The sequence below is a fragment of the Bradyrhizobium sp. Rc2d genome (assembly GCF_900099855.1).
Lineage (GTDB): Bacteria > Pseudomonadota > Alphaproteobacteria > Rhizobiales > Xanthobacteraceae > Bradyrhizobium.
Window position 1 is genome coordinate 1 of record NZ_FNCU01000050.1, and the last position, 56018, is coordinate 56018.

At 60.3% G+C, this 56018-nt stretch carries 56 protein-coding genes and 6 pseudogenes (1 of these 62 running past the window's edge); 40 read left to right on the top strand and 22 right to left on the bottom strand.

Translation table 11 applies throughout. From position 1 onward, the window contains the following. A pseudogene (locus tag BLV07_RS37470) lies at positions 1–390 on the top strand (ClpB D2-like domain containing protein); the annotation flags it as partial. Between the two features lie 522 nt (positions 391–912). Here the strand turns inward: BLV07_RS37470 and BLV07_RS49220 are convergent. From BLV07_RS49220 to BLV07_RS37490, 4 genes are all read right to left on the bottom strand, one after another. Further along, a complete protein-coding gene (locus BLV07_RS49220) occupies positions 913–1113 on the bottom strand; it encodes a pyridoxamine 5'-phosphate oxidase family protein (protein ID WP_244551339.1) in 201 nt (66 codons plus the stop codon). Positions 1114–1145: 32 nt separating this feature from the next. Next, positions 1146–1883, bottom strand: a complete 738-nt coding sequence (locus tag BLV07_RS37480; RefSeq protein ID WP_210187839.1) for a glutathione S-transferase N-terminal domain-containing protein — start codon at positions 1881–1883, stop codon at positions 1146–1148. 235 nt (positions 1884–2118) lie between these two features. Next, a complete protein-coding gene (locus BLV07_RS37485) occupies positions 2119–3036 on the bottom strand; it encodes an NADP-dependent oxidoreductase (RefSeq protein ID WP_091896254.1) in 918 nt (305 codons plus the stop codon). Positions 3037–3136: 100 nt separating this feature from the next. Then, positions 3137–4330: an MFS transporter gene (locus BLV07_RS37490; protein ID WP_244551340.1), complete on the bottom strand. Its 1194-nt coding sequence runs from the start codon at positions 4328–4330 to the stop codon at positions 3137–3139. Positions 4331–4635: 305 nt separating this feature from the next. Here BLV07_RS37490 and BLV07_RS49890 point away from each other — a divergent pair, with 305 nt between their 5' ends. The 10 genes and pseudogenes from BLV07_RS49890 to BLV07_RS37530 all read left to right on the top strand — a co-directional run bounded on the left by BLV07_RS49890 (position 4636) and on the right by BLV07_RS37530 (position 13319). Continuing rightward, positions 4636–4761, top strand: a complete 126-nt coding sequence (locus tag BLV07_RS49890; RefSeq protein WP_283806575.1) for a hypothetical protein — start codon at positions 4636–4638, stop codon at positions 4759–4761. A gap of 716 nt (positions 4762–5477) precedes the next feature. Further along, a complete protein-coding gene (locus BLV07_RS37495) occupies positions 5478–5732 on the top strand; it encodes a hypothetical protein (RefSeq protein WP_143035623.1) in 255 nt (84 codons plus the stop codon). Positions 5733–6019: 287 nt separating this feature from the next. Beyond that, a complete protein-coding gene (locus BLV07_RS37500) occupies positions 6020–7681 on the top strand; it encodes a glycoside hydrolase family 17 protein (RefSeq protein WP_143035624.1) in 1662 nt (553 codons plus the stop codon). A 21-nt stretch (positions 7682–7702) separates the two neighbouring features. Further along, a pseudogene (locus tag BLV07_RS49225) lies at positions 7703–7976 on the top strand (radical SAM family protein); the annotation flags it as partial. Positions 7977–8019: 43 nt separating this feature from the next. Next, complete coding sequence (hemF, locus tag BLV07_RS37505; RefSeq protein ID WP_176946021.1) at positions 8020–8907, top strand: oxygen-dependent coproporphyrinogen oxidase; 888 nt, start codon at positions 8020–8022, stop codon at positions 8905–8907. 402 nt (positions 8908–9309) lie between these two features. After that, positions 9310–10332 carry a two-component system sensor histidine kinase NtrB gene (locus BLV07_RS49895; protein WP_091896136.1) on the top strand — a complete coding sequence of 341 codons (1023 nt, stop codon included), beginning with the start codon at positions 9310–9312 and terminating at the stop codon, positions 10330–10332. A gap of 111 nt (positions 10333–10443) precedes the next feature. Beyond that, positions 10444–12429, top strand: coding sequence for a Na+/H+ antiporter NhaA (gene nhaA / locus BLV07_RS37515; protein WP_244551341.1), 1986 nt, complete (start codon positions 10444–10446; stop codon positions 12427–12429). Next, the gene (locus BLV07_RS49235) at positions 12347–12580 is read left to right on the top strand and encodes a DUF6894 family protein (RefSeq protein ID WP_091896143.1); all 234 of its coding nucleotides are present in this window, start codon (positions 12347–12349) and stop codon (positions 12578–12580) included. The genes nhaA and BLV07_RS49235 overlap by 83 nt, the downstream gene beginning before the upstream one ends. Before the next feature lie 344 nt (positions 12581–12924). Then, positions 12925–13113 (top strand): hypothetical protein, encoded by a 189-nt coding sequence (locus BLV07_RS49240; protein WP_091896146.1) that lies wholly within the window; start codon positions 12925–12927, stop codon positions 13111–13113. Beyond that, entirely contained in the window at positions 13110–13319 is a 210-nt protein-coding gene (locus BLV07_RS37530) for a hypothetical protein (RefSeq protein ID WP_091896149.1), read from the top strand. Before BLV07_RS49240 ends, BLV07_RS37530 begins: the two co-directional genes overlap by 4 nt. 663 nt (positions 13320–13982) lie before the next feature. Here the strand turns inward: BLV07_RS37530 and hemC are convergent. The 3 genes from hemC to BLV07_RS49245 all read right to left on the bottom strand — a co-directional run bounded on the left by hemC (position 13983) and on the right by BLV07_RS49245 (position 16485). After that, on the bottom strand, positions 13983–14918 hold the full coding sequence (gene hemC / locus BLV07_RS37535) for a hydroxymethylbilane synthase (protein ID WP_091896260.1): 936 nt from the start codon (positions 14916–14918) through the stop codon (positions 13983–13985). A 588-nt stretch (positions 14919–15506) separates the two neighbouring features. After that, a complete protein-coding gene (locus tag BLV07_RS37540) occupies positions 15507–15704 on the bottom strand; it encodes a hypothetical protein (protein WP_176946022.1) in 198 nt (65 codons plus the stop codon). A gap of 31 nt (positions 15705–15735) precedes the next feature. Continuing rightward, the gene (locus BLV07_RS49245; protein WP_244551342.1) at positions 15736–16485 is read right to left on the bottom strand and encodes a cbb3-type cytochrome c oxidase subunit I; all 750 of its coding nucleotides are present in this window, start codon (positions 16483–16485) and stop codon (positions 15736–15738) included. 631 nt (positions 16486–17116) lie between these two features. On the opposite strand from BLV07_RS49245, the gene BLV07_RS37555 reads away from it, so the two are divergent. The 8 genes from BLV07_RS37555 to BLV07_RS37590 all read left to right on the top strand — a co-directional run bounded on the left by BLV07_RS37555 (position 17117) and on the right by BLV07_RS37590 (position 23793). After that, positions 17117–17650: a cytochrome b gene (locus tag BLV07_RS37555; protein WP_244551343.1), complete on the top strand. Its 534-nt coding sequence runs from the start codon at positions 17117–17119 to the stop codon at positions 17648–17650. Between the two features lie 728 nt (positions 17651–18378). Further along, entirely contained in the window at positions 18379–19146 is a 768-nt protein-coding gene (locus BLV07_RS37560) for a heme ABC transporter permease (protein WP_502690281.1), read from the top strand. 10 nt (positions 19147–19156) lie between these two features. Beyond that, positions 19157–19309 carry a heme exporter protein CcmD gene (gene ccmD / locus BLV07_RS37565; protein ID WP_283806577.1) on the top strand — a complete coding sequence of 51 codons (153 nt, stop codon included), beginning with the start codon at positions 19157–19159 and terminating at the stop codon, positions 19307–19309. After that, positions 19306–19929 (top strand): DsbE family thiol:disulfide interchange protein, encoded by a 624-nt coding sequence (locus tag BLV07_RS37570; protein ID WP_091896161.1) that lies wholly within the window; start codon positions 19306–19308, stop codon positions 19927–19929. The genes ccmD and BLV07_RS37570 overlap by 4 nt, the downstream gene beginning before the upstream one ends. Positions 19930–20129: 200 nt before the next feature. Next, a complete protein-coding gene (gene ccmI, locus BLV07_RS37575; RefSeq protein WP_091896164.1) occupies positions 20130–20828 on the top strand; it encodes a c-type cytochrome biogenesis protein CcmI in 699 nt (232 codons plus the stop codon). Between the two features lie 3 nt (positions 20829–20831). Next, the gene (gene ccmE, locus BLV07_RS37580) at positions 20832–21329 is read left to right on the top strand and encodes a cytochrome c maturation protein CcmE (RefSeq protein ID WP_091896167.1); all 498 of its coding nucleotides are present in this window, start codon (positions 20832–20834) and stop codon (positions 21327–21329) included. Continuing rightward, entirely contained in the window at positions 21326–23320 is a 1995-nt protein-coding gene (locus BLV07_RS37585; protein ID WP_091896170.1) for a heme lyase CcmF/NrfE family subunit, read from the top strand. Before ccmE ends, BLV07_RS37585 begins: the two co-directional genes overlap by 4 nt. Further along, positions 23317–23793 carry a cytochrome c-type biogenesis protein gene (locus BLV07_RS37590; RefSeq protein ID WP_091896173.1) on the top strand — a complete coding sequence of 159 codons (477 nt, stop codon included), beginning with the start codon at positions 23317–23319 and terminating at the stop codon, positions 23791–23793. Before BLV07_RS37585 ends, BLV07_RS37590 begins: the two co-directional genes overlap by 4 nt. Positions 23794–23891: 98 nt before the next feature. On the opposite strand, the gene ccmB is transcribed toward BLV07_RS37590, so the two are convergent. The 5 genes and pseudogenes from ccmB to BLV07_RS50475 all read right to left on the bottom strand — a co-directional run bounded on the left by ccmB (position 23892) and on the right by BLV07_RS50475 (position 29904). Next, positions 23892–24554: a heme exporter protein CcmB gene (gene ccmB, locus BLV07_RS37595; RefSeq protein ID WP_091896263.1), complete on the bottom strand. Its 663-nt coding sequence runs from the start codon at positions 24552–24554 to the stop codon at positions 23892–23894. Between the two features lie 118 nt (positions 24555–24672). Further along, the gene (ccmA, locus tag BLV07_RS37600; RefSeq protein ID WP_091896176.1) at positions 24673–25299 is read right to left on the bottom strand and encodes a heme ABC exporter ATP-binding protein CcmA; all 627 of its coding nucleotides are present in this window, start codon (positions 25297–25299) and stop codon (positions 24673–24675) included. A gap of 476 nt (positions 25300–25775) precedes the next feature. Continuing rightward, positions 25776–27134, bottom strand: coding sequence for a 5-aminolevulinate synthase (hemA, locus tag BLV07_RS37605; RefSeq protein ID WP_091896266.1), 1359 nt, complete (start codon positions 27132–27134; stop codon positions 25776–25778). Positions 27135–27381: 247 nt separating this feature from the next. After that, a pseudogene (locus tag BLV07_RS37610) lies at positions 27382–27827 on the bottom strand (SOS response-associated peptidase family protein); the annotation flags it as partial. Between the two features lie 289 nt (positions 27828–28116). After that, positions 28117–29904, bottom strand: a complete 1788-nt coding sequence (locus BLV07_RS50475) for a GAF domain-containing sensor histidine kinase (RefSeq protein WP_176946023.1) — start codon at positions 29902–29904, stop codon at positions 28117–28119. Positions 29905–30894: 990 nt separating this feature from the next. On the opposite strand from BLV07_RS50475, the gene BLV07_RS37620 reads away from it, so the two are divergent. The 3 genes from BLV07_RS37620 (at position 30895) to BLV07_RS37630 (ending at position 33277) form a co-directional block, all read left to right on the top strand. Continuing rightward, the gene (locus tag BLV07_RS37620) at positions 30895–31533 is read left to right on the top strand and encodes a cytochrome P460 family protein (protein WP_091896179.1); all 639 of its coding nucleotides are present in this window, start codon (positions 30895–30897) and stop codon (positions 31531–31533) included. Between the two features lie 11 nt (positions 31534–31544). After that, positions 31545–32114 (top strand): cytochrome P460 family protein, encoded by a 570-nt coding sequence (locus BLV07_RS37625; protein WP_091896182.1) that lies wholly within the window; start codon positions 31545–31547, stop codon positions 32112–32114. A 110-nt stretch (positions 32115–32224) separates the two neighbouring features. Further along, positions 32225–33277, top strand: a complete 1053-nt coding sequence (locus BLV07_RS37630; protein ID WP_244551345.1) for a DUF7482 domain-containing protein — start codon at positions 32225–32227, stop codon at positions 33275–33277. A 279-nt stretch (positions 33278–33556) separates the two neighbouring features. Here the strand turns inward: BLV07_RS37630 and BLV07_RS37635 are convergent, their stop codons facing one another. Beyond that, the gene (locus BLV07_RS37635; RefSeq protein ID WP_091896188.1) at positions 33557–33814 is read right to left on the bottom strand and encodes a winged helix-turn-helix transcriptional regulator; all 258 of its coding nucleotides are present in this window, start codon (positions 33812–33814) and stop codon (positions 33557–33559) included. A 688-nt stretch (positions 33815–34502) separates the two neighbouring features. On the opposite strand from BLV07_RS37635, the gene BLV07_RS37640 reads away from it, so the two are divergent. Next, positions 34503–37340, top strand: coding sequence for an ATP-binding protein (locus tag BLV07_RS37640; protein WP_176946024.1), 2838 nt, complete (start codon positions 34503–34505; stop codon positions 37338–37340). Between the two features lie 17 nt (positions 37341–37357). Here BLV07_RS37640 and msrA read toward each other — a convergent pair whose 3' ends face one another. The 4 genes from msrA to BLV07_RS50175 all read right to left on the bottom strand — a co-directional run bounded on the left by msrA (position 37358) and on the right by BLV07_RS50175 (position 39515). After that, positions 37358–37891 carry a peptide-methionine (S)-S-oxide reductase MsrA gene (msrA, locus tag BLV07_RS37645; protein WP_091896193.1) on the bottom strand — a complete coding sequence of 178 codons (534 nt, stop codon included), beginning with the start codon at positions 37889–37891 and terminating at the stop codon, positions 37358–37360. Positions 37892–38016: 125 nt separating this feature from the next. Further along, the gene (locus BLV07_RS37650) at positions 38017–38178 is read right to left on the bottom strand and encodes a peptide-methionine (R)-S-oxide reductase (RefSeq protein ID WP_091896196.1); all 162 of its coding nucleotides are present in this window, start codon (positions 38176–38178) and stop codon (positions 38017–38019) included. Next, positions 38175–38582 (bottom strand): hypothetical protein, encoded by a 408-nt coding sequence (locus tag BLV07_RS37655; RefSeq protein ID WP_244551346.1) that lies wholly within the window; start codon positions 38580–38582, stop codon positions 38175–38177. The genes BLV07_RS37650 and BLV07_RS37655 overlap by 4 nt, the downstream gene beginning before the upstream one ends. Before the next feature lie 498 nt (positions 38583–39080). Then, on the bottom strand, positions 39081–39515 hold the full coding sequence (locus tag BLV07_RS50175) for a LysR family transcriptional regulator (RefSeq protein ID WP_349525541.1): 435 nt from the start codon (positions 39513–39515) through the stop codon (positions 39081–39083). 256 nt (positions 39516–39771) lie between these two features. Here BLV07_RS50175 and BLV07_RS46895 point away from each other — a divergent pair, with 256 nt between their 5' ends. From BLV07_RS46895 to BLV07_RS48405, 11 genes and pseudogenes are all read left to right on the top strand, one after another. Further along, positions 39772–40005: a DUF488 family protein, N3 subclade gene (locus tag BLV07_RS46895; protein ID WP_143035626.1), complete on the top strand. Its 234-nt coding sequence runs from the start codon at positions 39772–39774 to the stop codon at positions 40003–40005. A gap of 10 nt (positions 40006–40015) precedes the next feature. Next, positions 40016–40375: a hypothetical protein gene (locus BLV07_RS37670; RefSeq protein WP_091896199.1), complete on the top strand. Its 360-nt coding sequence runs from the start codon at positions 40016–40018 to the stop codon at positions 40373–40375. A gap of 191 nt (positions 40376–40566) precedes the next feature. Next, positions 40567–41340, top strand: a complete 774-nt coding sequence (locus BLV07_RS37675) for a caspase family protein (RefSeq protein ID WP_176946025.1) — start codon at positions 40567–40569, stop codon at positions 41338–41340. A gap of 157 nt (positions 41341–41497) precedes the next feature. Next, a complete protein-coding gene (locus tag BLV07_RS37680; protein WP_091896204.1) occupies positions 41498–41716 on the top strand; it encodes a (2Fe-2S)-binding protein in 219 nt (72 codons plus the stop codon). 167 nt (positions 41717–41883) lie between these two features. After that, a complete protein-coding gene (gene bfr, locus BLV07_RS37685) occupies positions 41884–42372 on the top strand; it encodes a bacterioferritin (RefSeq protein WP_091896279.1) in 489 nt (162 codons plus the stop codon). An 817-nt stretch (positions 42373–43189) separates the two neighbouring features. After that, a complete protein-coding gene (locus BLV07_RS37695) occupies positions 43190–44149 on the top strand; it encodes an AraC family transcriptional regulator (protein ID WP_091896206.1) in 960 nt (319 codons plus the stop codon). A gap of 130 nt (positions 44150–44279) precedes the next feature. Further along, complete coding sequence (locus tag BLV07_RS37700) at positions 44280–45023, top strand: nitroreductase family protein (RefSeq protein WP_244551347.1); 744 nt, start codon at positions 44280–44282, stop codon at positions 45021–45023. A gap of 36 nt (positions 45024–45059) precedes the next feature. Next, positions 45060–45605: a carboxymuconolactone decarboxylase family protein gene (locus BLV07_RS37705; protein WP_091896208.1), complete on the top strand. Its 546-nt coding sequence runs from the start codon at positions 45060–45062 to the stop codon at positions 45603–45605. A gap of 81 nt (positions 45606–45686) precedes the next feature. Next, a complete protein-coding gene (locus tag BLV07_RS37710) occupies positions 45687–46316 on the top strand; it encodes an FMN-dependent NADH-azoreductase (protein ID WP_091896210.1) in 630 nt (209 codons plus the stop codon). A 156-nt stretch (positions 46317–46472) separates the two neighbouring features. Then, positions 46473–46716, top strand: a pseudogene (locus BLV07_RS50480) (DUF3788 family protein); the annotation flags it as partial. Then, positions 46714–47301, top strand: a pseudogene (locus tag BLV07_RS48405) (aminotransferase class I/II-fold pyridoxal phosphate-dependent enzyme); the annotation flags it as partial. The pseudogenes BLV07_RS50480 and BLV07_RS48405, both read left to right, overlap by 3 nt. Positions 47302–47807: 506 nt before the next feature. Here BLV07_RS48405 and BLV07_RS37725 read toward each other — a convergent pair. Beyond that, complete coding sequence (locus BLV07_RS37725) at positions 47808–48023, bottom strand: dodecin family protein (RefSeq protein WP_091896288.1); 216 nt, start codon at positions 48021–48023, stop codon at positions 47808–47810. A gap of 338 nt (positions 48024–48361) precedes the next feature. Between BLV07_RS37725 and BLV07_RS37730 the strand changes: the two genes are divergently transcribed. Next, complete coding sequence (locus BLV07_RS37730; RefSeq protein ID WP_091896212.1) at positions 48362–48625, top strand: hypothetical protein; 264 nt, start codon at positions 48362–48364, stop codon at positions 48623–48625. A 112-nt stretch (positions 48626–48737) separates the two neighbouring features. Next, on the top strand, positions 48738–49589 hold the full coding sequence (locus BLV07_RS37735; protein ID WP_244551348.1) for a COG3904 family protein: 852 nt from the start codon (positions 48738–48740) through the stop codon (positions 49587–49589). A gap of 150 nt (positions 49590–49739) precedes the next feature. Here the strand turns inward: BLV07_RS37735 and BLV07_RS49265 are convergent, their stop codons facing one another. Beyond that, positions 49740–50201 (bottom strand): alpha/beta fold hydrolase, encoded by a 462-nt coding sequence (locus BLV07_RS49265; protein ID WP_244551355.1) that lies wholly within the window; start codon positions 50199–50201, stop codon positions 49740–49742. Continuing rightward, the gene (locus tag BLV07_RS49270) at positions 50134–50742 is read right to left on the bottom strand and encodes an alpha/beta fold hydrolase (protein ID WP_244551349.1); all 609 of its coding nucleotides are present in this window, start codon (positions 50740–50742) and stop codon (positions 50134–50136) included. Before BLV07_RS49270 ends, BLV07_RS49265 begins: the two co-directional genes overlap by 68 nt. A gap of 406 nt (positions 50743–51148) precedes the next feature. Between BLV07_RS49270 and BLV07_RS37745 the strand changes: the two are divergent. From BLV07_RS37745 to BLV07_RS37750, 3 genes and pseudogenes are all read left to right on the top strand, one after another. After that, positions 51149–51415: pseudogene (locus BLV07_RS37745) on the top strand (arsenate reductase (azurin) small subunit); the annotation flags it as partial. 14 nt (positions 51416–51429) lie between these two features. Continuing rightward, a complete protein-coding gene (locus BLV07_RS49275) occupies positions 51430–52083 on the top strand; it encodes a hypothetical protein (protein WP_244551350.1) in 654 nt (217 codons plus the stop codon). Further along, the gene (locus BLV07_RS37750; RefSeq protein WP_244551354.1) at positions 52001–54043 is read left to right on the top strand and encodes an arsenate reductase (azurin) large subunit; all 2043 of its coding nucleotides are present in this window, start codon (positions 52001–52003) and stop codon (positions 54041–54043) included. The genes BLV07_RS49275 and BLV07_RS37750 overlap by 83 nt, the downstream gene beginning before the upstream one ends. A 220-nt stretch (positions 54044–54263) precedes the next feature. Here the strand turns inward: BLV07_RS37750 and BLV07_RS49900 are convergent, their stop codons facing one another. Continuing rightward, entirely contained in the window at positions 54264–54746 is a 483-nt protein-coding gene (locus BLV07_RS49900) for an ABC transporter substrate binding protein (RefSeq protein WP_091896216.1), read from the bottom strand. 35 nt (positions 54747–54781) lie between these two features. Next, positions 54782–55252 (bottom strand): ABC transporter substrate binding protein, encoded by a 471-nt coding sequence (locus tag BLV07_RS49905; RefSeq protein WP_091896218.1) that lies wholly within the window; start codon positions 55250–55252, stop codon positions 54782–54784. Positions 55253–55814: 562 nt separating this feature from the next. Between BLV07_RS49905 and BLV07_RS49910 the strand changes: the two genes are divergently transcribed. Then, positions 55815–56018: the start of an MEDS domain-containing protein gene (locus BLV07_RS49910; protein WP_091896221.1), read on the top strand. 1203 nt of this gene lie beyond the right edge of the window; only the first 204 of its 1407 coding nucleotides appear in the window; its start codon is at positions 55815–55817; its stop codon lies beyond the right edge, outside the window.

Consider the following 56018-nt stretch of genomic DNA (forward strand, 5'->3'; position numbering starts at 1 on the left):
CTGAAATACGGCCTCATTCCTGAGTTCGTCGGTCGTTTGCCGGTCGTGGCGACGCTCGAGGACCTGGACGAGACGTCGCTGAAGAAGATCCTCACCGAGCCGAAGAACGCGCTGGTGAAACAGTACCAGCGGCTGTTCGAGATGGAGAACATCGAGCTGACCTTCGCCGACGAGGCGCTTGGCGCGGTCGCCCGCAAGGCGATCGAGCGCAAGACCGGCGCGCGCGGCCTGCGCTCGATCCTCGAGGCGATCCTGCTCGAGACCATGTTCGACTTGCCGGGCCTGGAAGGTGTGGAAGAGGTCGTGATTTCGCGAGAAGTCGTGGAGGGCACGGCGCGTCCGCTCTACATCTACGCCGATCGGTCTGATCGCGCGGTGGAAGGCAGCGCCATAGGCGTAGATGAAAGCCGACTTCGCGCGTGGTGTGGAGCGCGGAGGCTGCGATCAGCGACTTGCCAAGGATATTAGGACTCGCCGCCTCAAAGTTCTTCGTGACGGTTTGCGTTTCGCTATCATGGGCGTAGATGGGGCGGCCATCAATAAGGCTATGGCAGCCGAGGCGGGGTCGATGATTGTTCGGATCTTCATGGGCTTTCTCCCTCTGAGCATCGGCCGGTCTTTGTTTTTCGCGGAGCCTGCACCTATGCTCGGATGGGCTTCACACTGTACTTTTGATAGTAATTGCTCCTGATTTCGTCCTGACTTCGAGGAGGGTGAGCAAAGACATGGGCTGGGGATAGCAACGGGCTGATTGAACTGCTTTCGATTTTGACAAGGTGATCGACAGGATACTTTGGGCCATTCGTCGCCCGAACCCACTTGGCGATCATGAAGGACTCGTCATCGTTTGGCGGCAGTATCAACGCAAGGCCCTTGAATCGATAACCGCGCCTCTGGAAGATGTCGACTACGTTAATTTCGACGGCGGGATTGCGCTTCAGGTTCAGTATCGTCCGGGGCGAGGGCGATGTCGGCGAAGTAGAGAACGCCGTTTCTGACCGTCAAAGACGCCTTCGGCGAAAGATTGGGCGTTCCATCTTCGTTGACTGTCGCGACAAACGACAATATCGCCTGCTTGATGATTGCCTCCATGTCGGCAGTGATTTCAATCATAAATATCCACTCTTTATTCCTCGCGAACCCTTCTAGCCGGCTGTCACTTGCAGCCCGCGCTGCACCGCCGGCCGGGCGAGGCCGCGGGCGAGCCACGCCTGCACGTGAAGAAAGCGGTCGAAGCCGACGAGATCGCGTGCTTCGTAAAAGCCGATCAGGTTGCGCACCCAGCCGAGCAGCGAAATATCGGCGATGCTGTAGTCAGCACCCATCATCCAGTCGCGGCCTGCGAGCCGTTCGTCGAGGACACCGAGCAGCCGCGCCGATTCGGTTGCGTAGCGGTCGCGCGGGCGCTTGTCCTCATAGGCCTTGCCGGCGAATTTGTTGAAGAAGCCGACCTGGCCGAACATCGGCCCGACTCCGCCCATCTGCCACATCACCCACTGGATTGTTTCGTAGCGGGTGTTTGGATCGGCCGAGATGAATTGTCCTGTCTTGTTGGCAAGGTAGAGGAGGGTCGCGCCCGACTCGAACAGCGCCAGCGGCGTGCCACTCGGCCCATCGGGGTCGTAGATTGCGGGAATCTTTCCGTTGGGGTTGAGCGCGAGAAAGGCCGGGTCGTGAGTTTCGTTCGTCATGATGTCGATCCGGTGCGGCTCGTAAGCAAGGCTCGTTTCCTCAAGCATGATGCCGACCTTCACCCCATTGGGCGTGGGGGTGGAAAAGAGTTGCAGCCGATTGGGGTACTGCGCCGGCCAGCGCGTAAAAATTGGATGATCGATTGTCACTTTCTTCCTCCTAGATGGGCGGGCCGAGCTGAGCCGGGACATGGCCGAATCTTCCACCTGGATGCGCGCCGAACTGGCCGTGGGCGCATCCAGAAAAGCAGGCAACGATACGGCCGCGGCACACGCTTATTTGGGATGGGCAGCCGGGCACGACCGTGAGGATCAGCTGGGAGACGACGGGATGGAGGCCACCGCCGCCGTGACGAGCACACGGGACCGCGAGGAAGGCGCCGACAGTCCAGGTAGGAGCGGAGAACCGCTCGCCCTCGCTGTTTCCTCACGGAAGAACTCGGATGATCGTCTTCCCGCTGATCCGCCTGGTCGGATTGAAAGCGGCGACTGCCTCGTCGAGGGTCGCGATGTTGCCGATGTTTGTACGCAGTCGTCCGTCCCGTACCCGCTGGACGATCTCGCTCAGTTGGGCGCGATCGGACACCAGAACAAAGTCGATCGCCAAGCCGTCGGCGGGCCGCGCCTCGGTCGGCCCGGCGATGGTTACCAGCGTTCCTCCGGTTCGAATCAGGCCGGCGGATCGCTTCCCGATGTCGCCGCCGATGACGTCAAAAACCAGATGGACTCCGCCGATGTCTTCGAGAACGTCGTTCTCGAGGTCGACGAACTCCTGCGTGCCGAAGTCGAGCGCCTTCTGACGGTCGGCAGCGCGTCCGGTGCCGATGACGTAGGCACCGGCCTCTCGTGCGAGCTGCGTCACCATCGAGCCGACTGCGCCGGCCGCGCCGTGCACGAGAACGCTCTGCCCCGCCTGAAGGCGACCGTGCACGAACAGTCCCTGCCAAGCAGTCAGGCCCGGCATCGCCACGGCCGCACCCACCGAGAAGTCGACGTCGCCCGGCAGCGGCGCGAGGTTGCGTGCCTCCACGGCCACATACTCCGCCAAGGTGCCGCCGCGATATGAGTCCGAGAGACCGAACACCCGTTGTCCCACCGACAGCCCCGTCGTTCCATAGCCGAGAGCGGTGACAACACCCGCCAGCTCCTGGCCGGGAATCGTCGGCGACCGGTCACGGTCGAGGCGATCGGTCCAGGTCGAAGGCCACGTCAGCTCACCCGAGGTGAATCCAGACGCATGAACCTGAACGACGACGTCGTTTATCGCTGCCTGCGGCTCGGGCCGCTCCACCAGCTTCATCCCGGCCGTTCCCGCAGCCTGGTCCGTCACAACGATCGCTTTCATGGGAATGATCTCCTCTGTCATTCGGCTCTTTGGTGGGTATGTTCCGGCGACAATTTGCGCTTCAAGCCGGATAAAGCGACGCCTAGGACAGCGACGAGTCTCATGACACTGTTCCCTGTATTGGTGAACTGGTAGAATTCGAGCTGTCGCATGTCCTGTTCCCCGTCGTGTCGGCGTGCGGATTGCGTGCACAGAGAACAGTGAACAGCGTGGCCACGACGGCAAGTCCGCCGTATCCGAGCGCGATCTTCTGTAGCGAGAACACGTTGGAAAGTTGGCCGGAGATGAGGCTCGGGAAGGCGGCGCCGCTGTAGCAGAGAAGGTAGATTGCGCTGAAGATCGGTGCCCGTTCGGCCATGGTGCTGCCCTGCAGCAGGCCGCGTGTGGCGGCGCTGATGGCGATGCCTTGACCGGTGCCGGCGACCATGGTTGCGATGATGAACAACAACAACGTGCCGGCGGCGATCGCAGTGCTGATGCCGATCATTCCGGCCAGGAAGGTAATCATACCGGCGCGTTGGGCTACCGCGGATGTGAAGCGGCCTCCGATGGGAGCGCCGAGAACGCTGGGGGTCATATAGGCGGCGAACACCAGCCCGAGGATCAACGGGCTCCGGGTGTGGAGTTGATCTTCGACAAGCGCAGGCATCAACGCTTGATAGAAGCCCCCGCTCGCCCAAGTCGTCAGGAATACCGCCGCCGCGACAGGGAGGAAATACCTCACCCGGGCCGGTACGCTGACCTTGGGCAATAGCGATCGCCAAGCGCCCGGCGTCGGTGTTGCTGTTTCCGGACTGATGGTGATGAGTGCAGCAGAGAGCAATAGGAAGCAGACGCAAACGAGGTAGATGAGGTGGCGTGGCCAGGGGCCGAACTGGACCAACGCGCCGGAGGCGATGGCGCCGACAGCGACGCCGAGCATTGGTCCTTGGCTGGAGACGACGGACGCCAGCCATTCCGGTCTGCTGGGTGCGGCATCGACGATGTAGGAGGTCAGGCTGCTGCCGGCCAACCCGGTACCGACGCCCACGAGGAGCCGACCGGCCAGCAGGGTGTCGATATCGTGCACATTCAGCAACAACAGACAGCCCAGCAGGAGAAGGCTGAGGCTAGTGATTGCAGTGAGCCGGCGGCCCAGATGATTGGACAGTCGTCCCAGCACCAACAGTGCGGCGATGGTGCCGACGGTGTAGGCGACGACGGCCATCGAGATGCCGGCGTTACTCAACCCGTCCTCTGTTCGGTAGATGTTGAAAAGGGGGATCGGAGCGGCCGCCGTGGCAAACGAGATCACTAGGGAAACTACCGCAGATAAGAATGCCAGCCGTAGCGTTCGGCTCCGGTGAGCATGGTTGACTACTGGTGCCAAGTTTCGCATCGAACCGTGCATTTGTCGTCTGCCGAGAATTCGGGCGCACAGGTCCAAAATCTCCGACTAGTTAGTTCATTGGGTGGCGGTGATCGTCGCGCCCAAGCTGAAGAGCGGCTCCATCGCCGAGGGCTGCCATGGCTCACACATGTCATGGCGGGGCCATCGCACTGCCGTCCTTTGGTTATTGTCGATCAGGTACCGCTATCGTCCATCTGCGCCGCGGGCGCATGATATCGCTCGCCGAGCCTGAGATCCCGCTCGAGTCGCGCGGCGATCTCGGTGTGATCAGTGATGGTTCGCCCGTCATTTGCGATGAACACAGCCTCTGGCTCATCAATGCCACCATGCGCTGACCCCGCCGGAGTGAAATCGCTCGAGCAGCGATGTGACAATGCCTTCGGGTTCAGTAGGAAGCGGACATCAGCGTCTCCTGTTCGTGTTGGCTGAAACGGTTGCCCCGGGCATTCGATGAAATCTCGGACAGTGGCTCTCATTGGTCGCAGCGCGGGACGAAAGTTTCCAATGGCCGGTACTTATGGTTTCCATAGCGGAGGGGAATTGTGCTGCGACAGTCCTCACTTCCATTCATAAATCAAGACAAGTTGCTCAGGCTGCGATGGCGTCATGCCGCGCGGCAAGCGGCAATAACAATCGTCTATCGATTCGATGAAGAGTGGTGATTTCCCTCAGGGAGAACCGCCACACGCGGCGCACTCACCGAGCAGTTGGTCCGTTTTCAGTTACCGCGACGCCGTCCCTTCGGCTTAAAACGGCGGTCGCGCCGCCAGCCGTATTGCTGTGTAATCGGCTAGTAAAGCTATTTTCTCATAGCCGCCTCCGGCGCCGCGCAGCCGGCAAGATAGCCGCGAGAGAACCGGCAACAGTGGTGCTCGGGCGAGTCCTCGCAGATAAGCGCGGCGCAAAGCTCCTGCAGCGGCGCTCACTCATTTCGATAACGATGGGCTATCGACTCCATGGCGAGAGGTGATTTTCCTTTCCATGGTCATGGCCTCAATCTTCGATCTATCGTCGCCCGTATTTGGGTTTCGCGCACGTAAAAGAGGATGACATGAGCAGCGTCAAATTTCTGGGCGCAACGGTCGTGCTTTCCGCGCTCCTTGCGACGCCGGCGTGGGCATGGGAAGTTTCAGAGCCTGCCGCGGCCGCAGCCGCGGACCCCAACTTCTCCATCTATTCGAACGATGACCGCGGATACTCCGCGTACGGGATGGTCTCGCGGGTACCGCTTGGCGGCGTGTCGGGACTGCATACGTCCGTACGGCAGCATCGCCGAGGGCACACAGCGGGGATCAAGCGCTACTGAACAGGACTTCAAATCGCCATCGTCCTGATTGAGGAAGAAGGCATGCTCGTCGTAATTACAGACGAATGGACCGGCTAGTGACGAGCTTGACTGAGATGATCGCGGAGACCCGAAAGCTGTCGCCTTGCATCGCCGCCTCCAACAAAATGCGAGCAGCACCGCTACCAATCGCCGGTCCACGCGCTCGGCAGCGAAAGAATAATGTCCAAATACAATTGAGACTCTTCGCATCAAAGCATATTCGTCCATTGCTGGACTAGGGCTGACTTCCGAAATGGGTCTTCGACATGCTTGTCTTTGGCGTTGGGAGAAGCCAGCAGATCCGCCCTGCAAGGAGGACGGAACTGGCTTCTTTCCGCGCGCCGCTCACGCTTCTACTGATCTCCTTAGGCGCGATCGCCGCGGTGTGGTGGTGGCTGGGCATACCAGTGAACTTGGCGCGGGCACCGATCGATCCCAATGACAAAGTTCAATGCATATCGTACGCCCCGTTCCGCGGCAATCAGACGTCACTTTCGGCGGCGACGCAGGTATCGCGGGAACAGATTGCAGAAGATCTTGCCCAGCTTGCTAAGATCTCCGACTGCATCCGTACCTATGCGACCGATCTTGGTCTCGATCAAATCCCCGAACTCGCGGCCAAGGCGGGGCTGAAAGTCATTCAGGGCATTTTTCTTGACAGGGATCGGCGGAAGAACTTGACGCAAATATCAACGGCGATACGTCTCGCCAAGGAATATCCCGGGACCGTCATCGCACTCGTGGTCGGAAACGAGACTTTGTTGCGTCATGACATAACAGCTTCTGACCTCGCCGCCACGATCCGCTCGGTCAAGGCGCAGGTTAGCGTTCCTGTTACCTATGCCGATGTCTGGGAGTTTTGGCTGAGCAACCGCGAACTATACGACGCCGTCGATTTCGTCACGATTCATATCCTACCATATTGGGAGAACGTTCCGATCCGGGCGGAATTGGCCGCCGCTCACGTTGACACGATCCACCGACGGGTAGCGTCGGCTTTTCCGGGCAAGGAAATCTTCATTGGAGAAATAGGTTGGCCAAGTGAGGGGCGGATGCGTGAATCAGCGCTGCCGTCGCGCATCAACCAGGCCCGAGTAGTCTCTGAGGTGCTCGACCTTGCCCGGCGCGAGAATTTCCGCGTCAACCTGTTCGAGGCTTACGACGAATCTTGGAAGCGAGAGATTGAGGGAACGGTTGGCGGATCCTGGGGCTTGTTCCATCCCGTGCGGCGGACGCTGAAATATCCGCCCGGAGTCCCCATCAGCAATTTTCCGCTCTGGAAGCTGCAAATGGGCAGCGGAATGGCGCTTGCAATCCTCGCATTCGGCGCGGCATGGCTGACCTTGCGCCGCAAGCCCAGAGAGTCCGGACTGGTGTCATGGATTGCGGTCGGAGTATCTGCAACCACAGCCGGAACCATTTTTGGGGTGGCTGCCCAGAAAATGGTCTTTGAAAGCAACGGAGCTGGTGGCTGGCTTCTGTGGGGCTCGCTTCTGCTGGCGGCAACTGCTTCGCCGGTGTTTGGCGCCAATGCTCTTATGTCGGGTCGCCCATCGCCCAGTTTTCTGGAATTGCTGGGTCCGAGGGACTACCAGACTGAATCGGCTGTGGCGGTCGTGCACGGGTTGGTCTGGATCGTAACCGTGGTGATCGGCACGGCGACCGCACTCGGCCTTGTGTTTGACCCACGCTTTATCGATTTTCCTTTTGCGGCGCTCACCATGGCCGCGCTGCCCTTTGCGGCTATGACGCTCTTCAATCCGCCGAAGAAAGGAATCCGCCCTATGGCGGAATCGCTGTTCGCTGGCCTCTTTTTCGGAGCCGCGATTTATACAGAGTTCAACGAAGGACCGGCTAACTGGCAGTCGCTGTGGACTTGCGCTGCCTATATGGTGCTTGCGGCGACGCTGTGGCAGGTGCGTGCCTGATAGATAATTGGAGACCAACCGGTCCTGTCGCCCGAGGGGCTCGACTGGATCTGCGTCAGCCCCAAAAGCGGGAGCCGAGCTCGTGCTGCGGCGCAGCACGAGCTAAAGCGGGTCTATCCGCAAGAGCAGGCCATGCCGGATGCCTTCGAACGCCTCGCCTTCGAGCGCTTCGCGCTGCAGCCGATCGAACGGGCCCGAGCTCGCCGAGAATACGGTGCGCGCGATCGACTATTGCCTCTCTCATCCGCAATGGCGGCTCAGCGTGCAGACGCACAAGATGCTCGGCACCAGGTGATTGGCATCAAAACAGGACTGGAATTCTGTAGACGGGAATGCCCATGGATGTATCAGTGATCGAGGTGCGCAAGGCGCGGGCACGCGCCTGGTTCGAGCGGCTGCGCGACGACATCTGCGCAAGCTTCGAGCGGCTTGAGGATGACGCCCCGCCAAAGCTCTATCCCGGCGAGGCTGGCCGTTTCGTGCGCACGCCGTGGGCCTGCACCGATCACAGCGGCGCACCCGGCGGCGGCGGCGTGATGTCGATGATGCACGGCCGCCTGTCCGAGAAGGTCGGCGTGCACTGCTCGACCGTGCACGGCGAGTTCGCTCCCGAATTCCGCGCCCAGATCCCGGGCGCGACGGACGATCCGCGCTTCTACGCCTCCGGCATCTCGCTGATCGCCCACATGCGCAATCCGAACGTGCCGGCCGTGCACATGAACACGCGCTTTGTCGTCACCAATAAGGCGTGGTTCGGCGGTGGCGCCGACCTCACCCCCGTGCTCGACCGGCGGCGTACGCAGGACGATCCGGACACGATCGCCTTTCACGCCGCGATGAAAGACGTGTGCTCCGGGCCGAACGGCGTTGCTGACTACGACAAACTCAAGACCTGGTGCGACGAATATTTCTATTTGCCGCACCGGAAAGAGGCGCGCGGCATCGGCGGCATCTTCTACGACTGGCAAGACTCCGGCGACTGGGACGCCGATTTCGCCCTCACCCAGGATGTCGGCCGCGCCTTCCTGAAGATCTATCCCGAGCTTGTGCGGCGCAATTTTGCGACGCCCTGGACCGAGGCCGATCGCGAGGAGCAGTTGATCCGCCGCGGACGCTACGCCGAGTTCAACCTGCTCTACGACCGCGGCACCATTTTCGGGCTGAAGACTGGCGGCAACGTGGACTCGATCCTGTCGTCGCTGCCGCCGGAGGTGAAGTGGCCGTAACCGTGATGCCGCCGCGGCCGCGCGCCATGCTGATCGACATGGACCGCACCATCCTGTCGGCCTATGGCCGTCCTGCCGATTGCCTGGAACCATGACCGAATTCGCCGAGGAGTTTTGGCCGAACCTGCCGCGACAAGTGTCCTTTGGAAGATCGTCAACTGTTCTGGACGCTCGCGTCGGCCAACATTGCTGCTCGGCGAGTCCCCGCAGAGAGACGCGGCGCACAGCACCCGCGCTCCAGGCGTCATCAGTCATTCAATAACGGTCGGCTATCGACTCCATGGCGCGAGGTGATTTTCCTTTCGACCGTCGTGGACTTAATCTTCGATCGATCGTCGCCCGCTCAGCTGATCGGGCCGAAGCCGGCGTTCCGTTGGAGAATCACTGGCCAGGAAGTCCGACATGCAGATCAAAGAGACAATTGGCGTTTCATTCCCCGGCTCTGTCGAAAGCCTGCCGCTGGAGGATGTCATCGTGCTCGTGGACAGCGCCGGCGTCGCGCTTGGAGTGCAGCGTGCGTTCAGCGCAAGGGCCGTCGGCGTCCGCGAGAGGTGCGTGGAGATCCCGCTCGTCGGGTCCGACGGCGAAGTCTCGGGGACTTTGTGCCGCGCCAGCCCGCGATCCGACACGCGAGCTGCGGTCGCCGCTGGCGAGCGGCCGAGAATGAGCGCGATGGCGGACGTGGCGCAGTTCGTCGTCCACGACATCAATAACCTTCTCGCCGTGATCGGGAGCGGCCTGCGGCTGCTCGAGTGCCAGAGCGATGCTGCGTGCCGAAAGGCCGTCGTCGACAAAATGCAGGAGGCAATCGCCCGAGGCGCGCTGCTTACCCGGCGGCTCCTCGACGCTGCGCGACCGCGCCCCACCTCGATCAACGCGGATGTCGCAGGCAGTCGCCTCGAAGCGATAGCGGGCCTGCTTGACCGGGCGTTGCGTCCGGACATCACGGTGCACACCGAGATCGCCCCTGATTTATGGGCCTTCAATGCCGACCCGGAAGAGCTGTACTTCGCTTTGCTCAAACTCTGCCGAAACTCGGCCGATGCTATGCCGGATGGCGGCGTGATCACCGTTGCGGCGCGGAACGTCGAATCTTCCTCTGCCGCAGCGCGGGAATTCATCGAGATTGTCGTCGCCGACGACGGGGAGGGCATGCCCGAGGAGGTCCTGTCGCAGGCGTTCACCGCTTACTTCACGACAAAGGCTGCTGGCACCGGCACAGGCCTCGGACTCGCCCAGGTCCGGCGCTTCGCCGAAGGGCGAGGCGGCGCGATCGGTATAGAGAGCGAGCGAGGTGCCGGCACGCTGGTGCGCCTCCGTCTCCCGCGCGTCGGCGATGCGGCGGTACAGAGCAGTATCGTCGGCACGGAGATCGCGTGCACGCCGTCACCTAACGGCGGAATATTCCACGTCGTCAACTCGTGACGGGCTGTGCCGATGTCGTACCCGGCGCGAGCGCCTGCAGATTAGTTAGCGATGGAGCTCATGATCCCGCCCGTCCGCCTCGACCGTCCGGTCGAGCATGAGAAGGACCACGTGCTCGGCCCCGCCGATGCCGAGATCACGCTCGTCGAGTACGGCAGCTACGCATGCCCGCACTGCAGGGCTGCCAACGAGCGCATCGCGCAAGCACGCGACCAACTTGGCGACCGCGTCTGCTACGCCTTCCGCCACAGGCCACTCACGGACAACAGCCTTTCGTTTCGGGCCGCCGAGCTCGCCGAGCTTGCCCAGACGCCCGAAGCGTTCTGGTCCGCGCACATCAAGCTGATGACGAGGTCGATGCAGCTCACAGAGGCCGACCTCCTCGCGGTGGCCGCCGACCTCGGCGTGAACGCCGACTTCGCGCTCGGCGACAGCGACGCTATGCGGCGCGCTAGGGCGAGGGTGGAGGCGGACGTCGCAAGCGCACGCGCAAGCGGCGTGAGATTCACGCCGACTTTCTACATCAACCGGCGGCGCTACGACGGGCCCTGGGATGAGAGCTCTCTCGTCGATGCGATGCTTGGCACGCTCGGCCACCGCGTCCGTACGGCAACCCTGGACTTCGCGAGCTGGGGCCCGTCCGCCGGCATTTTGCTCGTCCTCGCGACTGTGGCGGCGATCGTCTTGACGAACTCGCCGATCAGCCCGGCGTTCGAGGCGCTCTGGCGCCAGCAGCTCGGCGTGAACCTGGGCAATGCAACCTTTCGGATGTCCATCCTGCACTGGGTCAACGACGGCCTGCTGACGGTGTTCTTCCTTGTCGTGGGATTGGAAGTGAAGCGCGAGATGACAGTTGGCCACCTCGCGAGCCGTCGCTCCGCCGCGCTTCCGATCGCCGCCGCGCTCGGCGGCATGATCGTGCCCGCGCTTCTGTATGCGCTGGTCATCCCTGCGGGGCCGTGGTCACGCGGGTGGGGTGTTCCGATGGCGACCGACACCGCGTTCGCGATTGCCGTGATCGCCGTGATGGGCGTCCGCGTCCCCGTCGAGCTGCGCATTTTCCTTACCGCGGCGGCCATCGTCGATGACATTGGTGCGATCGTCGTCGTCGCCGTGTTCTACTCTAGCGAGATCCACCCGGCCTACCTTGCTGCGGCCGTGGCGGTTGTGGTTGCGCTGGCGCTGCTGAGCCGATCGAAGGTCTACCTTCTCTCGCCTTACCTCCTGTTGGGCGTCGCGTTGTGGTCTTTCGTCTACATGGGTGGCCTCCACGCTACGTTGGCCGGCGCGGTACTTGCGCTGTTCATTCCGACACGGCCGCCCGCCGACTTGGCCGCCCTGATGACGCAAGCGAGCACCATTATCGCCTCGGAGGCCCGGCATGAGGGCGAGGTGCTCAGGCATGGGCCCTCTACACCGGCACTGCACGCACTCGATGCGATCTACGACAGACTTGAATCGCCCGCCGATCGGCTGCTACGGCACGCTGGCGCGCGGTCGAGCTACGCAGTGCTTCCGATCTTCGCACTGGCTAATGCGGGCGTGGCGATCACCCCGGGCGTCTTCGTTAGGCATGGCTGGCTGATGGCCGCGATCGTCGCAGGCCTTGCCATAGGAAAGCCGCTCGGCGTCTTTCTCGCGGCCGCGGCGGCGGTGCGCGCAGGCATAGGCGTCAAGCCGGCGGAGTACACCTGGCGGCAGCTGGCCGGGGCGGGCGCCCTCGCTGGCATCGGCTTCACGATGTCGCTCTTCATCGCCGGGCAGGCGTTTCCAAGCGACACCGACTTCTCGGCCGCCAAGATCGCCGTGCTCGCGGCGTCGGCTCTTTCGGCAATCGTCGGGACTGCTCTGCTCTGGGGGGCTTCGCGCCAGGAGCTTTTGGAAGAGGCGCCGCAGAGCGCCGACATGCAGGTATCACAGCCAGCTGGCGCGGCGCTATGCCCGACCATGAACAGGAGGAATTCCGATGATTCTACGTATCGCGGTGAACCGTCGCATTTGAAGGAGGTTGAACATGACCCAGGTATATTTCCACTGCTCGAACACGAAGAAGGTGTTCGTCGATCGCCACGGCGCCGTGGTGGAAGATCTTGCTGAGGCGCGCGATCACGCGACCCGTGTCGTGCAATCCTTAACCGGCGAGCGCAGCCTCGAGGATTGGCGTGACTGGGTCCTGCACGTTAGCGACGACCAAGGCGATGAGCTCTTCGTTGTGCCCTTCACTTTCGTGCTCGGTGAGCCGAATTGAGGTCACTAACTCTGGGCGATTCTTCGGATCAAAGGTCCCACCTGGAAAGCAGGCAGCTGGGGCCATGCGAAGGCATCTCTTCAGCCTCGGCGCCGCAAGGTCAATGAAAGCGCGCTCCCTTGATCGGTAGAAACCGTTGGCCGCGTACAGGAGAGGAACGGGCAGCGGTGCAGGCTAGAAATCTTTAAGCGATCTCGGCCGACCAGACGAAGGACTGACTGCCCTTCCAACATTCGGGCCCGTCACGCGTTTTCTATTTCTTCGACCTGCAGGGCTTCAAAGTCGGCGTCGTCACAATCCCACTTCAGCACGAGGAATGACGAGCATAATTCAAAGGAGCGATTATGGGCGAGGTTGTCCGATTTGTCTCAAAATCCGAGCGAGAGCGAATCCGCCTCATTCGGGAGGCCCGCGCGATATATGACAGTGTCTTCCCGCCGGCCGAACCCGTCAACGAGCAGCGGGACAAGGCGCCCGCAACTCAGAGGGTCATTGGCACCAATGTCCAACGCGGTAAGGGCGTTTTCTCATGATCAAAATCATTGCCGTGCTCTGCAGCCTGTCGTCTCCGGCAAGTTGCCACGAGCAGACCGTCACCACCTCGGACTTCGCTGACATCTCGATGCAATCTTGCCTGATGGGAGCGCCTCAGCTCGCCGATTGGATGAAGTACCATCCGGCCGAACGCCTCGCGGCGTGGCGCTGTGTGATCGGCGAACAGGACGGCAGGGGAGCTTAGAGTGAAAAGCGATCGCTTCTCATGGCGAATGTGGCCGATGCACTGCGATGTGCATTCGGCACGATTTGTCGAGATTTGGACTGCTTTACTCGCATCGACGTCTCGCGTCGGATACCAATTTTTTTAGCAGAGGGAGACAGCTTCCCAACTGCTTGGCCCCGGCGCCCCGTCCCTTCGCCGTGGCTCCCCGCGGCCGGTCCTTCCCTCCCGAGGACCGGCCGCACCCTTCAGGCCCGACGGAGATTTTGCTCTATAACCTAGATCATTTCTTTTCCGCCGGGCTTGCTCGCCTACACGAGGAACGGCGCTACCACGTGTTTGTCGTTCTCGAGACGCATCACCGGTCGTTTTCCGAACGCTACATGGCATTCTCCAGACGCCCGCGCCCGGGACCCGCATGTGTGCTGGCCTTGACCCATCCGGCTTGGCGCGGCAAGAGGTTGCCATGCGCTTAAGTCGAGATACAGCTTGACGCGCCCGACGCGAATTGCGGATGAGTGTTCGCGCGCTGGGCAGCAAACGCGCCCGACAGCATTACGTTTCGAGCGGTTGGGGCAGGTTTCGGGCCTTGCAACTCGTTTCGCTGAAGTCACATGCGGCGTTCTGGGGTTGCCAGCTATGCTGGTTTCCCAAGAACATAAGTCGTCATGCCAGGTAACGAATTCAGATTGGCCTTGGCTTTTCCACAGTAATGCGCCCAGCCTTCAATATCTCCTCCGCACCTTGCTGAAGAAGTTTATGCCCGAGACTTCTGCCAATTGCGTCGGCTTGATCGGCCCGACCCACGCTTTCATCGGCAATCTTCGTTTGGCCATCCGGATGAGTCACCTGTCCTCGAAGTGTTAGTGTCCCGGCGAGCCATCTGGCAGAGACTCCGACGGGTAGGCTGCAACCCGCATCGAGACTTCTCATCAATGCGCGCTCTGCATCCACTTCAGTGCGCGATTGCCGGTCTTCAATTTTTTGAAGCAGCGCTATGAGTGCCGTATCCTCTTCGCGAACTTCGGCCGCGAGAGCACCTTGGCCGACTGCATACGGGAAAAAGTGCGCGTCTAGAACCTGTGAGGCCTCATGTAGCAATCCTAGCCGGGACAACCCCGCCGCTGCTAATAGAGTCGCGTCTATTCCCTCTCGGTTCTTTGCCTTTCGCAGCCTTGGAAAAACGTTCCCTCGAATGGGGCGAATATCCAGACCACTGCATAGAGCAAGAAGTTGAGCTTTGCGACGAATTGATCCAGTGCCGACGCGCAGCCCCGGCCGTAGCTGATCTAGTGTAACGCCGCAAATCGCGTCGCGAGGATCCTCTCTTTTGGGAACGGCCGCCAATACCAAGCCGGGCCGCAATTTTGTCGGAAGATCCTTGAGGGAATGAACGACCAGGTCAACTTCGTTGCGCAGAAGCGTGTCTTCGCTCTCCTTCGTGAATGCTCCGATTCCGCCAATCTGCTGAAACCCCGACCGTCGATCTTTATCGCCAACCGAACTAACGAAGACCATTCGTACCTCAGCGGCCGGCTCGACGGCACGAATAAGATCGGCGACGTGATTGGCTTGCCAGCGGGCCAAATCACTTCGCCTGGTACCAAGCCGAATTTCCACGATCAAACCTCTTGCTTCTTGAGTAGTTCACCAACTTCAAGAGCTGCGTAGAGCTGCGTAAGTAGCTATAAAATCGGCGCCTGCTGGTTTAGCCGCACGGCGGAACTCTGGTGTGGCCTTGCATGAGCATCTTCCCTCGGACCCGTGTTTCATCAGCTCACACTCGCCCGAAACGGAGAAGCAGCCAATAGGTCGCAACTTTCGAAAGACGCTGGACCAAGCCGAGAACGAAGAGTGCCGGTTCGACGAGAATGGAGCTTGCGCCTTCGGATGCGAGTGCGCCGAATGCGTCCATGCATCCTTTCAAGTCGAAGGGGTGGAGCTGAAACGCCGCACGTGAGCTGCCATCACCAGCGTTCATAACGGAACTATAAAGGTAGAGAACGGCGGTCGAAATATCATGTGCGGCATCACCCTAATCCAAGCGAAGTCTCCGTCGTCAAGGGCCAAAGCCCTCGATCAGATCGCGTCCCTTTCGGATCGCCTCCACGCGGTGTGTCATGAACGCGTATATTCATCCTGAATTGTGGATATCCGGATGGGTCAGCAGCCACAGCTCTTCGTTGAGCTCGTTTGATCTCGGGAGCGCTATTTGAATGGATCCATTGATGTGGAATAGGTTGGTGTTTTCGCGTAATCCGCCGAAACGTTCCAAAGGGTTGCGATGTACCAGGCGGTCCAAGCAACGATCAGCAGACTCAGCACCCACACCCAAACCGGGATCGGCGAGGGCGATTCCGCCCGGTGCGGCTCGAACGGCTCTTCCGCTCCCAACGCGTTGACCATGAAGCGCACCGTACCGTGAACGACGGCGCCATCACCAAGCCCGGCAACCGTGATCCCAGGGCCATTGCGGACCTGGAATCGAAGGCGCCGGACGCCGACCCGCATCTACCTCGACGAAACGCCCGATCCGGTCACCGATCAGCCGCCGCCGACAGAGATAGCGCTCGACACTAAGAGGCTTGCCGACGCCCGAACTACGCGCGGCGATGAACAGCGCGAGCCCGATCAGCGCCTGACTCGCCCACGCATAAAATGTTCCGCTGGTGTGGATCGCACGCAGCCGTCCGAACGACAGCGCCGGCGTGGTGGCGAAATCCGGGTAAGCGAATTTGAAGCTGACCAGGAGCCCCACGGCCGTGGTGAATACAAGCCAGATTGTCGCCGACGCCACGTAAGCGGCGAACACCCGCGCCAGAACGCGGTCATCCGGAGCGCCTGCGCGAAGCGGAATGGCCGCAGCGCTATCTGACATCATCCGCCTGTCCGTCTTCTCGACGACGTTGTCCAGCGTTGCCCCGACGCGCGAAGAACTTGACGGCATTGGCGTAGTCGCCCGCATCTGCTGTTCCATCATCGAGAACTCTGCCGGCTTGCCGGATTCATCGAGAGGAGCAGACGCGATCAGGCCACCTTTCTCGTCGTGGCTGAGCTGGCCGGAGACATGGATCGTGTCGCTGACCTTGATTGCCTGTGCGTATCTGTAGGCATCTTCCCACGGCACACCGAAATAGGCGGCCTCTTTACGATTCACTCCGGCTGCGTTTACGTCGTTGCTTTGCACATCGAGCCTCCTGGCTTCTCAATCTGGCTTCGCGTCTCGGTGGCGGCACTGAAGGTTTCGGTACGACGATGCTTTGGAGAATGACCTTGCAACGCCGGAGAGGGAAATCACCTCCCGCCATAGAGTCGATAGACGATCGTTATTGCCGCCGGGCCGCGTGACGCCGTAGCTCGGAACACCACCAGCCGCACCTCCAGAGATTCCCGTTTCCGCCCTTGGGCCAATCGAGGTTGGCGTGCGTCGCGCGGGCGGGAGGAGTGGGGGCCGCGATCGAAGTACGCCAAGTTCAGTATCCCGGCCCCGCGATGTCGCCGGGCATGACCCCGTGGCGAAGACTTCCGCCGCTACTTCGGTTGTGAGCGCGACGCAGCGAAGCTAACCGGCAGTTGCTTTTTGGCGAACGCCCCCAAATCTCTATGGCCGCGGCGATGATCATCTTCCTCCTGCAGTCTGGGTCGAAAGGTTCCGGACGCTCGGACACCGATTGGGGATCCCTGGGCGATGCTGTTGTCGTAAAGTAAAGTCGAGCGACCCGGGGGAACGGCCATCCTATCGAGCGCTCAAATCTCTAGCGACGCGCCGCCACCGTTCATCAACCGCTGCGGCGGGCCATCGGAGTTAGATCATCGGTTTGCGCAGCACTCCCTCTCGTTACGGCGCCGGTGCTCAGGCCTTCCATTGGCTGACCGTCGTGCTGGTTCTCGCCGGCTATGTGTTGAGCAAGGGCGACCGCGATTCGCTTTATTCAGCCGCCGCGGACGGGCTCCGCAGGATTCACGAGACGCTCGGGGTGCTCGTCTTCATTGTTGTAGTGCTGCGGTTGCTATGGCGGCTGATCGACGGCGCGCCCGCGCAGCAGCGGATACCGCGATGGATGGCGGCGGCCGCTAAGCTCGTTCACTTCGCGCTTTATGCGCTCCTCATCGCGATTCCAGGAACGGCGGTGCTCGGTACCTGGCTCGAGGGGATTCCCGTCACCCTTCCCGGATTCGACATCGCCCCCCAGATCGCGAAGGCGCATGGACTGGGGCAGCTGATCATGGAAATACACACCACCCTCGGCAACGCCATCCTCTGGGTCGCCGGCGTGCATGCAGCCGCGGCTCTCTTCCACTACTTCTATCTACGCGACGAAGTCTTTCAGTCGATGGCTCCGGGCGCATGAATGATTGGTCCTGTACCCAAAAAGGCATTCCGTTAGCTCGCGAAGAGTGGTCCCATGGAACAGCGTGACCTCACTTCCTGAACTGCTTGGTGGAGGGGCGTGGCTTGACCAGTGACACATCAGCTCCGATGATCGCGGTCCGGCTGGCCGGAGCCGCTCGGCTGGTTTACGTGAGCGCCGCCACGGAGACGGTGATCAGCGAGACGGTGACAGCTGGGCCAAAGTCCTCGGTAATTTCGTGGGCGGCTCGTTTGCCGCACGCGCGCGGCAGGGAGCTCTGCATCAATACTTGTCGAAGCGGCCGCGCGTGCTCGGCCGGCCCATGGACCTCGGGATTGGACGTGGCCGACGAAATTAGAATTCTCTTTGGACATGCATTCTTCCGGGGGACGATCGTGCGCATCGCGTGCGAAGGGAGTTGCTCACGCTAACGGCCGCCAACGCAGATAGCCTCCGGACTCAACCGAGACCTTCCGGCAGATTGCTGGGAGTGTCGAGAGCGCCGGCCGCGATGATTGTCATATCATCTGCCTCATCACGCGATGGAGACCTCGGGCGTGGGCATCGAAACGATTACTGAAGGTAATTGGCGAAATCGTCTCACCTGTGATCCAATACTCATCGGCTTGCAGATGCGCTAATGGCACGGACCTTCGTCGCGAGCCGCAGCCGGAAGCGAGCGAATTCCCCACCTGCAGGATGGGTTCGAGGAGATCGGAAATTTGAAGCTGAGCTTCACCCGCTACAGCAACCCCGGCAATTTCGTGCGTATTGCCGCAAAGCTGGTGCCTTTGCTTTGGGGGTCGACGACCTTCGCTTTCGCGCTTGGTCTATTTGGAACGTTCGCCGCGCCACCCGACTACCAGCAGGGCGAGACGGTGCGCATCATGTACATTCACGTCCCCGCCGCCTGGACAGCGATGCTTGCTTACACGTTCATGGCGGTGTCTGCGTTCGGATCTCTAGTTTGGCGTCATCCACTCGCCGATGCAGCTCAAAAGGCGGCTGCGCCGCTGGGCGCAGCTTTCACTTTCATCTGCCTCGTCACAGGCTCTCTTTGGGGCAAACCCATGTGGGGCACATATTGGGTCTGGGACGCACGGCTCACCTCCATGTTGGTTCTTTTTCTCATCTATCTCGGTCTGATCGCGCTCTGGCAGACGATCGAGGACCCGAGTAGGGCGGCACGAGCAGTTTCGATCATGACCTTGGTAGGCTCCATCAACATACCGATCGTGAAGTTCTCGGTCGATTGGTGGAATACTCTCCACCAGCCGGCTTCGGTTCTCCGGATCGAAGGTTCGGCGATTGCTGGCTCGATGTTGTGGCCGCTAATCGTTATGGCGCTCGCATACGCGCTTCTGTTCGCGACCCTCCACATAATGGCGGTCCGTAACGAGATCATGCGACGCCGAGTGCGTCGGCTTGCGATCACGCTGGCGGCCGCAGGCGAACCCGCGATGGCTCGTATGCTGGCTACCGAAGTAGCGTCCTGAGCAGATCATCGTGCAGCATGGCGGATTCATCACGGTGGCTTTTCTGGTGACGGGCACCATCTTGGCCGGGATGATCGCGGCGGTCCTCATCGACTATCGCGTTCAGCTCCGGAGCTTGCGTCGCCTGCTACTTGATCACTCGGATCCGAACGGACACGTATGAGCAAAATTCCAGCGTCGATTGACCTCCCAGCAAGCGCCGAAGCTCCTCGACGCGCACTCGCCCGCCTGTGGGTGATTATCCCACTTCTGGTCTTCCTCGGAATTTCGACATTACTCTTGGTGCGGCTCGCCGCCGGGGACCCATCGCTCGTGCGCTCGGCTCTGATCGGCAAGCCAGCACCGCAGTTTGCGCTAGAGCCACTCGATGGGCTTTCGACGTCCGGTCCACCTGGCTTGTCGAGCGCCGATCTGCGGAGGGGGCACGTGACCATCGTGAACGTCTTCGCGTCATGGTGTCTCGAGTGCCAGGAGGAGCAAGGGGCGCTGATGGCGTTGGCGAGCGACCGGACGCTGCAGCGACAGGGGGTGAAGCTTGCTGGCATCGTCTATAAGGACCATCCCAGAAACGCGCTAGCCTATCTCGCCGCCAACGGGAACCCCTTCGCGCAGGTTGGCACTGACCGGTCCGGCCGAACGGGGATCGATTTCGGCGTCTATGGCGTCCCTGAGACCTATGTGATCAAGGGCGATGGCACAATTGCCTACAAGCTGGTTGGTGGCATCTCGGACGCAAGCCGACCTGCTTTGATGGCTGCAATTGCTGAAGCAGAACGTCCATGACGACTGCCTTACGATGCCCATCCCTGCGCGAGACATGCGAAGAAAGTGTTTCGCCTCGGCGGCAGGGGATTCCATTATTCAGGAGTGAACGATCGGACCATGGAAGCGCACACCCAGAAGCAGTCCGATTTTCAATCGCGGCGGATGCCCGACAACGGGGTGCGTTGCGCTGTCGCGAAAACGGATGGAGGCCTTGAAACGTGCTCTGGGCTGTCTTTGCAATGATGACGTCCGCGGTCGCGCTGGCGCTGGCCCGGCCGCTCTCCGAGCGATGCGAGAGCTTTGGCGCTCGCGATTCCGACGTGGCCTTCTATCGCGGCCTTCTGGCCGAGGCGGATGATGACGTTTGCCGCGGGCTCGTAGCGCCCGAGGATGCCGTGGCGACGCGTTCGGAGATCGAACGCCGGCTGCTCGCGTCACTCGACTCCCCGTCGGAGAGCCGGCTGCGTCCATCGCAGCCCTGGCAGCCGAGACGCGCGTCTGCACCCTTCGCGATCGTCCTGGTTCTGCCACTCGTCGCGCTCGCGTCGTACCTCAACGTCGGCGCTCCCAGCCAGCCTGACATGCCGATCGCATCCAGGCGCACGGGTGGGGACGTCACCCTCGCTGCCGCCGTTCCTGACATCCGTGCCGGACAAGCCCGGGCTGACATCGCAGCGCTTCCCCCGGAGCAGCGGAGCGACGCGATCCGCGAGATGGTGGGAGGGCTCGCCGAGAAGCTCTCGAAGAACGGCCATGACCTTCAGGGATGGCTGCATCTGATCAGGTCTTACGTCATATTGGGTGAACGCCAGAAAGCCGAGGCGGCCGTCGCAAGCGCACGTGCGCAGTTAGCAGGCGATGCGCAAGCGCCAGCGCGCATCGATGAACTCGTCAGGCAGCTTGGTTTGAAGGGGTAGACTTTGACTAGAAAGAGCAGGCGCCTCTCCATCATCAGCGCAGCAGGCTTCACTTTAGCCATCGCGGTAGGGCTCATACTATTTGCGTTGCGTGATAGTATTGTCTTCTTCTACGGGCCGACCGACATAGTCGAAAAGGCGCCGCCGCGAGGAACCCGTCTGCGCATCGGCGGCTTGGTGAAACCTGGCTCGCTTACCTATGGTGGATCGTCGACGGTTGTCTTCGCAGTGACTGACCTCAAGCATGATGTCAAGGTCAGCTACACTGGATTGCTGCCAGATCTCTTCCGTGAAGGACAGGGCGTCGTGGCCGAGGGCACGGTGGAGGGACCGGGCCTCTTTCAGGCCGATTCCGTGCTCGCCAAACATGACGAGCGATACATGCCCAAGGATGTAGCCGACAAACTTAAGCAACAAGGCACCTGGCGGAACGAAAATCTGCGCGAGCGCAATAGCGCCGCCTTCCGCGAAACATCACAGCCGATGGGAACGAAAGGATGATCGTCGAAACCGGACACTACGCACTCGCTGTGGCTCTCGCCGTTGCGCTGCTTCAGTCAGTTCTGCCGCTTTGGGGGACCCGTAGTGGTGATTCTGGACTCGCTTCCATTGCGGTCCCGGCCGCAATCACTCAGTTCCTGTTATTGGGTTATGCGTTCGCGGCACTGACTTACGCCCATGTGGTGTCCGATTTCAGTCTCGTGACAGTCGCCGAGAACTCGCTCACCACCAAACCACTTATATACAAAATCGCCGGCGTCTGGGGCAATCACGAAGGATCCATGCTGCTTTGGGTTCTGATCCTCGCGGCCTTCGGAGCGGCAGTGGCGATTCTCGGACGCGGCATGGGGAAGGAATTGCGCGCCGATACGCTAGCGGTCCAAGGCTGGATCTCCCTTGCTTTCCTCTGCTTCATCCTGTTCACCTCCGATCCTTTCGTGCGACGATTTCCGGCACCCTTTGAAGGCCAGGACCTCAATCCGCTGCTTCAAGACCCGGGCCTCGCGATACACCCGCCGCTCCTTTATCTCGGCTATGTCGGTTCCTCGATCGTGTTCTCGTTCGCGGTAGCGGCGCTGATCAGCGGCCGACTAGACGCCGCTTGGGCCCGCTACGTTCGGCCTTGGATATTGATTGCCTGGATATTTCTAACGCTTGGCATCGCCATGGGCTCGTACTGGGCCTATTACACCTTAGGCTGGGGCGGCTTCTGGTTCTGGGATCCGGTCGAGAACGCGTCGCTCATGCCCTGGCTTGCGGGTAGCGCGCTCGTACATTCGGCTGCCGTCATGGAGAAACGCGAAGCCCTCAAGATCTGGACGCTGTTCCTGGCGATACTTACATTCTCACTCTCACTCCTCGGCACATTCCTGGTGCGCTCGGGGGTGTTGACCTCCGTTCATTCCTTCGCCAGCGACCCGGCGCGCGGCGTCTTCATCCTGATCATTCTGACGGTGTTCATTGGCGGTTCCCTCTCTCTTTATGCCTGGCGCGCACCTTCCCTGAGCCAGCGTACTCTGTTCGCGCCCGTTTCACGCGAGAGCGCGCTCGCCGTCAACAACCTGCTACTCACCACCTGCTGCGCTACGGTCTTGACCGGCACGCTCTATCCGCTCGCGCTTGAGGCTCTGACCGGGGACAAGATCTCGGTCGGCGCCCCATTTTTCAATTTGACGCTCGCTCCGGTAGTATCGCTGATCGTTCTGCTGATGCCGCTCGGTCAGTCGCTCGCCTGGAAGCGTGGCGACCTGCTCGGTGCGGCGCAACGGGTGACGGTGGCAGCCTTGGGGGGCGTCCTGGTCGCGCTTGTGCTCGTTGCTGTCCGAGGCGGCCCCGTCCTCGCCGCGCTCGGTCTCGGCCTCGCGCTCTACCTCATCGTCGGTTCGTTCGCCGATGTGGCGTCGCGTATCGGGGTACGCGGGCAACCCGCTCGGGTGATGTTGGCCCGCGCGGTCGGGCTGCCACGCTCCGCCTGGGGGGCGGCGATTGTTCACGCCGGCCTTGGCGTGACACTCATGGGCTTGGCGGCGACCGGTTGGGGCGTGGAGCGGATCGCGACCGTGAAGCTAGGCCAAGGGATCGATCTCGGCCCCTATCAGGCCACCATCGACAATCTTCGATCCCGACAGGGCCCGAACTATTCCGAGGTCCTGGCCTCTACGGTCATCAGCCGGGGCGGCGCGGCCGTGGCCACCGTCGAGCCCGCCAAGCGCAGCTTTCCCGCACGGCAGACCGCCGTCACCGAGGCAGGCATCGTGACGCTGGGTTTTGGCCAGATCTACATTTCGCTCGGGGACCAGCACCCGGATGGTTCGATCGATGCGCGCATGTTCTGGAAGCCGCTTGTGACAGCCATCTGGATCGGCGCCATCATCATGGCGTTCGGAGGGATCGTGTCGTTGTCCGATAGACGCCTCAGAATCGGCTTCGCGCGCCGCGCGGCTCGCGTTCGCCTCGCCGCCAACCCCGCAGCGCCGCAGCCCGCCGAATGACTTCGCTTCATCGCATTTTTCTGATTTCGGTTGTGCTCGCGGGCCTCGCGCCCAGCTTAGTAAGGGCGGTGCAGCCAGATGAGGTGCTGCCCGACACCAAACTTGAGGCACGCGCGCGCGCTATTTCCGCCGGGCTGCGCTGCTTGGTCTGCCAAAACCAGTCGATCGACGATTCGAAAGCAGAGCTCGCGCGGGATCTCCGACTGCTGGTGCGCGAACGACTTAAACTCGGCGAGAGCGACGAGCAGGTCCGCGCCTTTGTGGTAAAGCGTTACGGGGACTTTATCCTGCTGAAGCCGCCACTCGACTTGGAAACCGCTTTCCTCTGGGGAATGCCAGCTTTGGTGCTTGCAGCGGGCGGAATCGTTCTCCTGTTTGGATTGCGCCGCCAGCAGTTCGCGCCGGCAGCACCCTTAAGCCGAGCTGAGCGGGACCGGCTTGCGGCGCTGTTAGACGCAGATACTCTGTTATAGGCAATCCCTGAGGGCAAGCCGCCTTGACTTCGAAGGCATACGGAGTCGTTCCACGGCGGCGACCCCCCGAAGCAAACTCTTTCCGCTGCATGCGCTCGTCATTGTCCGGCGCCGCGAAGTGCTGCGGCTGCGGCGATTGGGGCGAGGGCGACGGATGCAAGTCCTAGCGCACTGAGGACCAGAAAGGGCGTCAGAAAGGGCACTGTGCCACTCTGCGCCGCGGAGACACCGAAGATCAGCACCGGTACGGTTAGTGGCACGACCAGAATCGACAGCAAAAGACCGCCGCGCCGCAGCGTCACGGTAAGGGCTGCACCGATTGCTCCCAGAAAGGTGAAAGCCGGCGTACCAACCAACAACGTTGCTGCCACCGCCCAGAGCGCCGCGCCGTCCACATCCAACATCAGACAAAACAAAGGTGAGAGCATAACGAGCGGCAGCCCCGTCACAGCCCAGTGGGCCACGCACTTCACCAGAACAATGATTTCTAGGGGCGCCGGCGATAGCAACATCTGGTCCAGCGAACCGTCCTCGTGATCCGCCTGGAACAGACGGTCAAGGCCCAATAGACTCGCGAGGAGCGCTGCTATCCACAGAATGGCTGGACCGAGGCGCGACAGCAAGTGCAGGTCAGGTCCGATCGCGAAAGGTACGATCGTCACGAGACTGAGGAAGAAGACCAGGCCGAGAACCCCGCCTCCACCGATGCGGCGCGCCAGCATGAGGTCGCGAAGAAAAATGACAAGGAGAATATGGCTCATCGCCACCATCCGGCGTCGCTATCGCCTCGAAACCGCTCCGGAGAAATCGGCAGAGGAGCGAGACCTCTTCTCTCCCGACCTCGACGGCTACGGGGGTGGGACCCCAACGGGACAACCCTCACATCGCCCCGAGCCTGATTTGGATCGTTTCCGGCAGACCGAGCGGCTCGTGGGTCGCGGCAAGCATCAATCCTCCGCTTCTGAGATGGTCGGCCACAATAGCCTTCAGCAAGGCGCGTGCGTGCTGGTCGAGCGCGGTTAGCGGCTCGTCGAGCAGCCATAGAGGGCGATCGGCAATCAGGAGCCGGGCCAATGCGACACGGCGACGCTGCCCCGCGGAGAGATAGCCGACAGGCAGATCGAGAACGTGGGCTAACTCCATATGGTCCAGCGCCTCTAGCGGGGTTAGCCGATCTCGGCCCAAAATTCCCAGCCCGATCTCGAGATTTTCGCGGACGGTCAACGCCGATTTCAGCGCGTCGAGATGGCCCACATAGTGGAGGCGCTCTGCCAGGGGCGCGGAATCCGTGACTTCGGACTCCACCCACGACAGGCGGCCGGATCCGAGTGGCAAGAAGCCGGCGATCGCGCGCAAAAGCGTGGATTTTCCTGCGCCATTCGGACCCGTCACTTCGGCGATTTCGCCCGAGCCCAGTCGCAAAGACACCCCGCCGAACACCACGCGCTCGCCGCGCGCGACGGAAAGATCCTCGATCAGGAGATCGCACCGATGGGTGATGTCCATTTTCATTTCCGGTTGCCCGTTGTCTCGTTCGGATCGTTTTCGAATGCCCCGTTGGAGAGCTTCTCGAAATGAACGAGTCTGGATCAGCGTGTTCGAGCCAAAGGCGGCGCCGTTCGGGAGAACCGCCCAAGAGCATGAGGAAGTTCAGTTCTTCGGGGCTGCCCACCAGAAGGATGCGAGCCCGATTGTGAACGTCGGCAGCAAGAAGCGCCACGCGATGACCCATGCGAACTGGCCGCGTGATAGAAAGACTGAATTCATCACCTCTTTTGTTCGGAAGCGTGTCGAGAATTGGCGGGTATGCCCTCACACGGCTTTCTTTGGATGGTCGATCGTCCCAACGTAGCTGCCTCGGCTGCAGCCTGGGACACGCGGCGCCTTCCCAGCATGGTCTGCGCCCGCCGGGTAGCCCATGCCCCTTTGATGCATAGAACGGGGGGAGGCAGTTGCGAAGGGGGCGCTCCCAAGTGCAGCTCTCAGCCAAGAGAGAGGGTGTCCCAGGTCTCAACGAGCGCAGCTGTGAGTTCCGCTATGTGAGTATCCCCGTGATATGGCGACGGCGTGATGCGCAGACGCTCCGTCCCACGAGGAACGGTCGGATAGTTGATCGGCTGGATATAGATGGCGTGGCGCTCTAGAAGGCGATCGGCTGCCGCCTTGCACAATTCCGCATCGCCGACAATCACAGGCACGATGTGGGTTTCGGTCGGAAGGACCGGAAGCCCGGCGGCTCGGAGCGCCCGTTTCGTTGCAGCGGCTTGCCGTTGGTGTGCTTCGCGCTCGGCAGACGAATGCTTCAGGTAACGAACTGACGCACGGGCTGCGGCAGCAATTGGTGGAGGGAGTGCTGTCGTGAAGATGAATCCGGGCGCGAAGCTGCGCACCGCGTCGCAGATCAATCGCGACGCCGAGATATAACCGCCAATGCAGCCGAATCCCTTGGCGAGGGTACCCTCGATCACGGTTACGCGCTGCATCACGCCATCACGCTCGCTGATTCCGCCTCCGTGAGCGCCGTAGAGGCCGACCGCGTGAACCTCATCGAGGTAGGTCATCGCACTATACCGGTCCGCAAGGTCGCAGATGGCGCCGATCGGGGCCACATCACCATCCATCGAGTATATGGACTCGAACACGACAAGCTTGGGGCGGTCTCCCGCCTCGCGCAGCAGCGCCTCAAGGTGACCGAGATCGTTGTGGCGAAAAATCCGCTTTTCGCAACCTGATTGACGGACGCCTTCGATAATCGAATTGTGGTTGAGTGCATCAGATAAGACCACGCAGTCTGGGATCAGCTTACCGATCGTCGAGATGCTGGCCTGGTTCGATACGTAGCCGGAGGTGAAGACGAGGCTCGCTTCCTTGCCGTGCAGATCAGCAAGCTCACCCTCTAAATCAACCAACGGCGAATTATTTCCGGCGATGTTGCGCGTTCCGCCCGCTCCGGCACCGCAACGGTGTGCCGTTGCGGTCATTGCGCTCAGGACCTCCGGATGCTGTCCCATGCCGAGATAGTCGTTCGAGCACCAAACCGTGATCTCTGTAACCGTTCCGTCAGAACGGCGCCATTTGGCGGCTGGGAAGCGGCCGGAGATGCGTTCGATGTCGGCGAAGACGCGATAACGCTGCTCACCGTGCAGGCACTCAAGAGAGCCATGGAAATGACGTTCGTACACTTGGGCCACACAATCGTTATCGCCCGTCGCGAACGTCCCGTCGGAGGACGTCAACGCTCTTTGTCCCGGCGCAATATCCACACACAAATGGCTATTACCGACGCTTCCGTGCGTCGATTGCCTAGCTTGCCACTTTGTCGATACGTCCAGATCGATCATCTCAATCTCTCCTGACCGTAGCTCGACCATAGCTCATCACGCAGAGCACTTCACACTCGTCTCAGTTATAATTTGCATGACACCCGGTTATGGTCGGGCGCCGCCTGAAGCAGTTCATTAACCCAGAACGGCCCGGACGGCGGTCTCGACGGCGGGCCCGGTTGGGTAAAGCCTGAGGCACGCCTCAGGGGCATGGGCAGAGGATGAGCGCGCGATCCCCTTTTTCGGCCCCACGCATCCGAGCGCGTCATGGCACCGGCCGCTGCAATGCCTTGGCCTCGTCCCACGGTGCGCGCATCCAAACGTCCCGCTCCTCGTCGGTGGCGAGGATCACCGGTACAGCCTTGGGATGGATCGGCGCGGCGACGGCGTTCGGTACCGTCGTCAGAAGCCGTACATCAGATGCGGCCCTGGCACCGGCTTCGACTTGGTGCCACGCACTCCGTTGAAGGTCGTCCAGATATGAAGGCGAATAGCGGCCGGTAGTCGTTGAGTGCGAACCAGACCACATCCTTTTCTTTGTCTCAGGGTTCAGCTCGGGCGCGTACTCGGCGACGCCGTCAGCCGGGAAAGGCATCGCTGCTCCGGCTTCAGCCAGCCTCGCCTGTGCGGCGATGACGCGTTGCTGTTGTTGGTGACCGGCGGCCTGCCTGTGCGCGGGGGCATTCCCCACCGCATCATCCTCAACTCGCGGCCGGTGCCGGTGCTACTGCCACGAAAGACCTTAACAGCAAGCCGCCACAACTTCCTCTACGTCGCGGCCGACCACCTCTGAGCACGCCGAATCAGCAATGGGCGTGGTGTAGGGTTGCCGCGTTTGCGAATGTACGGCGGTCAGGCGGGCTCGTTGATCGTCTCGGATTCTACGAGAGCAGTGCAGTGTCAGGTTCGGTATTGTTCACCAGAGCCACCGGCAAGTGCGGCCCTGCAGGTGGCACCTGAACCTCGCATTACCTCAACCAGCACCTGAGCTTCGCCTTCCTCACTTTTGCGAGTATACCGGCAACGTGAATTGGAAAACGGCACCCCGCTGTACGTTGGCAGTCGCCCACAGTTGACCCTGATGTGCCTCAACTATCGAACGGCAAATGGACAGTCCCATTCCCAAACCACTCGTTTTGGTCGTGTAGAAAGCATCAAACACCCGCTCGGTGTTTTCGGCCGTCAGCCCGGGACCCGAATCCCGCACCGCCACGAGCACGCCCCCGGAGCCGTCTTCCCCGGTGCTTATCATCAATTCTTTCGGTCCTTCTCTTGTTCCGCTCATCGCCTCGGCGGCGTTAACGAATAGATTGAGAAGAACCTGTTGGATTTGGACACGATCGCCCTGCACGGCTGGTAGGCGCTCGGCAAGCTGCGTCTGAACGGAAACGCCATTCTTCGACATCTCGCCGCTCGTCAACGCCGCGACCTCTAGGACTGTTGAATTGATGTCCAAGCTGTCCTTTCGTGGAGGCGCTTTTTTTACGAGAGCCCGGATCCGATCGATGATATCACCGGCTCGAAAGCCGACCTTGACGATCTCAGCAAGTGCCAGCTTGACTTCCTCCAGATCTGGCGGTTGAGCGCGAAGGAAGTTCAAAGCCGCGTTGGCGGAATTAATGGATGCCCCGATCGGCTGGTTAATTTCGTGGGCAATTGAAGCCAACAGCTGCCCCATCGTTGCGACGCGGTTGGCATGTGCGAGCTCATTCTGTACTTCGCTATACCGCCGCTCGCTCTCTCGTATCGCCGCCTCCGCTCGCTTGCGATCGGTTAAGTCGAGCACGAAGGCGACGCCTTCATCTGACTTTTCTTCGAAGGTTGCACCTCCGACCAATACGGGCACGCGATCGCCGTTCTTATGAAAATACTCCTTCTCATACGGTTGGGCAGTTCCAGTCGTCTCTAATTCTCTGATTCGTCGCTCGTCGGCGTTGCGCCACTCAGCAGGCGTCAAGTCTTTCCACAGAAGACGGCCCGAAACGAGATCATCGCGCCCGTAGCCCACAATTTGAAGAAAGGCGTCATTAGCATCAATGATACGGCCGTCAAAACTCCAGATGAATATCCCGATGATGTTGGCGTTAACTAAGCGCCGGATCTTCGCTTCCAACCCACTGGCCAATGCCCGCACGGCTGTTTCCGCCTGTTGGCGCGCGGCGATCTGCAATTTGAGGTCTTCAATGAACTCGACGGTTTGGTACGCCAGGGAGGCGAATTGTCCCAAGGTATTCATGATCCTTTCATCTTCCGAATCGAACTTGCGGCGCTCGCCGTGCGTGATCGCCCATATTGTCCCGACAGCCTTGCCCCCGATGTAAAATGGGACCAGCAGGCACTCTTCCGCCGCGGGCGTAATCGGGATGAAGTATGGGTAACGCAGCTCGAAATGTCGAAAAAGCAATGTACGGTTTTGATCGAGCACGTCTCCGCAGGGCCCGAAATCGCGCGGCGTCCCGCGGCCAATATGCCGTTTCCATTCGCCAGCAATTGCCGGCCAATAAAACCGTTTCCCACCATCATCCTTCGTTAACAAACTGAGGCCGGAAGAATCACACTGGGTGACGTCGAGAATTATCTCCGCCAGTGTCTGAAGGATGTTGAACGGTGACTCGACAAGCGCGCCGGCCAGCGCTACGAGCGCGCGGTTCTCCTTCTCGTGGTCGGGTGGACGCCACGGGCGACGACGCAGCTCCTCTGTGCAAAGGATCGCTTCCAGAGAAACCGCACCAGGGGGTACCGAGGCCGCGACAGGAAAGTAATTTGTCGATTGGGTTGTCTCGATCATGGTTCGCCTCCGTACGGCGAAAGCGCTGCCGAGCAATTGATGAACGCCCCAGGGTAAACGACATGTCGGCTACCCGTCATCAACGCCGAACGCTTTCGAGGCGTGGTGGTTCCGATGCAGCGAAAACATTTCGATCCTCGCCTTAAGGCTACAGGAAAGTCGTTTGAGTGGACAGCATAAACGATGGTCTGCAGGATCAAGGGAACGAGGTTAACCTGATGAACGTGACAGCCCAAAGCAGATCGTTCCCGAGAAGGTGCCGGTCACGGAGGGCCTACCTAGGGGTGCGGCGATCGAGAAGGGACTGGGAGGTGGTCAGCGTCTCACGCCACAAGCCCGAGCTGCCCAGTGGCCGGGATATCGAGCTTGTGCCGGTCTCGGGACACGGGATGGTGCCGCGGTGCATTTGAGCCGCTGACTGGCAACAGCGTTGCATGGGAAGCCCGAGCTGGTCCCAGGCCGGTCTGGCGCGTCGCGGCGGAACGTTTGAGCGCCGGCAGTCAAGTGGCTGCAGCGCAGAGGCGACCGCGAGACGCAGAAGCCGCGTGGTGGAAGCGTATCGCCGCTCGAAGAGCTTGCGACCAGATCTTGGCTGTGCTCGCCAAGAATCCCGGCCGCCCCTGCTGGAGAGGATTGCTGAGCTGCGCAAGCGGCGCGTTCGGACCAGCCGCAGTTCGCTCTGGCGTTTTCTCGACCGCCACAACATCACTCTTAAAGAAAAGCCTGCAAGCCGCCGAACGGCAGCGAGCAGATGTCGCGCGAGCACGCCGACGTCGGATAGCAAAACTAACGCCGGCAATTCCTCGTCACCGCGGCGTGCTAGTTCGAGAGGACGTCATTCCAGACGGGCATTAATTTCATGACCCTTTGTTTCTTTCGCACTAAGGCACCCACGACTAACCTACCTGTGCGTAGTCAATGAGACCAACTGCGCACGAATGCCATCATTGCTTCATTCGGCGACATACAGCTGGTCAGAGGAGAGCGATCATGAGACGTACCGTACTAGCACTTTCCACCGTCCTCGGCGCTGGCGCTATTGCAACCGCAGTCTTCGCACAGCAGCCGCAGCTTCCACCACCCGACGATTGGCACGCTACTAGTCGCTATCTTCCTGAATACACGAAAGATGGCGACCTTATTCTTCCAAAGAACTTTCACGAATGGGTTTATGTTGGCTCGCCACTGACGCCAAATTTTTTAAACCCCCCTCAAGCAAACTTCCCTGAATTTCACAACGTATATATCGAGCCAGGTTCTTACGATATCTACAAGAAGACGGGCGTCTTCCCTGAAGGAACAATTTTCGTGAAAGAACTGCAGCTCATGCAGCCCGCCACTCATCCGGACGGTTCGAGGACCGAGCCATCGGGGAAAGGATTCTTTCCGGGCGCCTTCAACGGGGCGGATGTGACCGTCAAGGACGCCAAGAGATATAAGGCGACGAATGGCTGGGGTTATTACAACTTCAACCACCATGAGCCCAAGGCAGCCACCGCCAAGGTCCGACCGATCGAGGAGTGCGCCTACTGTCACATTGCGAGTGCGAAACGGGACGACGTATGGACGCAGTTCTACGTGTTGCTCGACCAGGTGCCGGTGCCGCCCGGCCAGACCATTAAAAAGTAGGGAGAACTGCGATGAAATTCCTCGGAAGTGCGGCCGCGGCTTCCGCGTCCTTCATCGTCGTGACCGTCGGGTGCCTTGTCTCGCAGCCCGTAGATAGCAAGCCCGTCCATGCGCAGGAACAACTTGTTGACGCGGCAGGCAACATGCATATCCCGAAGAGCTACCGAACCACCTACGAATTTCTTGGGAGCTGGTCTGTCGCAGGTGATAAGGGCGCTAAGGAGATGCACGTCGTCTACGCTTCGCCAGGAACTGCGGCGGCGTATCGCGCGACGGGTAAATTCCCCGAACGTTCGATCCTCGTGAAGGAAGTTTACGCCACGGCCACTTCGGATATGACGACTGGGACGGTCAGCCATCAAGAAATTCTCAAAGGCTGGTTCATGATGGTGAAGGACAGTAAGAACAGCCACCCCGATAATAAGCTGTGGGGCAATGGTTGGGGTTGGTCTTGGTTCAACGCGGGTGACCCTGTGAAAACGACCTCAACGGACTTCCGCTCAGACTGTCTAGGTTGCCACATCCCTGCCAAGGCGACTGACTGGATCTACGTGCAAGGCTATCCCGGACTGAAGAAGTGACAGTTCGTTAGCGAGCTGCGTTCGAATGCTGTGTGTAAAATTGGACTGGATGCAGAATAGGTAGAGCCATGGAGCCTAGCAAAAAGCGCGGCAGATGGATTTGTGGATCAATGATGGTCTTTGTGGTGTCGTTTTCGGCAGCTCAAGGCAGTCTAGCCGCCAATGCACCTGCCGAAAAAAGAATCACAAAGCAATTCCTTACGTCGGGCCAGGTGGACCTCGCACGAGAGGTGGTGACGCTGCCGCTCCATCGTGGGCGTCTTTCTTCGGGAGAAACTGTTTGGTTCGTGCTTACCGACGTCAGTGATTTTGCTACTTCAAAAAAGATGGGGCTCACATGGGCGCCGAGTCTTGCTAAGGCCAAAGACCTGACGAGCACGCGGGTCGCGGAAATGGATGACTCGGGTAAGTTCACGTTCAAATCTGGCCGGATCGATTTCTCGCCGTCGCAGACGTTAGTGGGGGGCGAGGCGCCCAACTTTTTTCCTCCTAAAACGGCCCGACCCGGGTCTGTCGGGGATGCGCACTACAGTCCATTGGTTCGGGTGACGAACGATAAGGACATTGTCTTTAATGCTCCGGTCATCGCGTTTGACGTCGGGTCCGAGAAAATCGCGTTCTGCAACGGCAGTCCTGATTACTCTGTCGTGACGGACTCCGTAGCGAGTATCTGTCCTGATAAGGGGACCGTTGACTTGAAGCTCCGGTTTGGCTTTGCGAACGGCAAACACCTGCGTTACCTTAGCTTTGACGCAAACTCCGAGGAGTCGGCGACCCTCGAATCGTCCACCTTTGCGCCGGCGGAAAGCGACATTCTTCAGAGCGGCGCGACAGAGGTGATCTATACGATTGTGAACGGCAACATGGGTGCGAAAGATCCGAACCGCCAGGGGCTCGACAGCGCCATCAAGGGAGAGGGGCCCTCGCTCGACATCCTAGCGCACTTCACAGAGATCAACGCCGGATATTCTCCGATGTGGGACGTGCGGCTGGCCGAGTGGACCAAGGAGGCTATCTCGAAGGATCAACGGAAACTGATCACTGACGGCGATGATCTCGAAGCCAAGAGTGCGTCAGGTTTACTGGTGAGCCCTGCGGGGGGGCCAGTAAAGACGACGGGAAATCTGGTGAATTGCCCGGTCGTAGGCTTCACCGATGAATAATCTCCTGGCCACATAACTGCGCTTCCCTGTTCATGCGGAGGAGCGTAAACGGTCTGTCAGCCACCGACGCTTCCGTCGCACATCGATGCGAGTTTGATGAGTACGCGCTCGAGCCCGACGCCTCTCTGTTAAGCGGATCTGGAGCCTCTTTAAGTGAGCTACGAGTCGCTGCCTTCGAACGCTGTCGCGAGTCTCGGGAAGGTCGCCGGTCTTGGTGCAAAGCGAATGTTCAGCCGGGCCCGCGTGTCTCAGAAGGGCCAACACCGGAAGCCGCTCCACTCATCGCTTTTGACCTCGATCGAACGCGCGGCTGGTGGTCTCGATGGCAGCCTGATGATCCTGCGCCCACGGCCAAAGCGCAACCATCGGCGGGATCCGCGTCTCGCCCCGTTCGGCCAGCGCACAGTCAACTCGCGTCGGAATCGTCGGATATGGGGTTCGCGTGACCAGCCCCTCACGTTCGAGCCCCTTCAACTCTGGCTTAGCATGTGTGCCGATATCCCATCTGTCAAATTGAAGATTATTGTCATAGCGCATCGGTCTCTGAGAAAGGCACCCACTACCATCGGATCCACTCATCGCGCCTCAGCGGTCTCACAGTTTTGCGCGAGATCGCCGCAGCGCGGCCATGAACGAGACGGTGGTTTTGGCGCCGGAACGCATCCTTTTCGCTTACGTGTTTTTGCGCCTAATCGTGGTTCACCTCGCAGGCGCGGCGTGGTAATCACTTCATCAGGTGCGACGGGGTGACTTTCAAGGGAGCGCCGGGCTGATCAAAGCGCGGTAAGCGTCGACGACGAGTTCTTTCCTTATGGCGATCACGCCGAGGGCATTCGCGCAGATCGATCCGCGTTTGGAGGAGCATTTCGCAAAAGGCGAGCTGACTGAAGGTGGAACCGAACAACCGGCATGGCGTTGCGCTGTACGAGTTTGTAGGCGTCCTCGCGGCCGTTCGCGATGGAACATCTCAACGTCACCGCTAACCGCCCCGACGAGTGCGGCCAAAAAGATTGGAGGAAGCGCGGTGATACGGGACGAGGGGTGCAGCCGCCCCCCGGAGTTTCTTTCTGGTGGCGGCGAAATGGGTGCGCTCATGCGCGCCCATGACTGGACGCAGTCCCCATTGGGGCCACCGGCGCAATGGCCTGATTCGCTCAAGATGGCCCTAAGCATCTTGCTCAACTCGCGGTTCCCAATGGTCATTTTTTGGGGGCCGGAGTTTAGAGTGCTCTACAACGATGCCTGGCGGCCTATACTCGGTGCGGGAGGCAAGCATCCGAAGGCGCTCGATAGTCCGGGCATCGAGGTTTGGCCGGAGGTTTGGGACATCCTTGGTGCGCAGCTTGACAGCGTATTGAAGGGGGGTGAAGCAACCTGGTCCGAGGACTTGCTGCTTCCGCTGGAGCGCTACGGCTATCTCGAAGAGGCATACTTCACGTACTCATATAGTCCCATCAAGGCCGCCGATGGTTTCGTCGGCGGCGCGTTCACCGCGGTCTTCGAAACGACAGAGCGGGTTCTCAGCGAGCGTCGGATGCAGATTTTGCGCGAACTGGCCGCAAGGACCGCAGAATCGAAAAGCGTCAGGGAGGCATGCCATACCTTCGCCGAGGTCCTTGGGGAAAACAACCCGGAAATCCCTTTCGCTCTCTTGTACTTGGTCGATGACGATGGTCGGGGCGTCTCACTCGCGGCTTCTGCCGGTCTCCAAAGGTCGACCTATCATCCGCCTGGCCATCTCGCGTTGGATGGGAATGACGGGTGGTCCATTGCGCGGGCGGTGCGCCACGGTGAGCCGGTTGTGCTCGACGATCTGGATTTGCGGGTTGGGACGCTGACCGCGGGTATTTGGCCTGAGCCGACGACGAAGGCGATTGTCTTGCCGGTGGCAAAATCGGGCCAGCATGCCGGCGTGACCGGTGTGCTCATTGGCGGAATCAATCCCCGCCGGGCACTAGACATCCCCTATCGACGGTTTTTCGATCTGGTGGCCGGGCAAATGGCCACGGCGGTCGCCAACAGCCGCGCCTACGAAGAGGAGCGCCGCCGGTCGGAGGCTCTCGCCGAAATCGATCGCGCTAAGACCGCCTTCTTTTCCAACGCGAGCCACGAGTTCCGCACGCCGCTGAGCCTGATGCTCGGTCCGCTCGAAGATATGCTGGTGCGCCATCCGACGGCGGCCACGATCGTCTCCGAGCGGCGCGACCTTGAGATCATGCACCGCAATGGCCTGCGGCTGCTCAAGCTGGTCAATACGCTGCTCGACTTCTCCCGCATTGAGGCGGGCCGTATCCAGGCGGTCTATGAGCCGGTCGACTTGGCTGTCTACACGGCGGAAGTCGCCAGTAATTTCCGCTCGGCGATGAGCCGGGCGGGTCTGCGTTTCACCATCGACTGCCCGCCGCTCTCCGGCCCCGTGTACGTCGATCGGGACATGTGGGAGAAGATCGTTCTCAACCTCGTGTCGAACGCCTTCAAGTACACGTTCAACGGAGAAGTCGCGGTGGCGCTTCGGGCCGCCGGGCCGTCGGTAGAGCTCGTCGTCCGTGACACCGGGGTGGGCATCCCCGAGCCCGAGCTTCCGCGGCTTTTCGAGCGCTTCTATCGCGTCGAGGGCCAGCAGGGCCGCACGATGGAGGGGACCGGAATCGGACTAGCGCTCGTGCAGGAACTCGTCAAGTTGCATGGCGGCACGGTATGGGCGCAAAGCGTTCTCGGGCGCGGCACAACCTTCACGGTGACGATCCCGACGGGCACAGCCCACCTTCCGAGAGAGCGAATCGGCGGCGAGCCGACGATGGCCCCGACGGGGGTCCAGGCGGAAGCCTTCGTCGAGGAGGCGTTGCGCTGGCTCCCCGGTGGTGGAGCCCCACGCGAGGTTGCGATCGAAAAGGAACTGATTAGTCCGCGTCGGGCCGTTGCTGCGGTCGAACGTGCTACGGTGTTGGTCGCCGACGACAACGCCGATATGCTGGATTATGTGCGGCACCTGCTGGCCGCACGCTATGAGGTGGAGGCGGTTCCGGACGGCCAGGCGGCGCTCGACGCCGCCCGCACGAGGCGTCCGGATCTCATCCTCACCGATGTGATGATGCCGCGACTCGACGGGTTCGGCCTCCTTCAAGCGATCCGTACAGATGGTGCTCTTCGCGATGTGCCGGTCGTCCTGCTTTCGGCGCGCGCTGGCGAGGAAGCGAAGGTTGAGGGACTCGAAGCAGGCGCCGATGACTATCTTCTGAAGCCGTTCAGCGCCCGCGAGCTGATCGCCCGCGTCGATGCAAACCTGCAATTGGCGCGGCTCCGGCGCGAGACCAGCGAAAGCGAGCGGCGATACCGCCAAACGCAGGCCGAGCTTGCTCGCGTTACTCGGGTGATCACCCTTGGAGAGTTAACGGCCTCGATCGCGCACGAGGTGCAACAGCCGCTCGCCGCCGTCGACAACGGTGCCCTGGCCTGTCGGAAATGGCTCGACCGCGCAACTCCCGACCTGGACGAAGCGCGCGGCTGCTTGGAATTGATCATCAAAGCTAACAATCGGGCGAGTGAGGTGATCCGGCGCATCCGGACGCTCGCGAAAAAGGCTGAGATTGAGAAAGTAGCGCTCGACGTCAATGACGTCATCAAGGAGGTCATCGCGCTGGTGCAGGGTGAACTAACCGGCCACCTGGTGTCGTTGCATTTGGAGTTGGCCCCCACACTGCCCACGATCATGGCCGATCGGGTCCATTTGCAGCAGGTGGTTATGAACCTCGTGATGAATGGTATTGAAGCCATGCAATCGGTCACGGATCGCCCGCGCGAACTGGTGATCCAATCCAGCCAGGACGAGACACAACAAGTGCACGTAAGTGTGACGGATCGCGGCGTCGGGATCTCCACCGAGAATGCGGGGCGACTGTTCGAGCCCTTCTTCACTACAAAATCCAGCGGCATGGGTATGGGACTCTCAATCTGCCGTTCGATCATCGAAGCCCACGGTGGCCGGCTCTGGGACACTCCAAACGCACCCTTCGGTGCCACGTTTGAGTTCACGCTGCCGGTGAATGCTGACCACGCGGCATGAGGTTGCGCCGGTACGCGTCATCCAAAAACACAGCCGGGGAAGTCGCGGCTTCCACTTGGCAACGATTTATTGCGCACACGCCGTGAGGCTGCCGCGCCGCCCGCCACGCGGTCGCCGTCAGGCGGCGTTTCTCCGCGGCAACTTCCAATGCGGACGGGACGCGAGAGCTCGGTCACAACCTTTCCCGGCCACAGTCCTGAGGCCTCGACATCGGCAATGGTATCCTCGGCGACGCGGCGCTGTTCCTCGCTCGTGTAGAAGATCGCCGACCTGTAGCTTGCACCTCGGTCGTTTCCCTGCCGATCGGGCGTCGTCGGGTCGTGGATCTGGAAGAAAAACTCCAGCAGGTCGCGGAAGCTCGTCTGGCTCGGGTCGAACATGATCTCAATCGCTTCCGCGTGCGTGCCGTGGTTGCGGTACGTGGCGTTCTTGACGTCGCCGCCCGAATAGCCGACTCGTGTCGAGACGACGCCGGGCAAGCGCCGCACCAACTGCTGCATTCCCCAGAAGCATCCCCCTGCCAGCATCGCGCGTTCTGTAGTCGCTGCCATGGTCAAGCCTCCTGCTTTGCAAAGAGCTTCACGTACTCGCCGTACCCCTCGCTCTCCAACTGGTTGCGGTGGACGAACGTCAAGGAGGTCGAGCCATGCACTACCTCAGCCCGTTGACGCGCGGCCTATCCGAAAAAAACGTGACCAAGGTGGCGGTCGTCGTGCCTGGAGCGAACCTCGGTTCGTGTCATGCCGTGCGGACTGTCGACGTTCTCGACGACGTTCGCGGCCTCGAGGGGCCGCACTTTCTTTTTGACAGCGGCGTAATCATAGACAACGCTGATCATGTCAGCGCTCCCGGCATGAAACAACGAATGTGCGGTTCGTCGGTCATCTGAAAACCGGAGCTATACCACACCCATACCAACGTACTACGGTCCAAGTTCGGGTCGGTAACGAGGGCATCGTCCGGAACATCAACCCACTCGGTATCGTCCTTCTTCATGTCCTGACCGTTGGAGGCGGCTCTATAGAGGTCGGCGGTCTTGGGCACCAGAACCCTGTAATGGCTCTCCTTCTTGTTTTGAGTGGTCCATTCGACATCGCGCAGATGTAGGGCGTCGGAGCCGTCACAGCAGGGACCAGACTTACTGCGGAGCTTGGCAAACCACGGGTTCAGCTCTGGGTGCATCGCATCATGACCGTAGGAAGCCGGCAGCGTCATCGTCCACGTTAGCGCGATAATCAGCATGCACATGACGATCAGGTAGCAAGCCAAGATGAGAGGACCGTAGTTCTCCGTGGGGGGAACACTCGACACTACGGTCCCCTTCATCCGGCCTTGCCAAAACCGGTTCCTTTGGATTGGGGGCGTCGGGGTGGAGTCAGTCTTGGGTGCTTCAATCATCCAATCACTCGGTTACACAAGAACGAGTCTCCGGATAGTGCAGAAGCGAACGGAAGAAACCGGCGTTACTGTAGAGCGAAGTCATGGGACTGGTGTTTGCAATCAGCTCTCGCGTCGACCAAGAAACGGAGCCCCCGCCGAAACCACGTCGACGTAGAGACTAGGCTCCATGTTGTCCCAGTAGTCGTTGGCGAAGGGGCGCTCGGTCCCGTCAGTCTGCGGGAGCGTTATTGCTCGCGAGTCAACTTCGAGACCGCTTCCGGTTTTTCCCTGTAGGTTGGCATTCGCGATACTCCTTTTTGTTCTGCATTGAAGATAGGCGCCGGGTCGTCAACCGTCCAATCACCTCCGGCTATCGAAACGATGCCAGATCGACAGTGGAGGTGCTTCAATCTGCCGGGGCCGATTCACTTGCCCTAGGAGACGGGTCTGACGTTGCTGGAACAGGACTTGATCGACGCCGTCGCCGCCGGCGTCGCGCGCGGGACGGTGTACTCCCGGAGGCCTGCGACTCCCCTCGTCGACCTGTCCCGGGATGCGTTTGCACGCGGATACGTCCGCAAGCCCCGCTTCGATCAGCGACAGTTTCCGCGCGGAGCGGACCAGCAGCTTGGTGTTGAGATGCGCCTTCAGATCAGCGACCTTCCGACTGATGGTCGTTAGGGGGACGCCGAGCCGCCGATCCGCTGCGGAGAGACTGCCGGCTTCGGCCGAGGCTACCAGGATCGACCTCCCTTCGAGCCGGTCAGATAGCGCACCCCAGATCTGGAAAACCAAGTGAGGGCGCTCCGCGCCGCCGGCTCCTCCTCGGTCAGCGTGGCGAGTCGGGCGCGGCTGAGGACGAGGTCCGGGACACTGACATTAGAGCCCCGGTCGGTGCTCAGCCGATGACCTGCTGTTATCGATTGCATGATCAAGAAACATGATCGCCGCGGCACGACGCGCCCTAGGCTGGCCGAGACGGTCGGCGTCAGTGACGGCCCGCATCGTCACCGACCGAATAATCCTTTGCGGTCTACAGTAGGAAGATCAAATGCGCCGTATTGCCATTCCGAAACGCGAACGCATCCGGCCGCGCGGGCTCACGAAGGAGCATGCCAGCGTCGAGGTGTGGCTGAAGGACATCGCCCCGAGCGCCGGCCTGAGGACCGGGTTTGGCCAAACGCCCTGCACGCGAAAGTCCCATATGTCGATCAGCAAGCGTACCGGTCCAGGACGAATGCGGACCGTTTCTGGACGGCTCGAATACATGGTCTGCTTTACTTAGGAGAACTATCATGACAAAGCGTTGGCTTCTGATCGCGGCAGCAAGCTGCATCATTGTCTTTGCACCGGCAGCATACGGGCGCTCGGCGTACGACGGCTCCTGGGACCTTGTCTTCGTGACGCAAAGAGGAGCCTGCGATTCCAGTTACAGCTTTACTGTCGATGTGACCAACGGAATTGTCACGCATCCCAATCTCGTGAGATTTCGAGGTTACGTCGCAAAATCCGGCGCGGTTCGCGCTTCGGTAACTGTCCAAGATAAATATGCCACGGGTGCGGGCAAACTGTTCGCAACGTCCGGTCAGGGGACCTGGAGCGGCCACTCAGGAGCGGCGCGATGCTCGGGCTACTGGACGGCGCGACGCAATTGAAGGATGCGACGACGTGGCGCGAATGCTGGCGGTACAAGCCATCTTGAGGAGGACCGGCTCTTCAGTGAAGCGGAGGAGACCATAATGGAATGACACTTCCCAGAATACTAGGCGAGGTTGCGGTCCTACTCGGCTTACTCTCAACTGGCCTTGGTGGGACAATGCGGTTGGAGAAGCCCCATAACCCGCCCATGAGCGCGTCCGTCTGTTCTGGTGAATCCGCACCCCTCGATGCAAACCGGCTAGCTCTGGTGATTGGCAATTCAACCTATCCCGATGCCGACTCTCCTCTTCCCCAAATGACACGCGATGCGGAAGGTTTGACGAATGCTCTTCGCAAAGACGGCTTTCTGGTCGACGCCCTTGACAACGCGACGCGTCTCGACATGACCTGCGCAATTGATCATCTAAAGGCAAGAGTACGTTTGAACTCAATTGTGTTAGTCTATTTCGGAGGTTATGGCGTCCAATCTGACAGACAAAATTATTTAATCCCAGTTGATGCGAAGATCTGGAGTGAAGAGGATGTCCGCCGCCAAGGCGTAAGCATTGACCGTCTCCTTTCGCAACTCGAGACTTCCGGAGCTCGCGTCAGGCTCGTAGTCATTGAGGCCTCACGCCGCAATCCCTACGAGCGACGCTTCAGGACTTACTCACACGGACTTGCACCCATTCAAACCAGTGAGAACGCGCTCATCCTGAGCTCAGCAGCGCCTGGCCAGGTCGTCGAAGACCCGGATGAACTACATAGTCAGCTGATGACCGCTCTTCTTACGCAGATGGATTCGTCGAAGGGGATCGAGGAGGTCTTCAACAACACCCGAAACGCAGTGGTGGCTGCTACTCAAGGTCAGCAGATTCCAGTTGTGTCATCTACGTTAACCGAGAGCGTTAATCTTTGGCCGGCGCGGAGCGGCGCTCCCGTGTCCTCCGTCGGCTCTGCAGTTAGCGGTCGCCGCGAGTGATCAAACAGATTTCGGCCCTCCAAAGATCAAAGGTCAAGGCTGACTTCCCATGGCGGTCGCCACTCAATCATCTCCGCCTTGTTTGGAGCCTCCAACGCGCACTCGCGCCGTCCCATATCGATGACGCCGCATCACTGAAGGTTCTTTTTCGCGTTTCATGATCATCTGTTCCTGCAATATCCTCAGCGACCGCGATGTTCGCCAGGCCGTAAACACGGTTGACGACGCCAACGCCAAGCAGATCTATGGACGCCTTGGCTGCAGCGCCGAATGCGGCCGCTGCGCGCACACCATCAGGACGATCATCGACGAGGCGTACAGGGAACGTGCAGTAGCCTGTCGGGCCAGCACGCCCGCATCGCCGGACCATGGATGACGCGCAGAATGAGCCCAAATTCGCGCCCACAGCGCCTAACTTCCGCGGATTTGCTGGATAGGTGCCTCTCGGTTTCGTGCCCAGAGAATGCCTGCCTGCTTGTTCTACCTCGGAATCGTCCTAAACTTGCGAAGGCCAAGAACCGGCCTCAAGTCTTGGAGTTCATCATGCAGGGCGACCCCAAAGTCATCGAGTATCTTAACAAGGGACTGCGTCACGAGCTCACGGCGATCAATCAGTACTGGCTGCACTACCGCTTCCTCAACAACTGGGGTCTCCTGGAGATGGCCAAGGTCTGGCGCAAGGAGTCCATCGAGGAGATGGAGCACGCTGACAAGCTCACCGACCGCATCATCTTCTTCGACGGTTTCCCAAACATGCAGGTGCTCGATCCCCTGCGCATCGGCCAGAAGGTCAAGGAGATTATCGAGTGCGATCTCGCCGCCGAGACCGACGCGCGGGCCCTCTATCAGGAGGCGGCGACCTATTGCCATAGCGTCAAGGACTACGTCACGCGCGATCTGTTCGAGAAGCTGATGAGCGATGAAGAGCATCACATCGACTTCTTCGAAACCAAGCTCGACCTGATCGGCCGCATCGGCCTGGAGCTCTACATCCAGAAGCATGTCGGTGGGCTCGAGACCGAAGAACATTGAATTTGTGCGCCGTCCACGGCAATCGAAGAGGTGTGGCGACGAGCAGCTGTAGTGATTGGTGCCGCTCACGCTTCCCTCAGTTGTACTCGATCGTAGGCACCCGTACAGCGCGCTTGGCGACCATGAGATCGCCGGCGAGCCAACCCGGATCATTGCAGACATTCCTTGGGATGGGACGCGTCGGTGCCGCTGTCGCGAAGCGGCTTGCAGTGTTCAGTAACGAAATCGAATATTTCGATGTCCCCGGGCGCGCGCATCTTTCTTGGCCTTCGCGAGCGAGATCCCAGTGTCCGGCCGGATCTCAACCGGTGGGTTTGCGCTCCGGAAGCAAGATACTTTATCTCTCAATGGGGATTGACTGGTGCTCTCTCCGCCGCGCTGCTTCTCCACTGTATCCGGCCGTTCGAAGCGACAGCAAATCATGAAACAGCACGAATGGTTTTAGCTAGTTCTGCGATGTTTCCCCTAGCACCACGCAAACCGTACCTTCAGAACGTGGGTCGGAGAACCGATTTCGATGAAGACGGGCGTGCCGTGGTTTTGCCACCGGGAAATGACGAGTTTTCTATGATTCCCGACTGGGTCCGTGCGACGAACGGCCCGGAGTATCGTGTCCATCATGTCGTCAGAATTGAAGCCACTTCAATTTCACGGCTTCTTTCTCCCGCTCATGTCTTTGCTGATCCTCCTCGGAGCCAGGAAGAGATCAGGGACACATATCGTCGGAAATACGAGCTGATCTCCGGGCCGTAGTAATCAGAGGCGCGCTCGGCGCAATACGATATGCTGCGTGGGCGATTCAGGTTCTCGAGGTCTTATGTCTCAAGTCGACTGGTTGAGTCATCTCCTGCAAATCATCACCGTTACCGGCCAGCTTGAGGTCCGCTGCGCCTACGGCGCGCCATGGCGTGTTATCTGGCCCAGGGCGGCGGCGAACGAGATCCCCTACCATGTCATAGTCAAGGGCCGGGCGATTTTCGAGGACCCTGAATCGAGAACGGTGCAGGAGCTTGGGAGCGGGGATATCGTGCTGCTTCCTCACGGTTCGTCGCATATGCTGCACGACGGCAGCGGCGAAACGCCGATCAGCACGCGCCAAAGCAGGGGCTCCGCAGGATGGATGTTGAGCGAGAACGATGGACCGGGTGAGCAACTAGATCTGCTGTGCGGACGGTTTTTCGTCGTGCCACCCCACGATCGATTAATCCGCAACTACCTGCCAGCAAATCTGGTCGTGCGGGCTATGAAAAGCAACGAAGAAGAGGACATCGCGTCGGCATCGAGTCAACTTTCCGGACTGGTCGGCCTGATGCGAACGGAGTCCGCTGGTGACAGAGCGGGCGGACGCGCCATTCTCAACGCGCTTTCTTCGGTCTTGTTCACTCTGGTTCTACGCGCCGCGAGCGAAGCCGGAAAATCCGGTGAAGGCTTGTTGGCCCTTGCTGGCCATCCGAGATTGGCACCGGCCATTGCCGCGATGTTCGCTGATCCGACGCGACCTTGGAAACTTCCCGAACTGGCCGATTTGTGCGGCATGTCACGCGCTACATTCATGCGCCAGTTTCAGGACAAGTTAGGTCGCTCCGCTCTCGACCTGTTGACCGATCTTCGCATGAGTGTGGCCGCCAACGAGCTGAAGAAGCCAAGGATCAGCACGGAAGCTGTGGCTGAGACGGTCGGGTATCAATCCGTTTCGGCATTCCGGCGCGTATTTGCTGAGAGGATGGGAATGACACCTGGGGAATGGCGCCAACTCGCGCACAAGGGCGAGGAGTAGCTTCGAGCGGCTTGGGACCATCAGCTTCAGATTGATCCTTTCGCGCATCATATTGAGCAAATCCAGTCTCGAAATTCTCATGACCGGCCGTAAATTGCGCTCCGTAATCACTTGATGATGGAGCCACCCAATGAACTACATCGCTACAACCGCTGCCGATCCCGCAACCGGCGCCATCGCGGACATCTGCGGTCGAGCCAAAAGGAACGAAATTGCTATCGCGCCCCGACCCTCTGCTTCGCCCGCGGGGCCGCTGGCGACGAACGCGGTCATCGAAACCATTCTGAGCCGCAGTGCTGCCAAGTACTACGACTCGACCGCGACCTTAAGCGATGATCAGATCCGCGACTTGGTGCGGATCGGGACTTCAGCGCCGACATCCTTCCATCTGCAGAACTGGCGCTTCATCGCCGTGCGCTCAAGCGAAGCGAAGGCGCGGCTGCGTCCGATCGCCTGGAATCAGCCCGCAATCACCGAGGGAGCCGTTACCTTCATCATCGTCGGCCAGTTGGCCGATGCCAGCACCGTCCCTGAGCGCCTAGCCCCAGTCGTGGAAGCCGGAATCATGCCGGCACATCTGGTGCCGGAATGGGAGGGGCCTGCTCGCGGCCTGTACGACAATCATCCGCAGCGCCAGCGCGACGAGGCAGTACGCTCCGCGACCTTCGGCGCCGCGGCTATTATCTATGCGGCCCGCTCGCTAGGCCTGGGGTCGACACCGATGATCGGCTTCGATGCAGAGGCCGTGCACCGAGAGTTCAGCCTGGCCGAAGACGAAATCCCGGTCATGCTGCTGACCGTCGGGCCGGAGCGGCCCGGCAACTGGCCGCAGAAGCCGCGCCTGCCCGTGGCCGATGTGCTGCACTTCGCATAACCAACCCCGAAGTCAATCACTCTAAGGAGAAATATCATGGCCAGAGCTGCTGCTCTGAAGCCGGAACACGTGCCGGCCGATTCAAAACCGACCCTCGATACGTTCACCAAGAACATCGGGTTCACGCCGAATATGATGGCGGCCTTCGCGCAGAGCCCTATCGCGTTCAACGCGTGGGCCACACTGCTCGGCTCCTTGAGCAAGGCGCTCGACGTGAAGACACGTGACAGTATCGGCCTCGCCGTCTCCGAAGTGAATGGCTGCAATTATTGCCTGACGGTGCATAGCTTCACGGCCGAACATATGGCCAAGCTGCCGGCCGAGGACATTATTCTCGCCCGAAAGGGTCACGCCAGGGATCCGAAGCGGGATGCCGCTGTCCAGTTTGCACGCAAGATCATCGAGACCCGCGGCCATGTCACAGACGCCGATCTGCAAGCGGTCCGCGATGCGGGCTACACGGATGCGAACATCATTGAGATCGTCGCGCTTGTGGCAATGTACTCGCTGACGAACTTCTTCAACAACGTGTTCAATCCCGACAAGGACTTCCCCGCAGTGGCACCGGCCGGCTCGATCTGAGCCTGCCAGTGGTATCAACCGCCTCCAAGGAGCTCTGGAGGCGGTTGATGCAAGAGCTTCCTAGCCATTTGGATCGGTCGCATGAATATCCTCCATATTGATAGCAGTCCTCGCCCGAAATCGCATAGCCGTGAGCTTTCGGCGGCGATCGTCAAAAAGCTTCTTCAGGTTGCGCCGGATGCGAGCATCAGGCGGCGTGATCTTGGAGCTGATCCTCTGCCTCACGCCACGGCTGACTACGCGGATACGCTGTCATCGCCGGCCACGCTGGCGGCACCGCTGAAGGGCGCTTTGGACCTTGCCGAAACGCTCATTCGGGAAGTCGAGGCGGCCGATGTAATTGTCATTGGAACGCCCATGCACAACCTCACTATGCCTTCGGTTCTCAAAGCGTGGATCGACCAGGTCCTGCGCGTTGGCCGCACGATGGAGTCGACGCCCGCCGGGAAGGTGGGAATGCTTCCGGATCGTCCGGTTTTTATCGGCGTCGCTTCCGGCGGCGTCTTCACCGGAGAGCGAGCAAATCAGCCTGATTTTCTCACGCCCTATCTGACGCTGGCACTGAACTCTATTGGGCTGAAGACGCTGCAATTCCTTCCGCTGCAGGCCACCGCGTTTATTGAAGAGGGCCAAGCTCCGCTAGCGAGCGAGAAGGTAATTGACGCTATCGACTTGACAGTCGTGCGAGAGCTTCGAGACGTAGCTGCTTGATCAGCCGTGCTCTCGAGGATCGGCAGACCGTATCGCAATGCTCTCCCTGCTCTGGACAAAGTCGCACCGGCGGCATTCTGAGGGCCCATGACAAGTCTTGACAAGCGCCCGTTTAACCCTCCGGCCTCCGCGGGACTATCAACACGAGGTCTTCCGATGATTAGTACGCTTCCGCAAATCGGCGACAGGATCACCGACAAATCAGCATCGCCCGATGAAAGCACCGTTCGCGAATGGATCGGAGCAGATGGCTTCGAATACTGGGCCAAGCTGCGGACCTGGATCGATGAATCCTACCCAGAAGTTTTCGCGCCGGATTGGCTCTACGGTGGAAAGAACCGCGGTCCCTGCGTTCTGCCACCTGGTGCCGGAATTCCGACGAGTTTCAGCTGTGGTGGTCCATTCGGCCGGCATGTACGGCCCGGCCGGCGCCGGAATCGCCGCGCGGGAAGGGGCGTTGCACCGCATCGACGTAGTCGAGGGCACGCTGGCGAAGGCATTCGGCTGTCTAGGCGGCTATATCGCGGCGAATGCCGATATCATCGATGCGGTGCGCTCCTACGCGCCGGGATTCATTTTCACCACTGCGCTGCCGCCGGCAGTCTGCGCCGCCGCCACCGCGGCGATCCGGCACCTCAAGACTTCGCAATGGGAGCGCAACCGCCATCAGGAGCGTGCGGCGCGGATAAAATCCGTGCTTAATGCCGCAGGCCTGCCGGTAATGCCCAGTGAGACGCATATTGTGCCCGTGATGGTGGGCGATCCGGAGAAGTGTAGGGATGCGAGCGATCTCCTGCTCGCCGAGCACGGCATCTATGTCCAGCCGATCAACTATCCGACCGTCCCGCGCGGCACCGAACGGCTGCGCATTACGCCGACGCCCTACCATGATGACGCGCTGATCGACGCGCTTGCCGAAGCGCTAGTCGATGTGTGGGGATGTCTCGGATTGACGATGCAACACCATGCGCTCGCAGCGGAGTGATTTCCCATCGAAAAAACTGCCCAGCGCCTCAGTTTCGCTGCGCGGTCCAGTAACCTGAACAGCGTGCGTTTCCGGAATATCCACTCCACATCCCACGGCCAGAATTGCCCGAGAGCCTGCCTGACCCGGAAGCGAATTTGTCCTGAACAGTCACCGATGCCCGCACTGTGCCCGAACGCGCCACGTAGCCTCTGAACCTGACTAAATTCGGATGTGTGACTATTCCATTGGTGATGTTGACGGAGAAATTATAGGTCGCATCGCAAGGACCTCTTTGCGTCACGAAAATGAGGCCCCAAAAACCGTCGTATACGGAACGGGCTTGCGCGACGGGAGCGAAAAAGCAGCCCACAGCCACCACACAGGCGAAGAGCTTTTTCATTGTTTGCCCCAAGTAGCCGTCCCCCACATGCCGAAGCGGGGCTGGCGAGGGCGCGCTAACCCTTAGTTTGGCGCGAGGTCGATCGGCCGTCGACAACCCCGCCATGAAGCGAGATTACTTCAGGTCAGGAGCCCTCGAATTTGAATGAGACGTTGAGTTTGGCACGATAGGCTTCGACTTTTCCCTGGGCGTCCAATTGCATATCGAGTTTGACGACCTCTGCAACTCGAAGATCTCGCAGGGATTTTGCAGCTTGCTCAACTGCGTTGGCGGCGGCCTTTTCCCAGGATGCGTCGCTGGTACCGATCAGTTCAATCACCTTATAGACGCTCTCAGGCATGTTGTTCTCCCGTTCGGTATGAAGCAAGCAAGTACTTCCTGCCAAGGTCGAACCTAGCATCATGTTGTCGGTGCAGGAAGGACGCTGCATCGCCGCAGAGTAGGTGAGCAGGGCCGCATTGCATCGCGGCCGGTCGGAGACGGATCAAAAAGCGCCGGCCTGTAGGCCGGCCAACGCTCGGGTGGGCAGACCCTAAACTTAGGTTTTGCTCTTCTTAGCCAATAGACCGTACGCGATCGACCTCTGCGCAATAGCTTGGTTCTCCTGTCGTGACTACGCTCGGGTGCTAATCGCCCGATCTATCGAGCCGTAATCGAGGAGTTCCCGCGATGAGAATCATGGATGCAATCGCATTGTCAGGTTTTGCTCGCAGGACGGCTGCGTCAGCCTCCGGCTTCGCCAGCGTCGTTCGCAACCTGATTCTGGACGTGCGCGACAGTTACCGGCCCGAGCTACACTACATGCGCGGTCCTGGTCCGAAATGGCGCGCCAAGCATCAGCCCTGGCTGAAATTCGATTCTCGAGCAGTACCGCCGGACGGACTGTACCAGCTGTCGCCGCTGTATGTGCGCCGCCGCGATGTGGCCAGCTCCACTCGATAGTCAGGCGGAGGTTGCCCGAATCATGGTCGTCTCGCGGGCCGGATCCTCGGAGTGCGCCCGCATCTCGGATGTAAGCTCTGATGTCGCTCCTTGGGCGGAAATCCGAGGTTGGATGCTACTCATTGGCGCTGCGCTCTGCATCGCATTGGTGGCCATGCTGAGCGGTTCGGCGCATGCCGGCGTTGCCGTCGAAGGACGCAATTTGCCGATGAAGTTTAGCTGGGTCGCTTGCCAGCCGAATTGCCGGGGCTGGATCAGCGCCGTCGGCATCGTGACGGCCGAGAGTCCAAGGGATTTTGACGAATTCGCGCGCGGCCGTCAGCTCGGCGGCGTGACAATCGTGCTGGATTCCAGCGGCGGTTCGGTCAACGATTCGATCGCGCTGGGACGGCGCTGGCGCAATCTCGGCGTGCTGACCACTGTCGGCGCCAGCGTTCAGACTAATACGGTGCAGGGCGATCCTCTCAACATGGCGCCCGTGGCCTATTGCGAATCGATGTGCGTGTTCCTGCTTCTGTCCGGCAAGACGCGTTACGTGCCCGAGACCGCTCATGTTCGTGTGCATCAGATATGGATGGGCGACCGCGCCAATCACGCCAGAGCCGCGACCTACAGCGCAGATGATCTGACGATCGTGGAACGCGATATCGGGCGTCTCGCCAAATACACCTTTGACATGGGCGGCGCGGGCGATCTGTTGTCGCTGTCGCTGAACGTGCCGCCATGGGAAGATCTGCATGAGCTGTCACGGGACGAATTGCGACTCACCAATCTCGTCAACACCGATGTGCTTGATCAGCCGGGCAACGCAGCGCTGGTCGAGCTCAAGCACAAACCAGCGCAGGGGCGCTTGGTAGGCAGTGCCGTTGCGACCGAGACATATCCGGAGCCTGTGAAATCGATTGAATCGGCTGAAGTCGCGGCGCGGGTGGGCGGCGTGAGGGCCGCGCCTGGGCAACAGTAGCCGGTAGCCCGTACATGCTAAAGCGTGATGACTTTTCTTCGAATCGTCATCCCGCTCTATGTTTTTGTTGGAGCATGGTCCCTCGGGTCGAGCCCGAGGGCATGCGTTTTTGGGAAAACCGCCACACGCTTTGCGCTACCTCAGTCCGGATCATGCTCCGTCATCCGTGATCGGCAGCGATTTAAGAAATTCCAAGAGCGCGGCGTTGACCTCTTCAGGCCGCTCCTGTTGGGTCCAATGGCCGCAGCCTGCCAGCATCTTGATGCCGCGCAAACCGGGAACGAGGTTTTGGAGGTTGGCGAGCACCTGTTCCGTGCCGGGAAAGGAAATCACCAGGTCGTGATCGCCGGCCATAAATAACGCTGGCACCGAAACCCGCAGGCCCGCCATCGCGCCGAGCAGCTCCCAGTTTCGATCGATGTTGCGATAATAGTTCAGGCCTCCGCGGAAGCCGGTTCGCCTGAATTCCTCTCCATAAAAGTCGATATCCTTTTCGGTGATCCAAGACGGCAATGCTGCCGGTGCGCCGGAACCTCGCAGGGATTCACCGCCGTTCGGGACCAGAGCGAAATTTTCTGACGGCCTGAGCGGCTCGTGCGAGCGCCACACCATCGCCCGACCCAGCAAACAGCAGGTTGCGTAAAGTGGTCCGCGGATCGCGCCCGAACTCCGCTTCGGCGAGTCCTGGCTCCTGGAAGTAAAGCATGTAGAACCGCGCGTTTTCCGTGCGCGGCATGAGCGCGGTTCGAAGCGACATGCCGCGTGGATAGAACGGGACGCTCATGCCCGCCACAGCCCTGAAGCGGTCCGGCCGCAGCAGCGCCGCCTGCCAAGCGACGATAGCCCCCCAGTCGTGACCGACAATTACCGCCTTCTCTGCCCCGACAGCGTCGAGAACGCCGACCATATCGCCGACGAGATGAAACAGCGTGTATTTGTCGATCGCCTCGGGCGCGTCGCTCTTGCCATAGCCGCGCATATCCGGGGCTACGCCGTGGAAGCCGGCTGCGGCAAGGGCGCCCAATTGATGTCGCCACGAGTACCAGGATTCGGGCCAGCCATGGGCCAGCAAAGCGACCGGTCCTTCGCCCTGCTCAGCGATATTGAGGTGGATACCATTACTTTCGATAATTCGTTGCTTCGGCTCGCTCATCTTTCCCTCTTGCTCGATTGTGACTGCAGACGCTTCTGTCGACAGCCGCTTGGGGCTGAATCGCCGACAGCCAGTCGAACAAGCGAAAGCCGGAACGACATCTTCAGGATAAATTAATTACCTTTTGGGCGCGCCGGAGCGAATATCAACTTGACGCGGCGAGCCTAAGTCCCATGCGTAAGGGAGTCAGTCGGCCGGACGGCCGCTCCTGCAAGCGCCGAAAGGTGATGGGTTAGTTGGAATCGATTGAGGATTCCCAAATCAGAAGGCTTCTGGTTCAACATGCTGGGAAGGGGCCAGCATGGATGGGACGAGCCTATTCGAACGACCTTCGTGAGCGGTTAGTGAGGGCTGTGGTCAAAGGTGGCCTGTCGCGGCACCAGGCTGCGGCCCAATTTGCGGTGCGGGCGGGGTCGGCGCCGAAGGCGATATTGTCGGCTTCACGACGATCTGCCCGCACAAGGGCTTCACCCTCAATTTTCAGCGCAGCCGATCGGACTATGAACTGCCCGGCCATTATTCCCGGTTCGACTGCGAGCCGGGCGGCCAGCAGATCTGGGGCCAGGCCACGCAGAATCTCCCTCAATACGTGCTGCGCGTCGACGACAAGGGTGACATCAACGCCGAAGGCGTGGACGAACTGCTCTACGGCCGCCTGTCCAACGTGCTCTAAGGGGAGGAACGACCATGGCCTACAAGCGTCAGATCGACCGGCTGCCGATCATCCCTGCCGACGCCAAGGAATCCAACGTCACCTGCCACTACTGCATCGTCGGATGCGGCTACAAGGCCTACACCTGGTCCACCTGTAAACAGGGCGGTACGGCACCCGATCAGAACAAGTTCGGTGCCGATCTGAGCAAGCAGCAGGGCGCGGAGATCGTCGCCTGGTATTCCCCTTCGATGTACAACATCGTGCGCCAGAACGGGCAGGGTGTGCACATTGTCATCAAGCCCGACGAAGACTGCGTCGTGAATTCGGGCTTGGGCTCGGTCCGCGGCGCGCGCATGGCGGAGATGAGCTACTCCCAACAGCGCAATACGCAGTTGCAGCGCCTCACGGATCCCTTGGTCTGGCGCTATGGGCAGATGCAGCCCACAAGCTGGGACGATGCGCTCGACCTCGTCGCGCGCGTGACGGTCGCGGTCATGAACGACATGGGCGAAGACGGCGTGTTCGTCTCGGCGTTCGACCATGGCGGCGCCGGCGGCGGCTATGAGAACACCCTGGGGCACCGGCAAGCTCTACTTCGGCGCCATGAAGGTGAAGAACATCCGGATTCACAATCGTCCGGCGTACAACTCGGAAGTCCACGCCACCCGCGACATGGGCGTGGGTGAGCTCAACAACTGCTACGAGGATGCCGAGTTGGCCGACACGATCGTCGCGGTCGGCACCAACGCGCTCGAGACCCAGACCAACTACTTCCTGAATCACTGGATTCCGAACCTGCGCGGCACTTCGCTCGACAAGAAGAAGGCCGAGTTTGGCTCGGAGCCGGTGGAGCGCGCCAAGGTCATCATTGTCGATCCGCGTCGCACGGTGACGGTCAACGTCTGTGAGGTCGAAGCCGGCAAGGACAACGTCATGCACCTGGCGATCAATTCCGGCACCGACCTCGCCTTGTTCGATGCCTGGATGACCTACATCGCGGAGAAAGGCTGGCTCGACAAAGCCTTCATTGACGCGTCGACGACCAACTTCGACCAGATGAAAGCTGTCAACAAGATCAGCCTGGAAGAGGCCGCGACGATTACAGGTCTTACGGCCGATGAAATCCGCAAATCCGCCGAGTGGATTGCGCAGCCCAAGGCAGCTAATGCGCGTGGGCGAACGATGTTTGCGTATGAGAAGGGCCTGATCTGGGGCAACGACAATTACCGCACCAACGGCGCCCTGGTGAATGTCGCGCTCGCAACCGGCAATATCGGCCGGCCGGGCGGCGGTTGCGTGCGCATGGGCGGGCACCAGGAAGGCTACTCGCGGCCGTCCGACGCACATGTAGGACGGCCCGCCGCGTATGTCGACCAGCTTCTGATCGAAGGTAAGTGCGGTGTCCATCACATCTGGGGATGCGATCACTACAAGACCACGCTGAACGCGTTCAAGTTCAAGCAGGCCTACAAGAAGCGTACCGACATGGTGAAGGACGCCATGATGACGGCGCCCTATGGCGACCGGCCTGCGATGATCAGCGCGATCGTCGACGCGCTCAAGAATGGCGGGCTGTTCGCGGTCGACGTCGATATCGTGCCGACCAAGATTGGTGAAGCGAGCCACGTTTGGCTGCCGGCGGCGACCTCAGGAGAGGCCAATCTCACGTCGATAAATGGCGAACGCCGTATGCGGCTGACCGAGAAATACATGGATCCGCCGGGGCAGGCGATGCCCGATTGCCTGATCGCTGCGCGCATCGCCAACCACATGGAACGGGTGCTGCGCGAACAGGGCAAAGCCGGCATTGCCGACCACTTCAAGGGCTTCGACTGGCAGACCGAAGAAGATGCCTTCATGGACGGCTATCATCAGCATGAGAAGGGCGGCGAGTTTGTCACCTATGCCCGGCTGCGGGCCATGGGTACGAACGGCTTCCAGGAGCCCGCGGTCGGGCTCGAGACCACAGGCCCTGTCGCTGCTGGCACCTCGACCGGCACAACCACGGGGGAGGTCCTGAAGGGGCCGGCCATCGAAGGAACCCGCGGGAAGGAGCCCGTCCAGAAAAAGGGCGCCGCAACAACAGCGGCGGTGTCGCCGGCAACGACCGGCACCGAGCGGATCCTCGGCACCAAGCGGCTTTACGCCGACGGCAAGTTCAACAGCAAGGACGGCAAGGCCAAATTCATGGAGACGCAGTGGCGCGCCTTGCAGGCTCCCGGCAAAGAAGCCGAGATGAAGAAATTCCCGTTCCTCATCAACAACGGCCGCGCCAACGTCACCTGGCAGAGCTCCTACCTCGACCAGGACAATGAGTTTGTCACAGATCGGATGCCATATCCCTACCTCCAGATGAACCCGCAAGACATGGACGAGCTGCGGCTCAAGCAAGGCGATCTGGTCGAGGTTTACAACGACAATGGCTCGACCCAGGCCATGGTCTATCCGACGCCGACCGCCAAGCCGAAGCAGACGTTCATGCTCCTCGCGCAAGCGACCGGCGTGCAGGGAAACGCGGTCTCGCCTGGGGTGAATGAATTCATCATCCCGAATTACAAGCAGACGTGGGCGAACATCCGCAAACTCGCGGATGCGCCCGAGGGCGTGAAGCATCTCAGCTTCAAGCCGCTTGACTACAGGGTCTGAGGCTGCGGCCCCGACGGCCCACGTCGGGGCCAGAGCCTTTGGCGAACGTCCATACCGCGGGCCGCACCCAATTGCGGTGGGGCGACACGTGATCTGCTCTTGATCTAGGGTACGTACTTCATAAACCCGCGCCGCAGTCAGGCGCGGAGGAGGTCCGCTGTGCCCCTGATAGCGGCGCTATAGCGGACCTCACCGAAGGTCCGAGTCGGGCCAGAAGCGGTCATTCGATCACTTCGTCGGCACGAGCCAAAAGCGCTAAAGGGACAACAAGACCAAGACTTTTAGCGCTCTTCGTATTGACCAGTTCAAACTTGATTGGTGTTTGAACGGGAAGTTCGCTTGCTTTCTCGCCCTTAAGGATGCGATCGGCGTAAGTGGCCCCCCTCCTATATTCCTCCACAAGGTTGGGACCATAGGAGATCAAGCCGCCGCCTTCAGCGAATGATCGGGACCAATTGATAGCGGGAACACGATGTCTCACTGTCAGGGAGATGATCTCCGCATGATGAAGTTCTGTGAAGGCATCGGGTATGATGACGAAAGCGCCATCTGCCTTACCAGCCTCACCGGTGACCTGGGCCTCAATTGCGTCCATATTTTTTACGGGTGCAAGTTCAGCTTCGACGCCCAGCGACGACGCCGCTTTTTTGAAAGTGTCGGCATAGCTTTCGATGAAGGTCGCCGATAACGGGTTAAACAGCATCGTGATCCGACGGACGGAAGGCGCGATTTCCTTGATTAGCTCTGCCCACCGCCACCAAGAGAAGGTACGATTGGAGCAAACCCTGTCATATTGCCGCCGCGCCGCGGAAGACTTGCAATCAGCCCCGTTCCAACCGGATCGGCGACCAATACAAAAACGACGGGAATGGTGCGGGTAGCTTCCAACATCGCCGCAGCGGCTGGTGTTGAGCTCGTGAATAGGAGGTCAGGTTGACGCGCAACCAGCTCCTTCGCAGCTCGTTTCATCACCTCAATGTCCGCCGCTGCCCATCGGACGTCAACGGATACATTGCGGCCGACGGCCCAACCTGCTTCTTGTAACCCTTGGAGAAAGGCAGCAACGCGGCTTTGACCTTCCGGATCATCGGCCGACAAGTGCATCAACACGCCAATATGCCGCGTCCTCTCGCGCTGCTGCGCCAAAGCCCTTAAAGGCAACGACGCCCCTGCGCCCCAAATTAGACCGATAAACTGCCGCCGCCGCATGTCAGTCCTCTCAACATGATGGCGTAGTGTATCTGCCCGTACTACCCCGTTGAAGGCACGCGCAGGCTGAAAATAGATAATTCCAGCGTTGCAAGCGGGCGTCCCCTATGGTCAAAATGCGAAGAACTCAGGGTGAGCAAATCTGGTCCGCTATGCCCCCAATAAGCGGACCTCCATCAGCCGGGGCGTCACTTCGCTGATGGGCCACAAGCGGATGTCGTCGCCTAATCGATCATTGGTGGATACGGCGATGAGAAACCCACGACTTTAGCCGACGAGAATGCGCGCTGTGGTAAAGCCCGATGCGTCTCAGACCATGGATCGACTCTCAGCATCACTGACACTTGCCTCAGCAACAAAAAGTTCGTGGCGCCTTTCGATCCCGAGGAGGAAATTCATGGTCGACCACAAGAAGTCGGCTTAACCTTCCCGACCCGCTCGGGTCGAAATTCGATACTGACCTAGAGCACCATTATGCAAAACGCCAATCGCTACTGCTGCTGCGGCCGCAGTAGAACTTTGGTTTTGCGCAACAGGAGCGTTGGAAATTGGAGGTGACCCAATGACAACAGAGATGCGGAAGACCGGAATCGACGCCGTTGGCGACATGGTGGCCTGGGGTGCCCACTTTTGCCTCTTCTATGAGACGAGAGAGGATCTCCTCGACACGTTGATCGAATTCTTCAAGTCGGGTTTGGGAAGGGAGGAGTACTGCCTGTGGGTTGTCGCCGAGCCTTTTACGATCGAAGAAGCCACAGCTGCTTTG

What these genes read in the sequence shown, in the direction of transcription:
- BLV07_RS49220 (WP_244551339.1), bottom strand. Translation starts at nt 1,113, where the DNA reads ATGATTGAAATCACTGCCGACATGGAGGCAATCATCAAGCAGGCGATA.
- BLV07_RS37480 (WP_210187839.1), bottom strand. Translation starts at nt 1,883, where the DNA reads ATGTCCCGGCTCAGCTCGGCCCGCCCATCTAGGAGGAAGAAAGTGACA.
- BLV07_RS37485 (WP_091896254.1), bottom strand. Translation starts at nt 3,036, where the DNA reads ATGAAAGCGATCGTTGTGACGGACCAGGCTGCGGGAACGGCCGGGATG.
- BLV07_RS49890 (WP_283806575.1), top strand. Translation starts at nt 4,636, where the DNA reads ATGATATCGCTCGCCGAGCCTGAGATCCCGCTCGAGTCGCGCGGCGAT.
- BLV07_RS37495 (WP_143035623.1), top strand. Translation starts at nt 5,478, where the DNA reads ATGAGCAGCGTCAAATTTCTGGGCGCAACGGTCGTGCTTTCCGCGCTC.
- BLV07_RS37500 (WP_143035624.1), top strand. Translation starts at nt 6,020, where the DNA reads ATGCTTGTCTTTGGCGTTGGGAGAAGCCAGCAGATCCGCCCTGCAAGG.
- hemF (WP_176946021.1), top strand. Translation starts at nt 8,020, where the DNA reads ATGGATGTATCAGTGATCGAGGTGCGCAAGGCGCGGGCACGCGCCTGG.
- BLV07_RS49895 (WP_091896136.1), top strand. Translation starts at nt 9,310, where the DNA reads ATGCAGATCAAAGAGACAATTGGCGTTTCATTCCCCGGCTCTGTCGAA.
- BLV07_RS49235 (WP_091896143.1), top strand. Translation starts at nt 12,347, where the DNA reads ATGACCCAGGTATATTTCCACTGCTCGAACACGAAGAAGGTGTTCGTC.
- BLV07_RS49240 (WP_091896146.1), top strand. Translation starts at nt 12,925, where the DNA reads ATGGGCGAGGTTGTCCGATTTGTCTCAAAATCCGAGCGAGAGCGAATC.
- BLV07_RS37530 (WP_091896149.1), top strand. Translation starts at nt 13,110, where the DNA reads ATGATCAAAATCATTGCCGTGCTCTGCAGCCTGTCGTCTCCGGCAAGT.
- BLV07_RS37540 (WP_176946022.1), bottom strand. Translation starts at nt 15,704, where the DNA reads ATGGTCAACGCGTTGGGAGCGGAAGAGCCGTTCGAGCCGCACCGGGCG.
- BLV07_RS37570 (WP_091896161.1), top strand. Translation starts at nt 19,306, where the DNA reads ATGAGCAAAATTCCAGCGTCGATTGACCTCCCAGCAAGCGCCGAAGCT.
- BLV07_RS37585 (WP_091896170.1), top strand. Translation starts at nt 21,326, where the DNA reads ATGATCGTCGAAACCGGACACTACGCACTCGCTGTGGCTCTCGCCGTT.
- BLV07_RS37590 (WP_091896173.1), top strand. Translation starts at nt 23,317, where the DNA reads ATGACTTCGCTTCATCGCATTTTTCTGATTTCGGTTGTGCTCGCGGGC.
- ccmB (WP_091896263.1), bottom strand. Translation starts at nt 24,554, where the DNA reads ATGAGCCATATTCTCCTTGTCATTTTTCTTCGCGACCTCATGCTGGCG.
- ccmA (WP_091896176.1), bottom strand. Translation starts at nt 25,299, where the DNA reads ATGGACATCACCCATCGGTGCGATCTCCTGATCGAGGATCTTTCCGTC.
- hemA (WP_091896266.1), bottom strand. Translation starts at nt 27,134, where the DNA reads ATGATCGATCTGGACGTATCGACAAAGTGGCAAGCTAGGCAATCGACG.
- BLV07_RS50475 (WP_176946023.1), bottom strand. Translation starts at nt 29,904, where the DNA reads ATGATCGAGACAACCCAATCGACAAATTACTTTCCTGTCGCGGCCTCG.
- BLV07_RS37620 (WP_091896179.1), top strand. Translation starts at nt 30,895, where the DNA reads ATGAGACGTACCGTACTAGCACTTTCCACCGTCCTCGGCGCTGGCGCT.
- BLV07_RS37625 (WP_091896182.1), top strand. Translation starts at nt 31,545, where the DNA reads ATGAAATTCCTCGGAAGTGCGGCCGCGGCTTCCGCGTCCTTCATCGTC.
- BLV07_RS37630 (WP_244551345.1), top strand. Translation starts at nt 32,225, where the DNA reads ATGATGGTCTTTGTGGTGTCGTTTTCGGCAGCTCAAGGCAGTCTAGCC.
- BLV07_RS37635 (WP_091896188.1), bottom strand. Translation starts at nt 33,814, where the DNA reads ATGCGCTATGACAATAATCTTCAATTTGACAGATGGGATATCGGCACA.
- msrA (WP_091896193.1), bottom strand. Translation starts at nt 37,891, where the DNA reads ATGGCAGCGACTACAGAACGCGCGATGCTGGCAGGGGGATGCTTCTGG.
- BLV07_RS37650 (WP_091896196.1), bottom strand. Translation starts at nt 38,178, where the DNA reads ATGATCAGCGTTGTCTATGATTACGCCGCTGTCAAAAAGAAAGTGCGG.
- BLV07_RS37655 (WP_244551346.1), bottom strand. Translation starts at nt 38,582, where the DNA reads ATGCTGATTATCGCGCTAACGTGGACGATGACGCTGCCGGCTTCCTAC.
- BLV07_RS46895 (WP_143035626.1), top strand. Translation starts at nt 39,772, where the DNA reads ATGCGCCGTATTGCCATTCCGAAACGCGAACGCATCCGGCCGCGCGGG.
- BLV07_RS37670 (WP_091896199.1), top strand. Translation starts at nt 40,016, where the DNA reads ATGACAAAGCGTTGGCTTCTGATCGCGGCAGCAAGCTGCATCATTGTC.
- BLV07_RS37675 (WP_176946025.1), top strand. Translation starts at nt 40,567, where the DNA reads ATGAGCGCGTCCGTCTGTTCTGGTGAATCCGCACCCCTCGATGCAAAC.
- BLV07_RS37680 (WP_091896204.1), top strand. Translation starts at nt 41,498, where the DNA reads ATGATCATCTGTTCCTGCAATATCCTCAGCGACCGCGATGTTCGCCAG.
- bfr (WP_091896279.1), top strand. Translation starts at nt 41,884, where the DNA reads ATGCAGGGCGACCCCAAAGTCATCGAGTATCTTAACAAGGGACTGCGT.
- BLV07_RS37695 (WP_091896206.1), top strand. Translation starts at nt 43,190, where the DNA reads ATGTCTCAAGTCGACTGGTTGAGTCATCTCCTGCAAATCATCACCGTT.
- BLV07_RS37700 (WP_244551347.1), top strand. Translation starts at nt 44,280, where the DNA reads ATGAACTACATCGCTACAACCGCTGCCGATCCCGCAACCGGCGCCATC.
- BLV07_RS37705 (WP_091896208.1), top strand. Translation starts at nt 45,060, where the DNA reads ATGGCCAGAGCTGCTGCTCTGAAGCCGGAACACGTGCCGGCCGATTCA.
- BLV07_RS37710 (WP_091896210.1), top strand. Translation starts at nt 45,687, where the DNA reads ATGAATATCCTCCATATTGATAGCAGTCCTCGCCCGAAATCGCATAGC.
- BLV07_RS37725 (WP_091896288.1), bottom strand. Translation starts at nt 48,023, where the DNA reads ATGCCTGAGAGCGTCTATAAGGTGATTGAACTGATCGGTACCAGCGAC.
- BLV07_RS37730 (WP_091896212.1), top strand. Translation starts at nt 48,362, where the DNA reads ATGGATGCAATCGCATTGTCAGGTTTTGCTCGCAGGACGGCTGCGTCA.
- BLV07_RS37735 (WP_244551348.1), top strand. Translation starts at nt 48,738, where the DNA reads ATGCTACTCATTGGCGCTGCGCTCTGCATCGCATTGGTGGCCATGCTG.
- BLV07_RS49265 (WP_244551355.1), bottom strand. Translation starts at nt 50,201, where the DNA reads ATGGTGTGGCGCTCGCACGAGCCGCTCAGGCCGTCAGAAAATTTCGCT.
- BLV07_RS49270 (WP_244551349.1), bottom strand. Translation starts at nt 50,742, where the DNA reads ATGAGCGAGCCGAAGCAACGAATTATCGAAAGTAATGGTATCCACCTC.
- BLV07_RS49275 (WP_244551350.1), top strand. Translation starts at nt 51,430, where the DNA reads ATGGCCTACAAGCGTCAGATCGACCGGCTGCCGATCATCCCTGCCGAC.
- BLV07_RS37750 (WP_244551354.1), top strand. Translation starts at nt 52,001, where the DNA reads ATGAAGGTGAAGAACATCCGGATTCACAATCGTCCGGCGTACAACTCG.
- BLV07_RS49900 (WP_091896216.1), bottom strand. Translation starts at nt 54,746, where the DNA reads ATGCTGTTTAACCCGTTATCGGCGACCTTCATCGAAAGCTATGCCGAC.
- BLV07_RS49905 (WP_091896218.1), bottom strand. Translation starts at nt 55,252, where the DNA reads ATGCGGCGGCGGCAGTTTATCGGTCTAATTTGGGGCGCAGGGGCGTCG.